Source organism: Nitrospira sp., assembly GCA_029194535.1.
Classification (GTDB): Bacteria; Nitrospirota; Nitrospiria; order Nitrospirales; family Nitrospiraceae; genus Nitrospira_C.
This window is the reverse complement of record JARFXR010000002.1, coordinates 977,165-1,033,326: the sequence shown is the minus strand read 5'-3', so window position 1 is coordinate 1,033,326 and position 56,162 is coordinate 977,165. Positions and strand designations below refer to the sequence as shown.

Genomic DNA, 56,162 nt, shown 5'->3' with positions numbered 1-56,162 from the left:
ATTCTGTCGGCTGACTTTGCGCGACTAGCGGAGGAAGTCGCCGCCGTAGAGCGCGGAGGTGCGGATTTTCTGCATGTGGACGTCATGGACGGCCACTTCGTTCCCAATTTGACCGTCGGCCCCCCGATCGTGGCATCCCTGAAAAAAGTGACCAAGCTGCCGCTGGATGTTCATCTGATGATTACGAACCCGGATGCCTTCATCCCGGAGTTTGCCGCCGCGGGGGCCGACTACCTGACCGTGCATGTGGAGGCCTGTCCTCATCTCCACCGGACTGTCCAGCTGATCAAAGAGCACGGAGTCAAGGCCGGGGTGACCTTGAACCCTGCGACCTCGCTGCGCACGCTGGATGAAATTCTTCCGGATGTGGATTTAGTTCTCATCATGTCGGTCAATCCGGGTTTCGGCGGGCAGAAATTCATCGACTCCTGTCTCCAGAAGGTCGCGAACGCCAGGCAAATGCTGGATCATGCCGGAAGCCAGGCCCTCCTGGAAGTCGACGGCGGCATCAAAGTGGACAACGCCGGCCGCATTCTGGCTGCCGGCGCGGAGGTGCTGGTGGCAGGCTCGGCAGTCTTCTCCAGCCTGGACTACGGCGCCACCATCGCGGCATTGCGAGCCGCCGAGCAGCCGGCCTCATCCCATCGATAGGCCATCGGGTGGATATCACTGCTGTCATCGATAGTCTGCATCCCCTGGAAATCAGGGTCCTCGCGGCCTTTTCGGAACGCCGCGACCGCGCGGTGGAAACAGAGCAGCTGGCCACGGTTGCCGGACTGGAGGCTTCACAAATCAGCATGGCGGTTGAGTGGCTGTTGGCCAAGTCACTCCTCGCCGTTGAGAACGAAACCGTGACTCCCATCGTGTCGTTGACCAAGACCGGTGAGCAATATTTCGAGAAACAGTCGCCGATCGAGCTGGTCTTGTCCGTCGCGCGCGAGGCGGCCGGGACCGGCAAACGCCTCACGATCCAAGATCTGCAGACCCGAGAAGGTTTGGAGCCGTCGGACGTGAGCGGAGCCATCGGGGCCTTGAAAAAAGAAGGTGCCCTCTTGATCGTTCAAGGCGGATGCCTTGAGTCGACGGGACGACCGAGCCAGACCGCCGAAACGTTGCGAGGGCTGCTCCAGCAACTCCGCAGCGGTCCCCGAGCCTTAACGACGTTCTCCGACCTCCAGCAGCGGGTGATTGATGCGCATGCCGTCAAGCGGGGGAAGATCAAGGAGCCGTTTCGGGTAGACGATCGCGTGACTCGGTGGCTGAAGCCGACCACCGAGGGCTTTGATGCGCTGAAGCACCTGTCCCGCCAGAACACGGCCGAGGAAGTCTCGCAACTGACGCCTGAACTCCTGAAAGAAGGCGGCTGGAGGACGAAGCGGTTCCGCAAGTACACCATCAGCTTGAGGGCACCCAGGATCGCTCCAGGGAGGCGTCACCCCTATCGCGAATTTCTCGATACGGTCAAGATCAAGCTCGTCAGTATGGGCTTTCAGGAAATGCGGGGGTCGCTCGTGGAAACCGAGTTCTGGGACATGGACGCGCTGTTCATGCCGCAGTTCCACCCGGCCCGGGATATTCACGACGTCTATTTCGTGAAACATCCCACGCATGCCAAAGGTCTTGCGGAACCCTATCTCACTCGTGTGAAGGAGGTCCATGAGCGCGGCGGGAATACCGGTTCAACCGGCTGGGGTTATGCGTTCGATCTCAAGCGGGCAAGTCGGTTGGTCTTGCGGAGCCAAGGTACGGCGGTCTCCGCCCACCGGTTGGCGTCTAATCCCCTGGTTCCGGGGAAGTATTTTTCAATTGCGCGCTGCTTCCGCTATGACCAGGTCGATGCGACCCATGCGACGGACTTTTTCCAGGTCGAAGGGATCGTGCTGGGCGACGACATCAATTTTCGCACCTTGCTCGGCCTCCTGAACCTCTTCGCGCGGGAAGTCGCGCAGGCAAAGGAAGTCAAGTTCCTCCCGGCCTATTTTCCTTTTACGGAGCCTTCGGTGGAGCTGCACGTACGCCACCCGCGACTCGGCTGGATCGAACTCGGCGGTGCCGGGTTGTTCCGTCCGGAGGTGGCCACGCCGCTCGGTATCCACGTGCCGGTGATTGCATGGGGGTTAGGGCTCGACCGCATGGCAATGGTGGCGCTGGGCATTCATGACATCCGCGAACTGTTCACCGACAATCTCGATCTGATCCGCTCCACGCGCGGCGCAGTCTAACTTCATGCCGACGATTACGATCTTCAGACAGGATTTCGAACAGCTGCTGGCCGGCCCGGCCAAGCCTCCGTCACCGGTGACCCTCGAGCAGCTGGACGAGTGGCTGATGTTGGTCAAGGGGGAACTCAAGGGGCAGAGCCCCGACACCGGCGAACTGCGGATCGAACTGCAGGACAGTAATCGACCCGATCTGTGGTGTTGTGAAGGCATCGCGCGACAAATCCGCATCAAGCAAGCCGGAACCAGCGCTCCCTATGGGTTTCTGTCCCTTCGGAAGCCGCCGGCGAAACAGATCGTGGTCGGAGCGGGTTTGGAAGAGTTGAGACCCTATGTGGCCGCTTGCACGGCGACCGGGTATCAGGTCACCAGGGAGGGGCTGGCGCAGCTGATCCAGACGCAGGAAAAATTGGCGGAGATCTTCGGACGCAAGCGCCGCACGGTCTCCATCGGCTTGTACCGTTTACCCGCGATCAAGTTTCCGGTTTCCTATGAAGCCGTGGCGCCTGAGAGCGCCAGATTTATCCCACTGGGGATGACGACCGTGATGACGCTCGGCGAGATGCTGCTGGTTCATCCCAAGGGGCTGGAGTTCGGCGGCATTGTTGCGGGAAAAGACCAGGTTCCGTTGCTCCTGGACGCCGAGGGACAGATTCTGTCATTCCCTCCGATCATCAACAGCAGGGAAATCGGCGAGGTCCGTGTGGGCGACGACGCCCTGTTCGTCGAAGTGACGGGGACCGACCTTCCAATGGTCATCCTGACCCTCAATATTCTTGCAGCCAACCTCGCCGACCGGGGAGCCGCGATCGAGCCTGTGGAAGTGGTCTATCCGTTCAAGACGGAATTGGGGCAGCGAGTGGTGACGCCGCGGGACTTGGGTCGAGAGCGGACGCTCTCCCTCGCCACCATCGAACGGGCGCTCGGGCAAGCGATGGACGCACGGGACGTGAGTCACGCGTTGGAGAGTTACGGCTACGAGGTGAAGGTGGGACAGGAAGACGTCACCGTGCGGCTTCCGCTCTACCGCCATGACCTCATGCACCCCATGGATCTGGTGGAGGATGTGGCGATCAGCCGGGGATTCTCCGAGTTTCTTCCCGTCATGCCGTCCCAATTCACGGTCGGCGGCCTGTCGCGCCTGGAGACGCTGTCCGATTGCGCGAGGGGCTTGATGGTCGGCATGGGCTTCCAGGAAATCATCTCAAACATTCTCGGCTCTCCCCAGTTGCTGTCCGATGCCATGCGATTGAACGGAACGGAATGGGGACGATTGGTGGAGGTCGACAATGTCATGTCGCAGAACTTCTCGGCGTTGCGCCAGTGGATGTTGCCGTCGTTGCTGCGGGTAGAAGCCGCGTCCAGCCGGGCGTTTTTCCCCCACCGACTCTTCGAAGCGGGTGAGATCGCGCGGCCTGATCCGGCTCACGAGTTGGGGGCCGACACGGTGATGGTGCTCGGCGCTCTGATCGCGCATGCGGACGCGAATTTTTCCGAGATCCACTCCTGTCTGGACGCGCTGCTGTACTATCTCGACCGGGCTTACAAGCTGGAATCGGTCCAGCATCCCTCGTTTCTCGATGGGCGGGCCGGTCGTATCGTGGGCGAGGACGGCGTGGTGCTGGGGCTCGTCGGGGAGCTACATCCAGAGGTGCTCGAACACTGGCAAATCACCGTTCCAGCCGTCTCCTTCGAGATCGACCTCTCGGCCTTCGACAAACAGCCGTGATTAGGGTAAGCCTCTGCGCGCAGATTCTGCGCGCAGAGGTGTCAAGATCCGGGGAGCGCGGTCATGCGCCGGCTGGTGCCAGCTGCTTCTTGGCCAACCCGATCAACTGCTCGAATCCGGTCGTGTCCTTGATGGCCATGTCCGAGAGGACCTTGCGATCAAGCAACACATTGGCCTTTCTCAAGGCACTGATAAAGCGACCATAGGACAAGCCGTGCGCTCTGGTCGCGGCGCTGATCCGCGCGATCCACAGTTGCCGGAAGTCCCGTTTCCGGTTCTTCCTGCCCGTATACGCATATTGCTGGCCCTTATCGACGGATTCGGTCGCCGACCGGAACAGCCGGCTCTTGGCTCCGTATTGGCCTTTGGCAAGCTTCAGCCGCTTCTTCCTTCTGGCCCGTGTTTTCGGCCCACCTTTTACGCGAGGCATGAGAGAGTACTCCTTTTCGGTTGAGTCGCAGCGATCGCTACTGATACGGGAGCAGGCGCGCCAGCGCGGCGGCCTTCGTCGGGTCCACGACGACCGACCCGCTCAAGCGGCGCTTCCGCTCGCGATTCTTGCTGGTCAGAATATGTCGCTTTCCTGCCTTCTTTCGGACGAATTTCCCGGTGCCGGTCTTGTGAAACCGCTTGCTGGCTCCGCTATGGGATTTCACCTTCACCTTCATACTCTGTTGTCCTTTGGTTAGACGTTGTTGCTCGCCGTCAGCTCTTGGGGGCGACGATCATGATGAGGCTCCGGCCTTCCATCCTGGGTGCATATTCGATCGTGCCGGTCTCGGACAGTTGCTCGATGACCGAGCTCATGAGCGAGCGGCCCATCTCCTGGTTGGCCATCTCACGTCCCCGGAAGGTCAGTGTGATCTTGGTCTTGTTTCCCTCTTCCAGAAACGACTTGATTTGTCGAACCTTGATCTCCAGGTCATGCTTGTCCGTTCTGGGACGAAGCTTGATTTCCTTCACCTGGGTCGATTTTTGATGGCGCCGGTTCTGGTGATCCTTCTTGCTCAACTCATACTTGTACTTCCCGTAGTCCATGATGCGACAGACGGGCGGAGCCGAGGTGGGTGCGACTTCCACCAGATCGTAGCCGCCTTCCTGCGCCTGCCGAAACGCTTCCGGGGTTGGCAGAATCCCGAGCTGCTCGCCCTCCGGGCCGATCACTCTGACCTCACGCACTCTGATTTCGCGGTTCACGCGCAGTTTGGGAACGATAGGCCACCTCTCATGATGTGAGTGAAAGTTGCTGTCCGGTCCGGTCGGCCTCGCGGCGGAGAAGGTCCAACACCCCGGCGATCGTCATACTCCCAAGATTGGCGCCGCTGCGTCCGCGCACGGAAACCATGCCGCTCTGTACTTCGCGGTCGCCGACCACGAACATGAAGGGGATCTTGGCTCGTTCCGCCTCTCTGATCTTGAGGCCGATCTTCTCGTTGCGGAGATCGGCGTCTGCGCGGAAACCGGCTGCCTTCAACTCAGCCGCGACCTTGGCGGCATACTCGCGTTGGTTGTCGGTGATGGCCATCACCACGGCTTGTACCGGCGCCAGCCAGGCTGGAAATGCGCCGCCGTAATGTTCGATCAAGATGCCGAAGAACCGTTCGATCGAGCCGAGAAGCGCGCGGTGAATCATGATGGGCTGATGAGCCTTGCCGTCCTCTCCGATGTAACTCAATTCAAACCGCTCCGGATTGTTGAAATCCACCTGCACGGTTGAGCATTGCCACGATCGTCCCAAGGCATCCTTGATCTTGATGTCGATCTTGGGGCCGTAAAAGGCGCCGCCGCCCGCATCCAGTTGATAGGCGATGTTCCGGCTCTTCAAGGCCGCCTCGAGCGCGCTTGTAGCCAAGCTCCAATGCTCGTCGCCACCGACCGATTCCTTCGGCCTGGTGGACAGGAAGACTTCAAACTCGGCGAATCCGAACGTCCGTAGCATGAAGAAGGTGAAGTCGAGGACACGACTGACCTCGGCTTCAATTTGGTCGGGCCGGCAAAAGAGATGGGCATCGTCCTGGGTGAACCCCCTCACTCGCAACAGGCCGTGAAGCACTCCCGTCCGTTCGTAGCGGTAGACGGTTCCGAGTTCTCCGTATCGGACGGGCAAATCGCGGTAGCTCCGAAGCCGAGATTTGTAGATCATGATGTGGTACGGACAGTTCATCGGCTTCAGCTGGTATTCGCTTCCCTCCAGCTTCATGGACGTGAACATGTTCTCGCGGTAATAGTCCACATGTCCGCTGGTTTTCCACAGATCGAGCCGGGCGACGTGCGGGGAGTACACCAGTTCGTAACCATCCTTGATGTGCTGTTCGCGCCAGAAGTTCTCGATCAGCAACCGGATCGCCGCCCCCTTCGGGTGCCATAGGACAAGGCCCGGGCCGATCTCGTCCTGAACCGAGATCAGATCCAGCTCCTTACCGACTTTCCGGTGGTCGCGACGCTTGATTTCCTCCAGGCGCGCAAGGTGAGCATCCAATTCAGTCTGCGTCGGAAAGGACGTACCGTAGATCCGTTGCAGCATCGGATTGCGCTCGTCGCCACGCCAGTAGGCTCCCGCCGTGGTCAACAGCTTGAGCGAGCCGACATGTCCGGTGCTGGGAAGATGGGGGCCACGGCAAAGATCGACGAAATCTCCCTGCGTGTAGGCCGTGATCGACTCACCGTCCGGGAATCCTTGGATGAGTTCCACCTTGTACTGCTCTCCCCGCGAGCGGAAGAATTCGATCGCCTCGGGTTTGCTGAACTCCCGTCTGCTAATGGTCAGATTGCGTCGAATGATTTCCCCGACCCGCTCTTCGATCTTGGCCAGGTCTTCGGGAGTGAAGGGACGATCGAAGGCAAAATCATAATAAAAGCCGTCCTCGAGCGCGGGGCCAATCGTCAGTTGCGCGGACGGAAACAGCTCCTTGACGGCCTGAGCCATGATGTGCGTGCTGCTGTGCCGATACACCTCGCGCCCTTCCGCACTGTCAAAACGCAGCGGTTCGATTGTGGCATCACTGGACAGCGGTTTCGAGAGATCCACCACCTGACCGTTGACTTTGGCGGCGAGAACTTGCGAGTCCAACGCGCCCAGGGATGAGAGCGCGGTTTGAACGGATTCACCACGTTCGATCGTCAGCCCCTGACCGTTTTTCAATACGACTTTCATCGGCTTATGCAATGTGCCCATGCAAAAACAACAAAGGCACCCCGCCTCGGAGAGGCATACGGATGCCCTCAGCCGAATGGTAGGCGCGGACGGTCTTGAACCGTCGACCTCTACCGTGTCAAGGTAGCGCTCTCCCCCTGAGCTACGCGCCTATCGTCCGGATGCGCATGCTAATATAGCCCCGACTTTCGTGTCAAGAAACGCAAAGGAGAAGAGGCCACGCGGGACCGCTGCGTAACCTCTTCTCCTTGTGCCCGGGGACGGCCTCTTGTCGGATAGGCGTCCGGGGTCAGCGGACCGCCGACTTCAACACCTTTCCAGCAGAAAACTTCGGCACCTTTGCAGCCGGGATCCGGAGCGTCTCGCCGGTTCTTGGATTGCGGCCCAGGCGTGCCTTTCGCCGAGAGATGGTGAAGGTGCCGAAATTCACCAGGGAAACGCGCTGACCCTTTTTCAGGGAGGAGGTGACGGCTCCGGTAAAGGCTTGGAGAGCATTTCCCGCCGCCACTTTGGTGATTCCGGCGGACGCGGCCATTTTTGCAATCACTTCTTCTTTAGTCATTATGCCCCTCCTGTCATGGTGGTTGGAATGTGCTCGGGAACTCGCCTCGATTCCAGGATTGCTCTCTTAGCAGGCTGTGGGCTCTACGTCGCGCACGCGGGCGGGCCGTCCCCGCTTCACGGGAATATGCAGATCGTGAATCTTTTTCCGCAACGTATTACGGTTCAGACCCAGCAACTCAGCCGCTTGGATCTGGTTGCCCTTGGTTTCTTGGAGCGCCCTGGTGATCAGCGGTCGTTCGATGGCCGAAATCAGCATGGGATGGAGATTCCTCCCCGATCCATTCCGCATGCCCTTGACGAAGTCGCCCATCTTTCGCTCGATAAAGTCTTCGAGGGAGGGCGCCGCCTGTCCGTTGGCGGCGCCGTGCCTGGATCGATTGAGGGCCTGCATGAATTTCGAGGCGCGACGCAGCGCCGTACGAGTGCCGGTGATGATGAGCGCCTGCGTGAGATCGAGATGACGGGGTAAAGCCGACACGGCATCATGGGTCCCAGGCTTTGCCTCAAGAATGACCGCGTCAAAGATCCGCTCGGTCGAGTCCTTTGGTAAGGCTGCAGCGTCCTTTGCGGTGGTTAGGGATGCGTCTTTGAACGCCTGCTTGAACTGAGTCTGAATATCCGAGTCACCGCTCAGCAGCAGAACGCTGAAAACCGATGGAGAGAGTGTCATGAACTACCACCCGAAGAAGAGCGTCGGATTATTGCCCAGAGCCCATTTGATGTCAACGGCGAAATATGATGCGCGCAAGGCGTCGTCGATGGCTAGGCTGATGTATGACAACGGAGCGCTCGCTTCCGTTGATCGTGCAGTTCTGCGATCGCTGATGCGAGACGGAGTCATCGTGGTTACCCGTGCATGCGTCATGTTCGCCGGACAGGAGTCTCCTGAACGTTCGCTCAGCTGTCTTGGTCGGCGACTCTCACCGTGAAGTCGCGCAATCCTCCTGTGTCATACCCGCGACGGCGGGCATCCACTCTTCGATCACGACTCAATGGTGACCAGAAGCTGAGCAGAAGACCATGACCAGGTTGTCCTTCTCCGAAGGAAGGACACAGGTCAGCGCGCCTGATGGCCGGCTGACCCACTCCGAACGCTTTAGGGGATCTTGACAACCTACAAAACAGAACGCTAACATTGCCAAATTCCGACCGGAATAGTCATGTATGAAGGTATCTCTTCGATCTACCTATGGAATTATGGCTGCCGTTGATCTGGCCATGCATAGCGGAGTCCTTCCGGTTCAGGCGAAGTCGATCGCCAAGCGGCAAGGCATTCCTGCGCGTTTTCTCGAACAGGTACTGCACGCGATGAAGAAAGCTGGGTTGGTGTCCAGTCAACGCGGCGCCCAAGGCGGATATGTGCTATCGAAGAAACCGGCAGATCTGTCCGTTGCTGAAGTGCTGGAGGCATTGGATGGCCCCTTCCTCAGCTCGGGCGGATTGAACGGCCGTCCGCATTCTCAACGAATGACGAAGTCGGATCTCTTGCTCAAAAAAGTATGGGAACGAGTTCACGAGGCAGAGCGCCACGTTTTGGAAGGCGTCACCATCGATGAGCTGGCCGGGAAGCAACGCGTCCTCGATCAACAACGTACCCTTATGTATCACATCTGAGGTTCCATCATGACCGCCAAAACCCTGACCTCCGCCACCGTCCATACACAGCCGATTCCGCCGGCGATCGCCGACGAGATCGAGACCTTTGAACAGGAAGCCAAGCGCCTACTGTCGGGAGAGATCGTCCCGGATCTGTTTAAGCCCTTTCGTTTGCAATACGGCATCTACGGGCAGAGGCAGCCCGGCGTACAGATGGTCCGCATCAAAATCCCCTTCGGCGGGCTGACCGCCAATCAACTGCGACGCCTGGCCGAACTGGCCGAACGGTATGCCACCGGAGTGGGACACGTCACCACCAGGCAGGACATCCAACTCCACTTCGTCGAACTCAAAGACGTGACGGACATCATGCGCGGGTTGGCGGAAGTCGGGTTGACCACTCGGGAAGCTTGCGCCAATACCGTGCGCAACGTGACGGGCTGCCACCTGGCCGGCATCTGCCAGGGCGAGGTGTTCGACATCACCCCCTACGCCAAGACGGTCGCCTATCACCTGTTGCGGAACCCGCTGAATCAAAGCCTGCCGCGCAAGTTCAAGATCGCCTTCTCCGGCTGCAAGCACGACTGCGCCCTGACGCCGATCCACGATATCGGGCTGTTGGCCGCCAAGCGGGAAGACGGCGCCATCGGATTTCGCATGGTCGTAGGCGGCGGACTCGGATCCGCCCCTCGCATCGCGCAAGTCCTCCGTGAGTTTACGCCGATGCACGAGTTGATTCCGAGCATCGAGGCCGTCATCAAGGTCTTCGACACCCTGGGCAACCGAAAAAATCGGAACAAAGCCCGCATGAAATTCGTGATCGACAAGCTTGGATTCGCCGAATTCAAGCGTCGGTGGGAAGACGCCTACGTAAGCATGGGGCATGCTCGTCCTGCCGACGAGCCGCTAAAGCTGCTCGAATATGAGGACAGGCCCACGCCCTTGATTATGCCGGAACCGGTGACACCAAACAGCCTATCGGGAAACGGTCGCGTCAACGGCGCGGTGCAGGAAACGCCCTTCGACATGTGGAAACGCACCAACGTGGTGCGTCAGAAGCAGGCCGGTTACCTCGCGGCAGTCGTCAAGCTGTTTATGGGCGATGTGACGGCCGACCAGATGATGCTCGTGGCCGATCTTGCGGAACGGTACTCGAATGGGAACATCCGCACCACGATCAATCAAAATCTGATCATTCGATGGATCCCGGAGCCCGCGATCAGAACCCTGTATGACGAACTGGCATCCACGGGGCTGGCCGATCCCGGAGCGGAATTGGTGGAGGATATCATCGCCTGCCCAGGCACCGACACTTGCGGCTTAGGCATCACGTCGTCCAAGGGGCTTGCGCGGGCATTGGCGGAGGTGTTCCCGGCTGGGCGCGTGCCGGAGGACTTGAAAGACGTCAGCGTCAAGATCAGCGGATGCCACAATTCGTGCGCGCAACACCACATCGCCACGATCGGCCTGCACGGGGTCGGCAAGCGCCTCGGCGAGCATACGGCGCCGTTCTACGAATTGCATCTCGGCGGCAAGGTGAACGGAACGGCCAAGATCGGCCAGATGACGGTGAAACTTCCCGCCAAGGCCGTGTCGGCCGCCATCACGCACTTGATCGATGTGTATCGTCGCGACCGCAAGCCGGGTGAGGGCCTGCCGGCATTCATCGACCGGGTCGGCAAGAACGCCCTCAAGGACGAATTGATTCCCTATACCATCGTGCCGGCCTTCGACGACGATCCCACCTTCTATTACGATTGGGAGGGAGAGGAAGAATTCGTGTTGGAGGATCTCGGGCCGGGCGAATGCGCCGGCGGTGCGCTCGAGATGATCGAGAACGGCATCCTCGAAGCGGATCAGGAGCTGTATCAGGCCCGGCTCCTGATCGACAACCATCAGTATTCCGTGTCGGTGAACAAATCGTACCGTGCGGTCCTGGCCGCCGCCAAGGCGCTCCTGGTGACCGAAGGCCTCGAGCCGTCGACCGATGCGGAAACGTTCGGTGAATTCGAACGTCGCATCGCGGGCGAGGGAGTCGTGCCGCCGCAGTATCGAGACCTGGGCCAGAAGGTCGGGGATCTGGGTCCGAAGGACACGACGTTGGAATCGGCCAAGGCCAAGATGGCGTTTGCGAAAGGGTTTGTCGATGCCTGCCGTGCGGCGACGGATCAGATGGGGAAAGATCTGAAGTTGTCACCGACCACGGAAGCGACGGAAGCGAAGGTGCCAGCGCCCCCTGCGCCGACTAAGCCAGCTGCGCCTATGCCGACCGGTGCGCCGCTGTACGATCTGCGGGGCGTCGCCTGTCCGATGAATTACGTGAAGACGAAGTTGAAGCTGGAAATGATGGATGCCGGCGAGAAACTGGAAGTGTGGCTGGACGCCGGAGAGCCGATTAAGAATGTGCCGATGAGTTTGAAGAACGACGGGCACCTCATCCATCTCCAGGAGGCGTTAGAGCCGGAGGCGGCGCATTTCCGGATCTTGGTCGAGAAAGTCGAATAGCAGGTATCGTATGACGCAGGGATCGGCTGAAGACATAGGGGTCTGGGGCGACTCATTCGCGTCGAAGCAGCCGCAGGACGTGTTGACTGCCGCGATCCAACGCTATGCGCCGAAGATCGTCCTGGCGTGCAGCTTCGGCGCGGAAGATGTTGTGTTGGTCGACATGGTGCATCGGATCAATCCGTCGGTGCCGTTGTTTTATCTCGACACGGACTTCTTGTTTCCCGAAACGTACGCGACCAGAGATCGGATCACCGAACGATACAACCTGAAGCCGGCGCAAATACGACAAGTAAGATCGCTGTTGACGCCCGTGGATCAGGCGGCTCGGCATGGAGAAGCCTTATGGGCCAGGGATCCCGATCAGTGTTGCAAGATCCGGAAGGTGGAACCGTTGGCCAGAGTATTGAAAGACTACGATGCCTGGATCACCGGCATCAGGCGAGAACAGTCTTCGACGCGAGCCAACGCCAAGTTGATCGAATGGGACCATGCCTTCGGGCTGGTCAAAATCAACCCGCTGGCGACGTGGACCTGGGCCGAGGTCTGGACGTACATCAAAGTCTACGAAGTGCCCTACAATGAATTGCACGATCGCAACTATCCCAGCATCGGCTGCACGCACTGTACGAAACCGGTGCTGCCCGGGGACGATCCTCGGTCCGGCCGGTGGCAAGGGCGTGAGAAAACGGAGTGCGGGCTCCACAAGGCCTCCTGATGGCGATGCACGAGCTCATCGCGAAAATCGCCAAGGGGCAGAAAGCGTCCAAGGACCTCACCTGGGACGAGGCCAAGCGCGCCATGAAAGCGCTCATCGAGGGCGAGGCCACTCCGGCGCAGGTCGGCGCCTTCCTGGTCGCGATGCGGGTGAAAATGGAGTCGGTCACCGAACTTGCGGCCTTTACCGCAACCGCTCGCTCCTATGTGCCGCCGGTTCGGGTGTCACAAGAACTCGGCGTGGTGGATCTGCCGAGTTACGCCGGCAAACAGGACACCTTTCATGCGCTGGCCGGCGCGGCCATCGTGGCGGCAGCGGCCGGTGCGGCCGTGCTCATGCATGGATACGACGGAATCCCCGGTCGGCCGGGCCAAGCCGGAGTCCTGGATGCATTGGGCATCCCGACCGATCTGGATGCGAAGGCCGCAGGGGAGGTCGTGACGAAAGAGGGATTCGCCTATCTGGACATCGCACTCTATCACCCTCCGCTCTACCGATTTCTTGAATTGCGGCGGGAACTCGGCGTGCGAAACGTGTTTCATCCGGTTGCGCGATTGCTCAATCCGGCCCGCAGCCGTTCTCAAGTGATAGGGTTGACCCACCCGCCCTATTTTGAAAAGACCGCGGAGGCGCTACGGATGTTGGGGGCGCCGAGAGCGCTCGTGATCCGTGGCGTCGAAGGAGATCCGGAACTGTCGATCGCGATGGTGACCAAAGTTTTGGAGCTGCGCGACGACCGGATCACTCCCCTGACCCTCGCGCCGAAAGACGTGGGGCTGAGTCTCGGGACATCGCGCGAGATGGGCGGGTTTCCGCCCGAGCAGCGGGACAAAGAGGCGCTGCTCCTCCGCCGCATCCTGCACAATCAGGTGCCGGGCGGCCCGCGCGACTGGGTGCTGTTCAACGCCGCGATGTTGCTCTATGCCGCGGGGAAGGAGTCCTCGCTGGCCGCCTGCGTGCCGCGGGCGCGGCGGGCCATCGAAAACGGCGCCGCGGCGCGAAAGCTCGAAGCGCTCAGCCGGCAGTCCATCGTCGCGGTTTCGGGCGGTTGATGCGTACGTGAGGAGAGGATCGACCCGTGAAGCATTTGCGTCAGCTTGAAGATCAAAGCGTGTACATTCTTCGTGAAGCGTACAAGCATTTCGACAACCTGGCCATGCTCTGGTCGATGGGGAAGGATTCGACCGTCCTGTTATGGCTGGCGCGCAAGGCCTTCTTCGGCCACGTCCCCTTTCCCCTGCTGCATGTGGATACCAGCTACAAGATTCCCGCCATGATCGAGTATCGGGACCGATTGGCGCGCGAGTGGCATCTCAATCTCGTCGTCGGGCAAAACAAGGAAGCGCTCGCCGCCGGCATGAATCACACGTTGGGCCGGGTGACCTGTTGCACGGCGCTCAAGACGAACGGTCTGAAGCAGCTGCTTGAACAAAAGGGCTACACGGGCGTGATCCTCGGCGTTCGGGCGGACGAAGAGGGGACCAGGGCGAAGGAGCGCTACTTCTCACCGAGGGACAAGCACGGCGACTGGGATTTTCGGGATCAGCCGCCGGAGCTTTGGGACCAGTTCAAGACGACCTTTCCGCCCGGGACCCATATCCGCATTCACCCGTTGTTGGATTGGACGGAGATCAACATCTGGGAATACATCAAGTTGGAGAATATCCCCTTCATCGACTTGTACCTCGACAAGGGCGACGGCTCCCGGTATCGGAGCCTCGGATGCGCCCCCTGCACGATGCCGATCAAATCGACGGCCAAGAGCGTGGACGACATTATCGAGGAACTGCGCCACACAACGGTGGCGGAGCGATCCGGCCGCGCGCAAGACGAGGGACGCGGGATGGAACTCCTACGCAAAGACGGGTACATGTAGCCAGAATGCTGACACAGGCATCCAGCTTCCTTCTCGGCTCTAAACAATCCTCAACGTACAACAAAACGTACGCCTCGGGTTGTTTCTCGCCTGCGGCGATGCTGGCTGTCCGTTTGAGGATTCCGTCAAGAGTGTGACATGGATACAACGACCAACAAGCCATCCGAGACGCTCAACATCGTCATCGTCGGCCACGTGGATCACGGAAAGTCGACGCTGCTTGGCCGACTCTATGCGGACACGGGATCGCTCCCGGACGGCAAGCTGGAAAAAGTGCAGGCGATTTGCCGGCAGCAAGGCAAGGAATTCGAGTACGCGTTTCTGTTCGATGCGTTTCTCGAGGAACAGGAACAGGGCATTACGATCGATACAGCGCGCACGTTTTTCATCTGGCAAGGCCGCCAGTACATCATCATCGACGCACCGGGGCACAAGGAGTTTCTGAAGAACATGATTTCAGGGGCCGCTCGGGCGGAAGCCGCCCTCCTCCTGATCGACGCACTCGAAGGCGTGAAAGAGCAGTCGAAGAAACACGGCTACCTGCTCTCGCTCCTGGGCGTGCGCCAGTTCGCGGTCGTCGTCAACAAGATGGATCTTGTCGGTTACCGGCAGGATGTGTTCGACGGGATTGAGAAGGAATATCGGGAATTCCTGAGCCAGTTCGGGGCCGTGCCCGAACGAGTCATACCGGTCAGCGCGAAATTGGGCGATAACATCGCCAAGCGCAGCGGGGCCATGACCTGGTACGGAGGCCCAACGGTCCTGGACACGCTGCATCTGTTCAAGAAGGAAACGGCCAGGTCTGAGCAGCCGCTCCGGTTTCCGATCCAGGATGTCTACAAGTTCGATGCGCGGCGGATCATCACCGGCCGCATCACGGCGGGCCGGCTGAAGATCGGAGACCACCTGGTCTTTTCCCCTTCGAACAAGCGCGCCAACATCCGGTCCGTCGAAGCGTTCAATATCGACCCGCCGCCGACCGGTGGAGAAGCCGGTCAGTCGGTCGGCGTCACGCTCGACGAGCAGATTTTCATCGAGCGAGGCGAGGTGGCCACCCATCACACGCAGTTGCCGTTGGTGTCGACCGCGTTTCGTGCCAATCTGTTCTGGCTCGGGCGGCGTCCATTGGAGAAGGGCCGCAAATATCTCCTGCGCGTCGCGACGAAGGAAGTGGATTGCGAGATCGCCGTGATTCACAAGATCATCGACACCATGGATCTAGCCCAGCAGCAGGACAGCGCATCGGTTGCGAGAAATCAGGTGGCAGAACTGACGGTGCGGACGAAGGCTCCGGTCGCGTTCGACTTGTCGTCCTCCTTTGAAGCCACCGGTCGGTTCGTCTTAGTGGACGAGTACGACATCGCGGGCGGCGGGATCATTACGGAAGTGGTTCACGACGATCAGGAATTCCTCCGCGAGGAAGCGCGGCGACGGGATTTCGCCTGGGTCAAAGGGGAAGTCGGCATCGAGGAGCGGGCTCAACAATACGGCCACCGGGCGGCGATCGTCCTGGTGACCGGCGGGCGGCATACGGGCAAGTCCTTTCTGGCCAAGAAACTGGAGGGCCGGCTCGTAGCCGATGGGCGACATGCCTATCTGCTCGACGGAGAAAATCTCCGGCGGGGTCTCGACGCCGATCTCTCGGAACACGAGCGAGGGCAGACGACCGAGATGGCTCGCCGTTACGGAGAAGTAGCGCGGCTGCTTATCGACACGGGTTTGATCGTGGTCTCCACGACCAATCCGTTCGGGATGGGGTATGCCGAAGCCGCCCAGGCGATCCGAACGCTGGTGCACCCGGCGCCGGTCATTGCCGTGCACATGAGCAAGGTGCCAGAGGAGGCGCCCGCCGGAACGGACATCATCTTGACGGGACCAGCGGATTTCGATGCGGCGACCCGCCGGATCATCGAGGAGTTGAAACGCCGCGGTGTCCTGGCGCACGCCATCGGAGCCAAGCCGACGTTTCAGTATTCGATCTGAGGGACTGGCTCGGCGGAGCCGTACGGGTCCCATTTTGTTCAGGACGGGGACAGTCGTGGATCGGAAAGGCGACAGTCCCATTGGTCCGGCAGGCGGTTGGTTTGACTCTCCGGAAACCCTTATGTTAGCGTACATTCTCGCAATATCCACAGGTTTGACGAGGCGGTCGATATGGCTCCCGAAAAGGATCTGAAGACGATTCTCGGTAAGCTTCGGTACTCCGACGACGCCAAGGTCGTACAGCAAATCACCGAGCAGATGCAGCAGGTGCAGGCCAGAATGGCGGGCATCAAGCATAAGCTGGTGGTCATGAGCGGCAAGGGCGGTGTGGGCAAGAGCATGACCACGGTCAATCTGGCGCTGGCGTTGGCGCGGCAGCACAGTCGTGTCGGCCTGCTCGATGTGGATCTGAACGGCCCCTGTGTTCCTCGCATGCTCGGCCTGCATGGCCGGTCGTTGACCATGACCCCCGAAGGGGCGGTTCCGCCCATCGGACCATTGGGCATCAAAGTCGCCTCCATGGACTTCTTTCTCGGGGCCGCGTCCCCTGTGAGGTGGAAAGGCCCCATGGATGTCAGCCCGGTCTGGCTGGGACTGATGGAAATGAACGTCATTCGAGAGTTTTTGGCCGACGTCGTCTGGGGAGAGTTGGACTATTTGCTTGCGGATCTCCCGCCTGGTGCCGCCGCGGACAAACCGCCTGTCATCGCCGGCTTCATTCCCGATTTGGCCGGCGCGATCGTCGTCACGACCCCCTCCGAGGTCGCATCCGATGTCGTCCAGAAGTCCGTTACGTATGCTCGGGACATGGGGATTAAAGTATTGGGCATCGTCGAAAACATGAGCGAGTACCGCTGCCCGTCGTGCGGGGAGCAAAACGAATTGTTCGAAGGCAATACCGAAGCCATGTGCGAAGTGTTGGATCTCCCTCTTCTTGGCCGTATCCCCTTTGACCGGAAACTTGCCCGTACCTTCGATAAGGGCGAACCGTTGCTGGATGAGACGTATCCGACCATCCAGCGTTACCAGGAAGTCGCCGGGCGTATTCGAACGCTGCTGGATTACAAGAAGGTCTTGGCCGAAAAACTGTGACGCTCATCCAAGAGGAGATGCCATGAAATTCGTGTGTCTTAATTGCGAAACCTATATGAACTTCGAAAAGGTCGAGAAGCCCGGGGAAGGGTCCCTCGGAGTGTTTTTCGGCTGCCCGTCCTGCGGAGCGAAATTTTCGATGGTGACCAATCCAGGCGAAACGCAAATGGTCAGTTCGCTGGGCGTGAAATTGGGTGGGAGGACCGTTGCCCCGGAGCCGTTCGAAATGACGAGAGGAACCCTGAAAGACGAAGCATTGGCGGGCTCTGGTCAGATGGCTGCCTACTTGAACGAGAAGATTCAGGGCGGCCAACCGGTTGGCGCGTCGCCCGCCTCTGCCCACAAGAGCGGCGACAAGGGGGGAAGCAGCGGTTGCCCGTTCTCTGCGATGGTGGCTGAAATGGGTCTCACGTCTTCCGGTAAGCCGGCCAGCGGCGCGCCGGCGAATTCAGAGTTCACATGGACGGCCGACGCCAAAGAAAAACTCGACCGGCTCCCGGCTTTCGTCAAGCCGATGGTTCAGAGCAGTGTGGAAGCCTATGCCAGAAAGCAAGGCTATACAACCATCACGTTGCAAGTGATGGACGATTCCAAGAACGACTCACCCAACGGCATTGCCTGGACGCGCGAAGCGGAGCAGCGGCTCGACAACATCCCCGACTTCATCCGTCCGATGGCCCGCAAGGAGATCGAACGGCTGGCCAAAGAGCGCGGCGTTGCGACGATTACGGCGCAAGTGATGGACGATGCCAAAGACAAGTTCATGAAATTCATGTAGATGCGCACTCGGTCGGGAACGACGTCTATAAAGGCCTGTCCGGCGCTCCGGATAGGCCTTTTCTCTGCCTTCATGGCTGATCGTGTCTGGATGACGAGGCGGCAGGTCGGGCCACTCCTTCTCTGTGTCTTTCTGTGGATGGCCCTGGCGCCGTCCCTGTCCTCCGCCCAGCATGGTGAACCGCGTCACGCGGCGGTTACGGCCGAGTCTCATCATGACGGACATGCGGGTTCTTCGGACGGTTGGGAAGGCTCGCTCCGTGGGATCGCCTATTCCGAGCGGAACCACCATGTGGCAGGACTCTTTGTGGTGCTGATCGGACTGGCGGAGTTGAGCCATGCCTTCCGATGGACGGCGCTGAGCTGGGCTAGATTTGTAACCCCGGCCGCCATGCTCACCACCGGCCTGTTTCTGATGATTTGGAGCGATCACGATGCCTGGCCTATCGGCTCCCTGACCTTTACCCAATCGTTCTTTGGACAAGAGCCCGAGATCGTCCAGCACAAGGTGTTCGGGCTCGCCGCTGTAGCCGTCGGGTCGATTGAGCTGATTCGACGGCGTGGCGGACTGCGCCTGGTCTGGTGGATGGCCCCGCTTCCGCTCATGGCGATCGTGGGGGGGCTGATGCTGTTCGCCCATTCCCATGGCGACCACCCCTCCGGGGAAAAGATTGCCCTGCATCATGCCATCATGGGGACGATGGCCGTGACGGCCGGTTCCAGCAAACTGCTGTCGGGTTGGGTGAGGGAACAACAGACACCGCTACGATCGGAGATCATCTGGGCCTGTCTGATTGTGGTCATCGGCGCGCAGTTGCTCATCTATTCTGAATAGCCGTCGGATCGAACGGGTGGTTCGCGCCCGCGCCCTCGTAATTGACACCCTTCTGAACCCTGTGTTACCTGTACCGAACTACCGCAAAGGAGAATCTCTATACTGGACAGTCGAATTCGGGATCGACTGGGGAGAGGTATTTATGGGCGGCCATAGCCATTGGGCCACGATCAAACGCCACAAGTCGGCTCAGGATGCGAAGCGCGGCAAGGTCTTTACCCGCATCATCCGGGAGTTGACCATTGCGGCTCGAGGCGGAGGCGATCCGGACGGCAATCCCCGGTTGCGGCTGGCGATTGCGAAGGCCAAGGAAGCGAATATGCCGGGCGACACGATGAAGAAGGCCATTCAGCGCGGCACAGGAGAGCTGCCCGGAGTCTCCTACGAAGAATTCAGCCTTGAAGGGTACGGTCCAGGAGGAACGGCCCTGCTGCTCGAAATCACCAGCGACAACCGAAATCGTACGGTGGCCGAGATCCGCAGCCTCTTCACCAAGAATCACGGCAACATGGCGGAGGCCGGCGCAGTCGCTTGGCAGTTCCAGAAGAAGGGGCTGCTGACCATCGACAAAGGCAAGGTCGAGGAAGACGCGTTGCTGTCGCTCGCGTTGGATGCTGGCGCGGAAGATGTGAAGTCCGGCGAGAAGAGCTTCGAGGTCGTCACCAACCCCCATGACTTCGAAGCCGTCAAGAAGGCCTTGGCGGATGCGAAAGTCGATACATCGCTGGCGGAGCTCACGTTCGTCCCTCAGAATACGGTCCGTCTTGAAGAAAAAGACGCGGAACAGATGCTCAAGCTCATGGAAGTCATGGACGAACATGACGACGTTCAGAAGGTGCACGCCAACTTCGACATCCCGGACGATGTAATGGAAAAAGTCGCCGCCGCTACGGCCGGCTAGCCGCCGGCCGGACCGCTTCCGCTCCGGCGCGTCCCACGACGGATTCATGATCGCCTCACTGACGGGCCGATTGGCCTTCAAGGCGCCGACGCATCTGACCCTTGATGTTCAGGGGGTCGGGTACGACGTTCTGATCCCGCTCAGCACGTACTACGGTCTGCCTGACCTGAATGCGTCGCTCTCTCTGAACATCCATACCCATGTACGCGAGGACGCGATCCAACTCTTCGGCTTCAGCAGCCGGCAGGAGAAGGAGACGTTCCTGCTGCTGACGACGGTGTCGGGAGTCGGCCCGAAGACCGCGCTGGGCATGCTCTCCGCGTTGCCGGTGGCAGACCTGGTGTCGGCGATCCACGCGGGCGACGTGGAAAAACTCGAAACCGTCCCGGGCATCGGGAAGAAATCCGCGGGACGACTCGTCCTGGAGCTGAAGGATAAGCTGGGCAAGCTGGATTCGGGCCTGGAGTCTTCCGCTCATGGCCCTGGAGGGACACACGAGCGCGTCCTCGAGGATGCATTGTCTGCCCTGACAAACCTCGGCTATCGAGTGCAGGACGCGAAAGAGGCGCTGAAACGGGTTCGACAAGACCGGCCGGCGATGCTCAGCTTGCAGGAACTCATTCGCAATTCGTTGAAGGAGTTGGCCAGGGGGTGACGATGGTGACGATCGGTGATCGCCAGACGGTGCGAGGCTTCTGTGCATGGATGATGGTGATGAGTCTGTTCCTCGCCCTATCGAGCCCTGTGCAGGCCGACAATGCCGGTGCGGAGCCGAAGAGCATCAGGAAAACGTGCGGACATTGCCCGGACGGCTACGCCGTGACCGGCATAACGGAGGCGCCGTCCATTTGCAAAGACGGGGATCCCACGCTGGTGGAATGCGTTCCACTAGGGGCCAATCTGCTGGCGGTCTGCGGAGTCTGCCCCGACGGTTATCACGAGATCGGCCGCTCGTCCGTGCCGTCCCGCTGCGGCAATCAAGAGGGTGGAAAACTCAGTCAATGTCAGCTGCAGAAATTCGAATCGAATTTGCCTGATCCGACCCAAGGCGGACGGACCTGCCCTCCGGATTGCGGAAGCACCGCGACGCCGGGTCAGGGGGCGATGCCGCCTCCGGCCAAATATCTGCCCACGCCGGAAAAGCCATCGGGACAATGAGTCAACACAGGCCACAACGAGCACGATGATGCCGCAACGGGTGGTGAGTCCGCAATTGACCGACGAGGAGCGAAGCATGGAGACCGTGCTTCGCCCGCAGTCTCTCGAGGACTACATCGGCCAGCCTCGCATGAAGGAATCTCTCCGGATTTGCATCGAGGCGGCTAGACAGCGCCGCGAGCCGCTGGACCACACGATTTTCTACGGCCCTCCCGGCCTCGGGAAGACCACGATTGCCCACATCATCGCCCGTGAAATGGGCGGGACGCTTCAGGCGACGTCCGGCCTGGTGCTCGCCCATGCCGGTGATCTGGCGGCCGTGCTCACGAATCTTCAGGAGCATGATGTCCTGTTCATCGACGAAATTCATCGGCTGCCCGCCGCAGTGGAGGAAGCCCTCTATCCGGCTATGGAAGATTTTCAACTGGATTTGGTCGTCGGCCAGGGCCCTGCAGCCCGTACGGTCAAGCTCGACCTCCCCAGATTCACGCTGGTCGGAGCTACGACCAAGGCCGGCGCATTGACCTCTCCTCTGCGGGATCGGTTCGGGTTGGTTTACCGCCTTGATTTTTATACCCCGGCCGAGTTGCAATTGATCGTGACGCGGTCGGCCGGCCTGCTGAATATTCCCATCGAACCGGCCGGAGCGGACGAGATCGCCGCGCGCGCGCGCGGAACCCCCCGGATCGTCAATCGTCTGGTCAAACGTGTCCGCGATTATGCGCAGGTCAAAGCCGACGGGCGGATTACGCGGGCGGTGGCTCAGGAGGCGCTGGCCTGGCTTGGCGTGGACGCGGCGGGCTTCGATGAGATGGACCGGAAGATCCTCCTGACGATCATCGACAAATTCGGCGGCGGGCCTGTGGGAGTCGAGTCCCTGGCGGCGGCCGTGCAGGAAGACCGGAGTACCCTCGAGGACGTCCACGAACCCTACCTCATCCAGGCAGGCTACCTGGAGCGAACAGGTCGCGGTCGACAGGTCAGCAAGCTCGCCTATGACCATTTCAATAAGCCGTCAAACCTGCTCCTGTAGTGTGATGACACCCGCGTAACCGCAACAAGCAGACCGATCCGGTCGGCTTGCGCGCGAGATGATTTGAGATGACTACAACAGGCGATGCGATGGCCACCCGATGAATCCGACGACCGTCAGTCTCGTCGTCTTCGCGTGCGTGTTCGGCGGCACGCTCGGCGGGATGTGGTTGCGCAGTATTTTGCCCCAACATCACCTTGACGCCGAATCGAAAGACACCGTGAAGGTGGGGATCGGATTGATCGCGACGATGACCGCGCTCGTGCTGGGCCTGGTGACCGCCTCTGCCAAGAGTTCCTTCGATTCCACGAATGCGACCGTGAAACAAGCGGCCATAACCATCCTGGCCCTCGATCGCGCGCTCGCTCGTTTCGGGCCTGAGGCGAGCGGGATTCGCAAGGACCTCCAGCAGGCGCTTGAGGTACGGATCGAGCAGATCTGGGGCCGGGGCCTCTCGACCCGCGTCGACCTCGATGCGACGAACATTCGTCCGGGGCTGAGCGCAGAAAGACTGGCCGAGGTCATTCGCGGCCTCACCCCGCACGACGACTCGCAGCGGTCGGCACAGGTCCGTGCGCTGGAGCTCATTGAAGCGCTGTTGCAGGCCAGATGGCTCATAGCCGGCGGCGGTGACACCTCGGTTCCGGTGCCGTTCCTCTCGGTCCTGGTGTTCTGGCTGACGCTCACGTTTGCGAGCTTCGGGGTGTTTGCCCCGCGGAATGCCACGGTGCTCGCGGTCCTCATCGTGTGTGCGCTCTCGGTGAGCAGCGCCCTTTTTCTCGTCTTGGAGATGGATGGGCCGTTCGATGGATTGATCAAGGCGTCTGCGGACCCCTTGCGCTACGCGCTTACACATATCAATCACTAGCCTTCTTGATGCTGCGGAGAGGCGAACCAGACAAACTTCCAGACCTCGCGCTTCCCATCTCTAGGATTCTTCCACGACGAACCATCGGCTCGTTCAAAGCTGGGACAGGGCCGAACTAAAATACACGTATTTCCGTACAGATATTTCTTGCCATCCATTCTGTCCCGGTGTATACGAAGGCTTCCTTACGATCGCGTGCGATTCTCCGGAGGACGCGATTCGATTGCACATGGATGGAAAAGGTGACTTCCGAAGGGCTGCATGATCGATGAGCCAAACTGATTCCATATTCTGTCGCCTCGTATGTCGCGTCATCTTGATCGTGGCCGCGCTGAGCCTTCCTCCTGCGCTGCTGGCCGACCAAGCGCAGTATTACTACGACGAGCTTGGGCGCTTGGTCGGCGTCGTGGACGGACAGGGAGACGCGGCGGTCTACAACTACGACGCCGTCGGTAATCTACTAGCCATTCAGCGGTTCACATCGGGCGGCGGGGGTGTGGGCCTCTTTCTCATCGCGCCGGGCAGCTCGATCGTGAATACGCCCGTCGAGATCCGCGGCTTCGGCTTCACGACCCCGCCGTCGAGCAATCAGGTGCAGTTCAATGGAGTCACAGCCGCCGTGGTGTCCGGCAACGGTGGGTCGCTCGTTGTCACGGTCCCGGCGGGCGCCACGACCGGCCCGGTGACGGTGACCAACGCCAATGGCACGGCGGCCAGCCCGAGCGCGTTTACCGTGCTGGTGCCGCCGATCGTGATCGGGGTCGATCCGCCAACCGTGCCGCAAGCGACGACCACGCGGTTGTTCATCGAAGGGTTCAACGTGAAACACGCCGCCTCGGTGCAATTCGCGCAGGCCGGTCTCACGGCCACGATTCAAGCCGGCGCCACCGACGACACCTTGCCGATCGATGTGGCCGTCGGCGCCGCCGTGCCTCCTGGACTCTATGGATTTTCAGTGAGGACACCGAATGGGACTGCACAGAGCGGCGCGGTGAATATTGAAGTGCGGCCGGCACTGGCCGGATTCAATGCGAGCACGCCGCTGTCGATCAAGATGCCGCTCATCACGTCCGTGCCGGCAACGGCGGCCCCCACGGCGACGACTGCCAAGTTCCGCGATTCAGCCGGGGTGAACTCCAACGGCGGCAACCAATGAAAAGAAATCGGCACCTGGCCGGCTGCCGCTCCCCGGACGACCGGCACGCTCACCGCGCTCAGCGATCTCCATGTCTGGCTGGGATTGAAGAACAGCGACGATCAAGGCACGCAATTCGATCTCCGCGCCGAGGTCTTGAAGAACTGCGCCGTGATCGCGACGGGCGTGACCCGCTGCATCACCGGGATTGTGCGCAATGCCAACCAAGCCAAGGAAGCTACCGTCGCCTTCGGCTCCGTGCCCTCCACCCCGTTCAACGGCATCCCCGCGACGAGCGTGATCGTCCAGAATATGACGACGCTCACGGCGGTCGTTCCGCCCGCCGCCACGACAGGCCCGCTGGTGGTCACCATAGCCGGCGAGGCCGCGATCTCGACCGGACATTTCGTCGTGCTCCCGACGCAAGACATGCAGCCCAGCGTGCTCCCCACCGCCATGACCATTCCGTCGCTGGGCCAAGCGTCGTTCAAGGTGACGCTGGCGGGCAGCAGCGTCACGAACCTGGCCACCCTCGCGGTGACGGGCATGCCGGCCGGGATGACGGCCTCCGTCACCTCGCCCACATTGATGGCGGGCCAATCCCGCCTGCTGGCGCTCACGACCGACGGAAGCGCGCCCGCCGGAAATGTCCCCCTGACGGTCACGGCCACCGGTCTGGTCATGGTGTCTCGACCCTGCGTTCGGTGAAGGTCACGGTTCAAGTCCTCGCCGCAGGCGTGACGACGTTCGCGGGGCTCGTGCTGGATGAAGACGATCAGCCGGTCAAAGGTGCACTCGTCACCCTAGGCGCGACGCAAGTCAGCACCGACGACGGCGGCAACTTTGTGATGCAGAACCTGCCGGTGGGCGCCGAGCAATCGTTGCTCATCGACGGCGGCCCGGCTTCCACGCCGCAGCACAGTCTGCCGGTCATTCCCTATAAAGTGGCCATCGTTGCGGGACAGGCCAACGCACTGAGATTCGTGCCGCACCTGCATGTCCAAAAGACCACCGGCCTGGTCCCCACTCAAAAAGGGTCAGGTCTTGCAATCATGCAACGGCTCTGCTACAGTCCCCTGTCATGGCCCGCCCCCTGCGGATTGAGTTTCCCGGTGCCGTCTATCATGTCACCAGTCGCGGCAATGCGCGACAGGACATCGTCGCCGATGACCGCGACCGCGCGACGTTCTTGACGCTCGTGGCGCATGTCATTGACCGCTATAGCTGGCGCTGTCATGCCTACTGTCTCATGGACAACCATTACCATCTCGTACTCGAAACACTTCAGCCGAATCTCTCACTGGGGATGCGGCAGCTGAATGGACGGTATACCCAAGCTTACAATCGTCGGCATCGCCGGGTGGGGCATCTCTTTCAAGGGCGGTTCACGGCGATTCTGGTGGAGAAGGAGACGCATCTCCTGGAACTGTGTCGGTACGTGGTGCTCAATCCGGTCCGGGCGAAGATGGTCATGCATCCTCGCTTGTGGGCGTGGAGTAGTTATCGCGGGACGGCGGGGGAACTGACGGGGCCGGCATGGCTCTCGACCGACTGGATCCTCGGGCAGTTAGGCAGGCGGCAGCGAGAAGCGCAGATGCGCTATCGTGAGTTTGTCGCCGAGGGGCGCGGGGGATCGCACCCCTGGGATCAGCTGCGAGGGCAGATCTATCTGGGATCCGAAGCATTCATTGAACGACATCAACCCGATCGGGTGATTCGAGAGATTCCCCGACGGCAGACGCAGGCGAAGCGGCCGCCGCTCCCGGACGTGTTTCAGCGCCGAGGCCGAGAGGCGCAGCTGATCGCGGTCGCCTATCGGAAGTATGGCTATCGGTTGCATGAGATTGCCACGCATCTTGGGGTGCACTATGCCACGGTGAGTCGGCGACTCAAGCAGGCCGAGCAGGCCAATATCTGATTGCAAGACCTGACCCTCATCCAGTACGACCCCGTTGACGGCTCCTTTACTCTGTATCCTTGATGCCATAGCGAATCCCCATAGGAAGACGGATTCGGCTTCTGTGCGACCACTCAATCTTGCTTTCGCGACGGGTTTGCACATCGCTTCCCATTGAAAACCGATTCGACGTCTGCGCGATGGGAGGTCTAAAAAGGGATCGGCGAAAGAGTGGCATTGAGCCGGTGCGGTCGAGAGGGCACCGACGGCAACGCCTGGGGGTGAGTGATGCAAGTTCCTGAAAGTCCAGGGCTCTCCTTGCATTCTTCGAAGAGAATCCTGTATGATTTCGTGTTTGCTCTCACCTGATCTGCTTCTGGACGCTCGTCCAACTCATGAGGCACGGGTGGAGGGGGACTATGCATGTCCGGAGATCTCACCGAACACCGGAACGAGATTGACCGAATCGACGACGAGATCCTTCGTCTCCTCAACGTTCGGTCCAAGAGCGTCATTGAGATCGGCAGGCTGAAGAAGCAACAGAATGCCGATGCCAATCTCCACACGCCCGCTCGCGAGGCCGCGATCATCGAGCGGCTGGTGGCCCAAAACACCGGTCCATTTCCATCTGACGGGATTCGGCCCGTGTACCGGGAAATCATGTCTGCGTCTTTATCCCTGGAAGGCCCTCAGAAGGTGGCCTACCTGGGCCCGCGGGCGACCTTTACCCATATGGCCTGCATGCAGAAATTCGGGTCCTCCGCCCAGTACGTTCCCGTCCACAGCATCAAAGAGGTGTTCAGCGAGGTGGAACGTGGGCGGGCGAATTTCGGAGTGGTGCCGATCGAGAATACGACGGAAGGCGTCGTGAATCATACGCTCGACATGTTCATCGATTCGAATCTCTTGATCTATGGGGAGGTGCTCCAGGAAGTGTCGCATCATCTGCTGTCCAAATCGGGGGCACCGGAGGAAATCAAGAAGATCAGCTCGCATCCGCATGCCATCGCGCAATGTCGCAATTGGCTGGAAACCCACATGCCGCATGTACCGGTTTCCGAGGTCGCCAGTACGGCCCGAGCTGCGGAGCTCTGTCTCGAAGATGCCTCAATCGCGGCGATTGCCTCCGAGTTAGCGGCTCAACTCTACGGGCTGAAGATCATCAAGTCGCGTATTGAGGACAACCTGAACAACTTCACGCGCTTTCTCGTGTTGTCCCAGAAGGCGCCGGAGCGGACCGGCAAGGACAAGACCTCGCTGATGCTCTCGATAAAGGACAAAGTGGGCGCGCTCTACGATCTGCTCCGCCCGTTTGCCTCGCACGGGATCAGCATGACCAAGATCGAATCCCGTCCGTCCCGGCGAAAGGCCTGGGAATATATCTTCTTCGTCGATATCGAAGGTCACATCGAGGAAGATCGGGTGAAGAAGGCGGTCGAGGACATCACCGGCCGCTGCCTCTTTATGAAGGTGTTGGGATCCTATCCCGCACATAGTTGACCCCATGGCCATCCACGTCCATCCCGATATCCTGTCGTTGAGCCCTTATGTGCCGGGGAAGCCCATTGAGGAATTACAGCGCGAGCTCGGGCTTGAGCGGGTGATCAAACTGGCCTCGAATGAGAATCCGCTCGGTCCCTCGCCGAAGGCCTTGGCCGTGCTCCAAGAGGGCATGGCGACATTGCACCGCTATCCCGACGGAGGCGCGTTCCGCTTGCGTCAGGGCTTGGCGGATCGGTGGAAGGTGACGCCTGACCATGTGATTCTCGGGAACGGTTCGGATGAGTTGCTGGGGTTGCTGGCGAGGACCTTCTTGGCGCCCGGTGATGAGGCCGTGATGGCGGCTCAGACCTTCGTGATCTATAGGATGGAAGTGACCGCGGCACACGGAACAGTGGTCACGGTGCCGTTGGTTCACTGGCGACATGATGTGGAGGCGATGGCGGAGGCTGTCACCCCACGCACCAGACTGTTGTTCCTCTGCAATCCGAATAATCCGACCGGAACGATGATCACACGGGACGAAGTGGCTCGCTTGCTCTCGCGGGTGCCGGAACGCGTGATCGTCGTCTTCGACGAGGCCTATTTCGAATACGTTCGGAGCGCCGACTTCCCGGATTCGATGGCCTATGTCCGGCAGGGGCGCAACGCCATCGTTCTCCGTACCTTTTCAAAAATCTATGGCTTGGCTGGCCTGCGGATCGGCTATGGTATCACGACGCCGGAGATCACCAATTTGCTCAACCGGGTCCGGCCGCCGTTCAACGCCAATAGTTTGGCGCAGTTGGCCGGGTTGGCCGCCTTGGACGACGATGAACACGTGGCGAAGAGTCGCGCGGTCAACGAAAGCGGCATGGAACAGATCAAGAACGGCTTGATCGCCCTGGGGTGTACGCCGGTTCCGAGCGAAACCAATTTTCTGTATTTTGATGCGGGATGCGACGGCCGCCGGATCTTTGAGGCCCTGCTGCGGAAAGGCGTGATCGTGCGTCACATTGAGGGGCGCATGCTGCGTGTGACCGTCGGACAAGCGGAAGAAAACCAGATATTCCTGAGCGCGCTCGCACGTGTCTTGAAGACGGATTGATTAACATGTGGGGGAACTATGATCATCGTCTTGAGGCCTGACGCATCGGAACGCGAGGTCGATCACATTGTCGATCGGCTTCGGGAACTGGGGCTGAAATCGCAATTGTCGACCGGACAAGAGCGGACCATCATCGGTGTGATCGGCGACGACCGGATTCTGCAGAATCAACCGCTGACGGCGCTGCCCGGTGTTGAAAGCGTGCTGCCCATTCTGGCGCCCTGGAAGCTCGTGAGCCGGGAGTTCAAGAAGGACGGTACCGTGATCGACGTGGGCGGCGTCAAAATCGGCGGCAACAAGCTGGCGATTATGGCGGGGCCTTGCGCGGTGGAACGCCTTGAGTTGACGGTCGGGATCGCGCACGAGGTGAAGGCCGCCGGCGCCGGCATCTTGCGCGGCGGTGCCTACAAGCCGCGGACGTCGCCGTATTCGTTCCAGGGCTTGGGTCGCGAGGGACTGGACTACTTGATCGAAGCGCGGAAACAGACGGGGCTGCCGGTCGTGAGCGAGATCTTGGATACCAGGGACATCGAACTCTTTCTGGAAAAGGCCGATATCATTCAGATCGGCGCCAGGAACATGCAGAATTTCGAGTTGCTGAAGGAAGTCGGAGCCTACGATAAGCCGGTGCTGCTGAAACGCGGCCTGTCGGCGACGATTAAGGAGTTTCTCTTGTCGGCCGAATACATCATGTCGCGCGGCAACCGCAATGTCATGCTGTGCGAACGCGGCATCAGAACATTCGAGACCCAATACCGCAACACGCTTGACCTGGCCGCGATTCCGACCCTGAAGGAATTGTCGCATCTGCCGGTCATCGTCGATCCGAGCCACGCGACGGGCAAATGGAATCTCGTGGCCCCGATGTCCAAGGCTGCCGTAGCGGCTGGTGCCGACGGAATCCTCATCGAGGTACACTCCAATCCGGAGTGCGCGCTGTGCGACGGGGAGGAGTCGATCAAGCCGACCAAGTTCAAGGAGTTGATGCAGGACATGCGTAAAATCGCCGTTGCGGTCGGCCGCGAGTTGTAAGGGAGGGATCGGAGCCGAGAGCCTGTCCAGGCCTCGCCCGTTGGTCCATGGCGCTTCATTTTTCACAGGTTGCGATCATCGGAGTGGGATTGATCGGCGGATCTTTGGGCATGATCCTTCGGAGGAAAGGATTGGCCGGGAGCGTCGTCGGCGTCGGCCGGCGCGTCGAGAATCTCAAGACCGCCGTTCAGATGGGGGCCATCGATCGCTACGTCGTCGATCCGAAGGACGGGGTTGCAGAGGCCGACGTGGTCGTCTTGGCCACGCCTGTCGATACGTATGAGCGGCATCTGTCTGAGTGGGCCCTCTGCCTCAAGCCGAACGCCATTGTGACCGATGTGGGCAGCGTCAAGGGATCTCTGGTGGAACAGGCGGAGCGAGTTTTGCCGCAGGGCGTCCGTTTCGTGGGCGCGCATCCGATCGCAGGCAAAGAGAAGACCGGGGTCGCGGCCGGGTCCGATCGTCTGTTCACAGGAGCCCGGTGCATTCTGACCCCGACGTCCAGGACGGACCAGCAGGCGCTGGAGCAGATCAAGGCCATGTGGCAGGAGACCGGCGCCACTGTTTTGACTATGGACCCACATCTGCACGATCAAATCCTCGGCGCGGTCAGCCATCTGCCGCACGTCGCGGCGTTTGCCTTGATGGATGCCTTGGTCGAGATTCGGAGCCGAGTGCCGGGGCTCGATCTTGCCGGTCATTCCGGGGGCGGGTTGAGGGATACGACGCGAATCGCCGCGAGTTCCCCGGAGATGTGGCGGGACATTTTTCTCTGGAATCGCGAGAACATCGTCACATTCATTGAACGCTATGAGGATGCCTTGGGACGGTTGAAAGCGCTGATTCGCGCGGGCGATGCCGCCGGCATCGAGAAGACACTGGAACGGGCCAAGCAGGAGCGGGAGCGTTTCCCGGCTCCCAGCGCCGTGACTCCGTCCCAATGACGACGCTCACGGTCAAAGCAGGTCCTCCGCTCCGAGGCACGATCACTGTACCGGGGGACAAGTCGATCACACATCGTGCGATCATTCTGACCGCGTTGGCCGAGGGCACGGGTACGATTCGAGACTATTGCCGCGGTGAGGATTGTCTCAATACCATGCGAGCCCTGCAGTCGCTCGGGGTCAAGATCGAGGAGACGGCGGAGACGCTTCAGGTACATGGCAAGGGGTTCTGGGGTTTGACCGAACCGGGCGGCGTCATCAATTGCGGGAATTCGGGGACCGGGATTCGTCTGCTGGCCGGTCTGCTGGCCGGGCAGGATTTCTTTACGGTGCTGACGGGCGATGCATCGGTCCGACGACGTCCGATGGGACGCATCGTCAAGCCGCTGCGCGATATGGGCGCCACGATCGCAGGTCGAAAGGGCGGAGAGCTGGCGCCTTTGGCGGTCACGGGAGGCAAGCTGAGAGGCATCACGTATGCCTCGCCGGTCGCGAGCGCCCAGGTCAAGTCTTCGCTGCTGCTTGCCGCCCTGTTTGCGCGAGGGACGACGCGGATTACGGAGCCGAGACTCTCCCGAGACCATACGGAGCGCATGTGCCGGTTTTTCGGTGTTCCGCTCACGCAAGAGGGCACGACGCTGATCATGGAGGGACGTCCGTCGGTGGGATGGGCCGCGGTCCCGGTCCTCACCGTGCCGGGCGATCTGTCCGCGGCGGCGTTTTTCATCGTCGGTGCGAGCATCGTTCCGGGGTCGGATGTGCTGTTCACCGGGATCGGAGTGAATCCAACCAGGTCCGGGATCTTGGAGATTCTCACCCGCATGGGTGCCGACATCCAGTTGCTGCGGCCGAGAGAGGAAGCCGGTGAACCGGTTGCGGACATCCGAGTGAAGGCGGCACCGTTGCGCGGGGTGACGATCGGACCGGAATCGATCCCTCAAACGATCGATGAGTTTCCGATTCTGTTCGTGGCGGCCGCCGTGGCAGATGGGGAAACGATCATTACCGGAGCCGAAGAGCTGCGCGTGAAGGAGAGCGATCGAATCGCCGCGATGGCGGAGGAGTTACGCCGCATGGGGGCCAGAATTACGGAGCGGCCCGACGGCGTGATGATCCAGGGGATCGGGCGGACGGGTGAAAACGGTCGGCTTGCGGCGGCCCGAGGGCGGAGTTACGGCGACCACCGTGTGGCGATGTCGCTGGCCATTGCCGGCCTCACGGCTGAGGCCGAGACGACGATCGATGACACGGACTGTATCGAGACGTCCTTTCCCGATTTCAGCGGACGGTTGTCGGTCCTGCGCGCCGGGAGCCGATAGGGTGCAGAAGGAGGAGCGCCGCATGATCGTGGCGATCGACGGACCGGCTGGAGTGGGCAAGAGTACGGTGGCCAAGTTGTTGGCGGGGCGGCTGAAGTATCTGTACTTGGATACCGGTGCGTTGTATCGGGCGGTGGCCTGGACGGTGCTGCAGCACGGCGTCGATATGGCGGATCAGGAGGCGGTCGCGGCGTTGTTGCCCGTGACATCCTTGAAGATGGAGTTCGAGAACGACATGGTTGTCGTACGCGTTAATGGAACGGATGTGACCGGACACCTCCGAAATCCCGCCGTGTCGGCCGCTGCCTCAATCGTGTCCGCTGTTCCGGCCGTTCGCGCCTGGCTGTTGCCGGTTCAGCGGCGCATCGGGGAGAAGGGTTCCGTCGTGGCCGAAGGTCGCGACATCGGAACCAAGGTGTTTCCTTCCGCCGGCGTAAAATTTTTTCTGGAGGCGGATGCAACGGTGCGGGCCGAGCGCCGGCATCGGGAATTGGTGGCGGCTGGGCATTCCCGGGAGATCGAACAGACCAGCGCCGAGATGGCGGGACGCGACAGCAGAGATCGGACGCGTACGGTGGATCCCCTGGTCCCAGCGGAGGATGCATACCACATCGATACCTCTCGATTGTCGGCAGCAGAGGTGGTCGATCGGATGATGGGTATCATTGCGGCGAAGTTGTGAGTTCGGTGGTGTATTGGGTGCTCTGGGGCCTGACGAGGGTTGTCGGGTGGAGCCTTCTCGGGTACCGGGTCGAGGGGGCGGTTCCCCGCCGGGGCGGGATGCTGATTGCGGCGAACCACGCGAGTTATGCGGACATCCCGCTGCTCGGGTGCGGGATGCCTCGACGCGCATGGTACTTGGGACGTAGCGATCTGTTCGTTCCAGGCTTGAAGGAGCTTCTGCAATGGCTCGGATGGATTCCGCTGAAGCTTGGCCGCTTGGATCGCCGAGCCTTTGACACAGCGGTGGCCTTGATCCAGAAGGGCAAAGTCGTGGTGATATTCCCGGAGGGGGGGCGAACCCTCACCGGACAGCTTCGGGAGGCGAAGCCGGGATTGGGCATGATCGTGGCGCAGACAGGGTGTCCGGTCGTCCCAGCGTACTTGAAGGGCACCTATGAGGTGTTGCCTCCCGGGACGACTCGACCCCGGCGCCACCTTGTGACCGTGCGGTTCGGGGAACCGATGACGTTCGGCCGTCCTATCGACGGAGCGGACGCGAAACAGTTTTATCGGCATGTGAGTCGAACAGTGATGGAACGGATCGCGGCGCTCGGAGGGGTGGACCCTCCGGGCCATGGTCCGGCAGCCGGAGCGCACCACGCTGAGTGAACTCCGGTGATTATGCATATCAGCACCGACGGTCGTCGGGAGATTAGGATAGACCCATGAGCACGGTTTCGAAATCGAGTGATCAGCTGTTGGACCGCAACGCCTTGGCGGCGCTGTACGAAGAAACGTTCAAGAATCTCGAAGAGGGGACCATTACGGAGGGCCGTGTCGTTGCCCTTACGAAGGACAAGGTGGTCGTCGATATCGGCTACAAGTCCGAGGGGATGATTCCGAGCGATCAGTTTGCGGCGGAAGAGCTGCAGCAGCTTAAGATCGGTGACTGCCTTCAAGTCTACATCGAGGAGTGCGAGGATGCGGACGGCAATCTCGTCTTGTCCAAAGAAAAAGCCGACAAGATGAAGATTTGGGAGGAATTGGAAAAGTTATACAAGGAGGAAAAGAGCATCGACGGCAAGGTGGTCTCCCGGATCAAAGGGGGCATGATGGTGGACATCGGGGTGAAGGCCTTTCTGCCCGGTTCCCAGATCGACCTCCATCCGGTGCGCGACCTCGATGGATTGGTCGGCCGCACGTTTCCCATGAAGATCATCAAGATCAACCATCGTCGCGGCAATGTCGTGGTGTCCCGGCGCGTGCTGTTGGAGGAAACGAGAGACAAGAAGCGACAATCCACCCTCGCGACGCTCAAGGAGGGCCAGCTGATTCAGGGGATGGTGAAGAACATCACCGACTATGGCGCTTTTATTGACCTGGGCGGAATCGACGGGTTGCTGCACATCACCGATATGTCTTGGGGACGGGTGGGCCATCCCTCCGAAATGTTCAACGTGGGAGATCGGGTCGAGGTGAGCGTCCTGAAGTATGATCGGGAGACCGGCCGCATCTCGCTCGGTCTGAAGCAGAAGTCTGCCGACCCTTGGACGAGCGTCGCCGCCAAGTATCCGATCGGCACGCGCGTGCGCGGCAAGGTTGTGAGCCTGACGGACTACGGGGCCTTTGTGGAACTCGAGCCGGGCGTGGAGGGGTTGGTGCACGTGTCGGAAATGTCATGGACCCACGAGGTGCGGCACCCGTCGCGCGTCGTGGCGATCGGAGACCAGGTCGAAGCTGCGGTGTTGAACGTGGATCCTGCCAGCCGAAAGATTTCTCTCGGCATGAAACAGACCGCTCCCAATCCATGGGACATGGTCGAAAGTAAATATCCGACCGGAACCAGGATCGAGGGAAAGGTCAAGAGCCTCACCGATTTTGGGGCTTTCGTCGGCCTGGACGAAGGTATCGACGGCTTGATCCACATTTCCGACATGTCCTGGACCAAGCACATCAAGCATCCGTCCGAGTTGTTCAAGAAGGGCCAGAAGGTGGAAGCTGTCGTGCTCCGGATCGACAAGGAGAAGGAGCGACTTTCACTCGGCTATAAACAGCTGAGCCGCGACCCCTGGGATGACGAAATTCCCAGCCGCTACCGCGTGGGAGATTCCGCAAGCGGGAAGGTCAGCAAGGTCGCAGACTTCGGGATCTTCATCGAGCTGGAAGGCGGAGTCGAAGGGTTGATCCATGTCAGCGAGGCCGGACTTGATCCGAGTGCCAAACTCGAGGAGAAGTTCAAGGTCCAGGATGAAGTCGCAGCCAAGATCATCAAGGTGGATCGTGATGAGCGAAAAATCGCCCTGAGTCTTCGCGACCATCAGCTGGACTCGGAGCGCCGGCACGTGGACGAATATCATGCGGCCCAGGGAGCGCCGGATCAGAGTCTGGGACGCGCGGCCAAACAGAGCCGGAAGCGGGCAGCGCAGGACGAGGAGAAGTAGCTCGAGATTGGTGCGGTGCCGCGAGGATCGCGGCACCGCAGTCCGTGAGTGAGACAATGAGTGACACGATGGACCAGGGCTCGACGGCGAATGCAGGCAAGTGGCCCCTGAAGCGGAAAATCTTCTGGGGAGTCCTTGCGGTGATGGGGGTGATGCTCTTCATCAATATCTTCTTTCCGGATCTCGACCTTTCGACGGAAGACCGGATTGCGCTCGTGCGCGTGGAAGGCGTCATCTTGGATTCACAATCGACGATCACCGAACTCAAGCGCTTCGGAGAAAATCCTTCCGTCAAGGCCATCGTGTTGCGGATCGACAGTCCCGGCGGAGGCGTCGTGCCGTCACAGGAGATCTACGACGCCGTCCAGCGTGTTCGCAACAAGAACAGCAAGGCCGTCATCGCTTCCATGGGAACGGTTGCCGCGTCAGGCGGCTATTACATCGCGTCGGCGACGGACCGGATCATCGCCAACCCCGGGACGTTGACGGGTAGCATCGGGGTGATCATGGAAACGGCGAACGTCGAAGGCCTATTGAAAAAGATCGGGGTTGAGGGGATCGTCGTTAAGAGCGGAAAATTCAAGGACGTAGGGTCTCCGCTGCGCCGAATGAGCGATGAAGAACGTGCGTTGCTGCAGTCCGTGATGGACGACGTGCACATGCAATTTATCGACGCGGTGGCTGCGGGACGTGCGATGGAGCCTGCGGCGGTTCAAGCGCTTGCGGATGGCCGGATTTTCACGGGGCGTCAGGCCAAGGAGGCCAAGCTGGTCGATGAATTGGGCAATCTCGAGGACGCCATTCAACTGGCTGCGGATTTGGCCGGCATTGAAGGTGAACCGAAGGTGGTTGAGCCGCGCCGGCGGTTTTCGATCAGAGAATTGATCGAATCGCGGCTTGCGGCGGTGTTGCCCAGGCTGGACTTCTATGCGGGAGTCAGTCTCAAGTATCTGATGGCGTTTTAACGCGGCCGATACACCGACGCCGTATCGAAGCGAAAGGGGAATCGGATATGACGAAAGCCCAAATCATTGAGCGGGTCTCCGAGCAGGTGACGACTTTGACGAAGCGGCAGGCCGAAATTGTCGTTAACACGATCTTCGACTGCGTGCGGGACTCCTTAAAAAACGGCGACAAAACGGAAATTCGCGGGTTCGGGAGCTTTCGCCTCAGGGCTCGCCGCATGAAGGAAGGCCGTAACCCGAAGACCGGAGCGACGGTGGCCGTGCCCGCCAAGAAAGTCCCGTTCTTCAAGGCCGGCAAGGAACTTAAAGAACTGCTGAATCAGTAGGGAGTACCATCCATGAGCGCACCGGATGCCGACGATACCGCTGTGACCGATGTACGCTGGACCGACGGCGCATTGAAGCGCATGGATCGCGCCCCGGTATTCCTTCGGGGCATGGTCCGCCGTCTGGCCGAAAAGAAGGCCAGGGAGCTGGGTCTGGCGGAAATTACGGAAACCACGCTGGATCAGTTCAAGAATCAGATGATGGGGCGCATGGGCGGCGAGTCGGGAATGGCCGATGCTGCTGCCCAGATGGAACAGGGGCAGCTGCCTTGGACTGCTGCGGCCAAGGAGCGGCTGAATACCGTCCCGGAGTTCATGCGAGGTATGATCAAGCAGATTGCGGAGGAGGTCGCCAGAGAAGGGGGACACCTTGAGGTCAACATCGACTTGTTCGAAAAGGTCGAAGCGATGGGAGACATGCGTGAGAACACCGCGCCTGCCTTGCCCTGGACGGAGGAGGCTCTGGCCGCACTCGGCGAGAAGGTGCGGCAGTCACCCCCGATCGCCGTCGAGTTCGTGACCGACATGCTGAAACATGATACCGAAGATCTTGCGCGAGAGAAGGGCCTCACGCAGATTACGGGCGATGTCCTCAAAGATTTGTGGGATGGGCCACAGGAACGGGTCGCCTGGACTGACGAGGCCTGGAAGCGGCTGCAGACGTCACCGGATTTCGTCCGGAGCGGAATTCGCAAAGCCGCGGAACGGCGAGCCAGAAAATTGGGGCTCAAGGAAATTGACTCGGACCATCTCACGACGTTTCGCAATCAGGCGATGATGAAGGCGGTCAAGCGCATCCGCTCCTTCGGCTATAACGAATTGACCTTCGACGCGTTCGACACGGCGCTGGAGAAAACCAAACGCCTTCAAGGAAATGAACAAGCGGAACTACGGTTGAAGGAGATCCGAGGGCATTTCGCCGATCCGGAGACCAAGAAGCCCGAGGGCGGAACGCTTGGAGCCGAGTTGATGGACCGCTTTCGACGGTATCTCAAAGGGGAGGGCACGCTCTGAGGGCGCGCGCCCTCCCTTGCCGAGCGGCGCTGGACGGCGCGAGGCTGCCGAACGGCGCCACGGTCTGAGAGCGGAATTCAGCGCCAGTGCCTTGTTAGGGCGAGTTCAGGTGGTAGCGGCCTGTTTGGGCCAAAACTTGTGGCGGATCTGCGGCAACGGCTCGTTGTCGAAGTTCGGGATGTCGTAGAGGCAGCGATCAATCAGCGCCACTTCCTCTTCAGTTAACTCGAGCGTCACGCGTTTCTTCCAGAACTGGTCGAGGGTAAAGTAATCTCCGGACTGAGGTTTCTCCGCCAGAAAGGCCTTCATTTTCTCAAACCCTGCGGTATCTACTCCTGAAATGCGGCCTTTGTTTCGATCGTGACACCAGTGTAGGACCTCGGCGATCCCATACATGGAGATGTCGACTTTCACGGTCTTACTCATGGTGCTCCTCCTTGGAAGGATGGTAGTCTACCCCAGGTGACGTCCCATTTTCAAAGCCTTTGAGCAGCGGATCCGGTTATGGCGGCGGCGTCATCCGCTGCATCCGACATGATTGTCAGACAAAGACCTCGGTCAGTATACTCACCCTCTTGCTTCGAACCATGTCATTCTCTCGTCACTATTCTCGGGGAGATCGCCCCAGGTGGGTCGGCGTTGCGGCCGCGCTCTGGCACAGGTCGGTCCTGATCAGCCGGCGACCTCTATGGTCCACAGCGCTCATGGTCGGCAGCCTTTCGATCATCCTTGCCGCGCTTGCCTGTTCAAAGCAGGATCCCTATGTGCCGCCGGATCTCTTGTACTACTTCGCCAGTTACAAGGTGGGGAAGAATCCGACGACGGTCACCACCATGGACGTGAACCAGGACGGCTTGACCGATCTGGTCACCACGAACATTGCAAGCGACACCCTCTCGATTCTCATGGGGAACGGGGACGGTACCTTTCGAGATCAATTACAGCTCCACGTGTGCCAAGAACCGCGATCCCTCGCGACCGGAGGGTTCAATGCCGACGTCTATCCTGACGTCGTGCTCGCTTGTTCGGGAAGCGATCAGATTGCCGTGCTGTTCGGTCGCGGCGACGGGAAATTCGATGAGGGCCCACAGTACCCGGTCCATAGAACGCCCGTCGCCGTGGCGAGTGATGACTTGAACGGCGACCACGCTGCTGATTTGGTCGTCGCCCTGAGGAACGACAAGGTGAAAATTTTCCTGGGTACCGGCAATGGAGAGTTCAAGCACGGACCGCAGTATGAGTACGGCGATACCCCGACTTCGGTCGCATTGTCGGACTTGAATCGCGATTCCATCGTAGACTTAGTCGTCACAAACGGTGGCCCCATGTCCAATGCCGTATCTGTCTGGATCGGGAACGGCGACGGAACGTTCCGTCCGCCGATCGATTATAAATCGGGGAAGCGACCACTTGGGGTCAGTTTCGCCGATTTCAACAGCGACAAGATCCGCGACCTGCTGGTGATCAACGGCGAGCGCGACAGCTTTTCGACATTTCTGGGAAACGGCAACGGCACGTTTCAGCCTGGCCGTGACTCCGGGGCGGACGCAGGTCCGAATTTCGGTCTGGCTCGTGATTTCAATGGAGACCAGCGCGCGGATGTGGCCATCGTCAATCTTCAGTCCAACGACCTGTCGATTCTCTTCGGCCGAGGAGACGGGACCTTTGAATATCCTCCGAGGAACTACAAGACCAAACCGGGTCCTTTCGCCGTCGCAGTATTTCGCGCGACGACAAAGGAAGCCGAGGAGCCTGGCCTCGTGACGGCGGATAACGGGGCCGGGACGGTGTCGATTTTCCTGCATCGCGGTCTGAAAGCGACGGCGTTCCCCAAAGCCGCCGCGCCGTGATCGCTGTATCGGCGAGGACATCGCCCTACGACCGAAACCGCAGAATCGAATCCGGCGTCTGCTTGACTCTCCGAAGACCGTCCGCTAGAGTGGCCGACAGGCGCGGTTTTGCGGTGTTGCGCCGTAGCTGAGGCGCGGTGGTGAGATCGTTCACATGGTGGTTCGCGATCGGCGCGCTGCTCACCCTTTCGGTACTTATGGTGCAGGGAGGCGTGCGAGACCTGATCGACGGAACCCATCCGGCGGGAGGTGCAAATCCCTACCTCTCGCTCGGTACGACGATTTTCGGCGGAGGCCTTCTGGCAGGGTGTCTCGCGTTGGTCATGAAACGGATCGGATGACCGCCTCGTGGCACGTCAGGATTCGCAATGCATTGCCTTAAATGTCAAGGCTTCATGATGATCGAGCGGCACTATACGATGGTGAATCGTCGTCTCTACGCTCGCTGTCTGAACTGCGGATTTTGGATCGATCTTGCCGACCTTCTTCGTTTCTTCCATAGAGTCATCGACAGCGGATTCCGCGGCAACAAGGTGCGGGAGTCATTCACATTGTAGTCAGGGGGCGATGACCGCCATGCGCGTGCGGAGGTCCAGACTGATCCTGTGGGCTCGCTTCGCCGCGGCGGTATTCTGCTGGGGGATCCTGATCACGGGGCTCAGCGGCACCATGCCGTCGCCGACGGAGGCCAGGCGCGCTTCGGTTTCGTCCAGGCCGGCCCATGTTTCGGGCACCGACGGCACAGCGCTTCCCTGGCGACGGGTGCCCGCCCACAGCATTCTCTTGAAGGAGCTCAACAGCGGGCGGGTCCTATACGAACACGAGTCGGGCAAACGGCTCTCGCCGGCGAGCCTGACGAAGATCATGTCGGCCTTGGTGATCCTCGAGCGGGGTCGCTTGGACGATCTGGTCACGGTCAGCCCGACGGCCGCTCGCGCACATAAGATCCACCTCCGCCTCAAGCCTGGCCAGGTATTTCGGCTCGAGGATCTCTTGAAGGGTATGCTCATCATGTCGGCGAACGACGCGTGTCTGGCGGCCGTCGAACATGTCGGGGGAGACGAGTCGCAATTCGTATCGCTTATGAATGCCAAGGCGACGACCCTTGGGCTGTCGGATACGCATTTCAGCAATGCCTGCGGCTTCGATCATCCCGATCACTATTCGTCCGCTGAAGATCTGGCACGCTTGAGCGTCATCGCGCTGGAGCAGCCCACGTTTCGGCAATTGGTTCGAGAAGAGCGGGCGATCATCATGCCCATCAATGGCACGCATGCCCACGTGCTGCATAATACAAACCGACTGCTTGGGCGCATCCCGGGTGTTGAGGGAGTGAAGACCGGGTTCACGTCCAAAGCCGGACGGTGTCTCATTGCGAAGGTCTCCCAGAACGGCAGTGACCTGCTGCTCGTCATCCTCAATTCGAATCGCCGCTGGAACACTGCGATGAGCCTCATCAACTATGGCCTTCGCACGTCCGACTCCATTCATTAGCCCGCAGAACTGGGTCATCTGCTCGGTCTTGCCGTCCGAGGCCATGAGGTCATCGATGCATGGACTCTATTGGGCGGCGAAGGATGAAAAAGGGTGTGAGAGGAACGCGCCCTAGCGAAGAGGGGAAAATTCGATATTCACGTCTTTTCCCAGGTAGTTGATGACGAAACCTTGTTTGTCATACGCCAGGACGGCCCCCATGACGTTTTCGTCACCATAATCTTCCTGACCGAGCAACTTCCGAACATCTTCAGGGCTCTCACTATTGAGGACGTTTCGGAAGACTCCGCGCGTTTTGTAGGCAAATCTGTTGTTCACAAAAATAAGGTCAACCTTCCCGTCTTGAACCCGCACGCCGGCCATTGGACCGGTCGGTTTTCGCTGGTCGAGGAGAAAAATGAACAAGGCTTCCTGCTCGACCTTTACGCCCGGGATTTTCTCGTTCACCAATACATCGAGAGCCTTCGCCTCGCTGTCGCCGAGCTTGACCCCAAACAGGGATACCTCGGAACTCTTAATGCCCTTGGCATCCATTACGTCGTTCTTGCTCAATTCATAGGGTTCCGCGGATCCGGCTGAAACGGACATGCAGACGGCGGCCAAGGACAGACAGGTCAGCACCGCTGCTCGCACGATTGCGCTCATTCATTCCTCCTTGACGCAAATACCCGTATGACTGTTGGAAGCCACTGCATCAGTGCGGGGGCACATGGACGCGCTCATTCTAACGAAGGAAAGAGGCAAGTTGCAAGGAAAGGCTTGGATTCCTGAACGGTTAGACTCTAACTGAGCGAGAGGTCCTCGCGCGTTGCGTTCTGCCTCCGGCTTTTGGGAACGGTTGATGAACTCTGTGTCTTCCTTCATGGTACCTGGATGGTTGGTTTGGCCCACCAGACCAATTGCTGCTAAACCAGGCCCCGCGGGCGTTCGGCGTGCTCGGCCATACGGTCATGGATGAAATGCCGGCCGGGCGTGCTTCACCCAGTCGAAGTTCCGTAAGAGGGGGGGAGACGACGGGATCACGTCGTGATCAACAGGAGGGTTCCAAGTTCGCGCAGCCGGCTAAAGTAGGAACGACATTCATCATTGATCTCGACTTCGAGGGCATCCAATTCCGCAAGGCAGTCACTGACGATGGCTCGTCGCTGGTCATCGAGTTCTTCTTGTCCGTCGAGCACGTGGACGACGCAACCACTGATGACCGTGTCCAATGTCATCAGGGGACCCGCTTGGCCCGTTTCGATATGAGGCCACTCGTCATTCCTATGCGTCTGCCAAAGGTTGATCAGCATCTCTCGGTTCATGGCATGCCTTGGCGACTCGATCATCGTAAAGGAGTTCACCCTATCCGATAGCGCCGTCCATTCGCAAGTGCACTTACGGTCAGCGCGCAGCCGGTCCTCCCTCCTGTCTCCCGTCCAAGACGTCTGTCGCATCGTCTCCCAGGGATCCAGCGGAGGGACCTCCTTCATGGGTACAGTCCTCGGTGGCGGTGCGCCTGAGCCACTTTGTCGATCCCGCTCATGAGGGCCGCCATGCGCATCGACGTGTGTTTGCTCTCGGCGAATTGCAAGGTCCGTTGGAAGGCCGCCGTCATCAAGTCGTGCAGACGTTCTTGAATATCCGATGCCTTCCAAAAGAAGCGCTGGGCGTCCTGCACCCACTCAAAATACGAAACGATCACGCCTCCCGAATTGGCCAAGATATCCGGTATCACGAAGATCCCCTTGTCCTGGAGGATCCGGTCCGCTTCCAGAGTGGTCGGACCATTGGCGCCTTCGGCCAGGATCCGGCAACGGAGCTTTGAGGCGTTGCGACCGGTAATCTGTTCGGAAAGCGCGGCCGGCACCAGCACGGTACAGTCAAGTTGCAGGAGTTCGTCGTTCGAAAGCGTGTCACCGAGCTTGGTCTCGCTCAAGGGGATGCCGGCTCCCTTGTAGCGTGTGAGCAGTAACGGCATGTCCAGACCTTTCGGATTGTAGATGCCCCCGCTGACGTCGCTGACGGCGATGACCCGAGCCCCGCATTCGCTCATGATGCGCGCCGTATGTGCGCCGACATTACCGAATCCTTGAATGACCACCGTGGCGTTACGAATGTCCCAGTCGAGATGGTGGAGGGCCTGGAGCGTGACGTAGACCACCCCACGCCCGGTCGCCTCCTCTCGCCCAAGGCTTCCACCGATAGAAAGCGGTTTCCCCGTCACCACTCCCGGTACGGCATAGCCGACCTGCTGGCTATAGGTGTCCATGATCCACGCCATCACTTGTGCATCGGTGCCTACGTCCGGAGCCGGTACGTCCTTGTCGGGACCGACGAGCGGGAAAATCTCCGCTGCGTACCGACGCGTCAGGCGTTGCAATTCATCCGAGGACAATCGTTTGGGCTGCACGGCGACTCCTCCCTTGGCCCCACCATAGGGCAAATCGGCCAGCGCGCATTTCCAGGTCATCCACATCGCCAGCGCGGCGACCTCTCCGAGGTTGACATCGGAGTGGTATCGAATTCCCCCTTTCGACGGCCCGCGAGACGTGTCGTGTTGCACCCGGTAGCCGGTAAAGACTTCAACTCTGCCGTCATCCATACGAACAGGAAGACTGACGACCAGCGAGCGCTGCGGACATTTGAGGCGCTCCCGCAAATTAGGGTCCAAGCCCATGGTCTCTGCCGCCTGATCGAATTGCGCCACGGCGAGACGGAAGGTAGGGGTGTCTAGTTCATGCATGATGGGTGTGCTCCTTCTCGGATTCCACGGTCGAAGAGGAAACTCCGACGTCCCAAGTCAGTTTGAAAATCTCGGCGAACCGTTTTGCCACCTGTTGCGCGGCCAGACGGACAGACACCGAAGAGCCGCATACCGCGGCCACAGAAGTCGGTCTGTACTGGTCCAGACCACAGGGGATGATGTGAGAAAAAGGCGTCATGTCGAGATCAACGTTCAGGGCAAACCCGTGCAACGTTACGCCATGTTCTACCCTTACACCGATGGACGCGAGTTTTACTGTTCGTCCCTCCATATCGACGAAAAGCCCTGGCGAGTTGGTGAGGCGACGGGCCTCAATTCCCCAATGTGCCAGGGTACAGCGCAGGCATTCTTCCAAGAGCCACACGTATTGCTTTGGGCCTGATGCACTGCGCGACAGGCGGACGATGGGATAGCCGACCAGCTGTCCTGGACCGTGGTAGGTCACGGATCCGCCGCGATTCGTGAGGACGACTTGCGCGCCCGTGGCCAGGAGGGCCGCTTCTCCTTGTGGAAGATGAGCCGGAAGAGTACGCCGTCCGAGGGTGTAGACTGCGCGATGCTCCAACAATAGCAACGTATCGAATCTTCGTTCGGCCACGCGCTCGGCGTGCAGTCGCTGTTGAAGGAGCCACGCGTCGGCATAATCGAGAGGGGTTGCCATCATGAGAAGGCTCCCTCGTCGTGTACCGTCTCGACGCGACGATACGTCGTTCACGGTGCGGACCTGACTGCCGCCGGCGGCTTGGGAAGCTGCAGCGTTGCGGGACCGCTCTTCCCATGCAACATCAACTGGACGGACGGCTGATCGCCGGAACGGAGCAATGCGTGCCAGAAGTCTCCGGTATTGAAAATCTGGCGCTGATCGACGGCGGTGATGATATCGTGGTCCCGGAGTCCTCCGACACCGGCGGGCTTGGTGCTGTCCACCTCAAGCGCGAGTACACCACGATCTCCGTCCAGACCGAATGTGGCCATAATGCTGGGAGTCACAGTCACAGGCACGAACCCTAAATCGGGACGGTAAATCGAGCCTCGCACGATCATAGATTGGATGTGGGGATAAATAGCGTCCATTGAAATGGCATAGCTGATGGCCTGCGCCGAGGGCGCGATCGCGACATTGACTCCGATCACCCGACCGGACAGATCGACGAGCGGACCGCCGCTATTACCGGGATTAATCGCTGCATCGGTTTGGATGAGGTCATAGAGCGTTTCTCCATCTGGCGTCAGCACGGATCGATCCAGGGCGCTGACCACACCCACGGTGACGGTGGAGCCCCCCTTCAGAGGATTGCCGATCGCCACGACCGACTCACCGATTTCCAGAGTGGGCGAAGGGCTAAGGGCGGCCGGAACCAGATCCTGAGCATTGATTTTGACGAGCGCGAGGTCGAGCAGGAAATCGCGGGCGACCACTCTTCCCGGCGTCAGCCGACCGGTTGAAAGCCCGACGACGACGCTCTTTGCGCCGATCACCAGATGATTGTTGGTCAGTATATAGCCGCCTTCGTCGATGATGACGCCCGAGCCGGACCCGGACTGTGGTTGGGTTGGAGACGCCGCGGGAGTCCCGCGAGTCAAGATTGTGACGACCGATGGTCTGACCTTGGCCACGACGGCCGGGACTGAAAGCGTCTTGCCGGATGATGTAGTGACGAGAGCCGATTCCGGCTCGCCGAACGACGGCGGGCTCGATATGAGCTGTGCGGTGCCGATCAAGCAGAGGAAAATGTACGGGCCCGAGGACTCGTGGAAGGGGATCATGGGTCGCATCATCTCCGCGGTTCATTCTGGCATAATACTTCTCCTGAGTGAAAGCAGTAGACGGAAGAAAGGGGGCGAGAATGGCTTCCCGTCCCCTATCCATCCATAGTCTTCGAACCAACGTGAGGCGCGTTACTGAATGGACGCAAACATCTCCTTAATGGCCGGGGTCTTCAGTTTCTTAAGCGCTTTGGCTTCAATCTGCCTGATCCGCTCTCTGGTGACGGAAAGATTCTGCCCAACCTGCTCAAGCGTCGATGGCTGGTCGTATCCGATGCCGAAACGCAGCCGGATGACCGTCTGTTCTCTCGGCGTCAGCGTATTGAGAATCCGGTCGAGTTGATTCGCCATTTCAGTCCGATGGACATGCGCATCCGGCGGTACCGCCTGCAAATCCGGCAGCAACTCACCCAATTCGGTCGTTCCATCCCCGACCGGATGCTCAAGAGCAATAGGCTCCTGAAACGCCTGAAGAGTTTCATGAAGCCGCTCCGGTCGCATTCTGAGCACTTGCGCGATCTCTTCCAGTTTGGCCGGACGACCCAACTGTTGGCCGAGACGCCTCGTGACCCGCATGATGCGGTGTGAAGCTTCGGTCTGGTGCACCGGAATCCGGATCGTACGGGACTGGTCGGCCAGTGCGCGCGTGATCCCTTGTCGGATCCACCACGTGGCATAGGTGCTGAACTTGAATCCCTTTCGATATTGATACCGCTCCGCGGCCTTCATCAGGCCGATGTTGCCTTCTTGGACGAGGTCGAGCAAGGTCAGCCCTCTTCGCGTGTAGTGTTTGGCGACATCCACGACCAGGCGGAGATTGCATCGCACCAATTCATCCTTGGCCGCTTCCAGTAGGCTTCTGGCTTCGCGGATCGTCCCAAGAGATTGCTTGAGCTGTCGCGCGATTCCCGCAGAGAGCTTGGTCTGTCCGGAAGCATTCTTGATCAATGCCACCAAGCAGACTTCGGCCTTGTCCAATGCCGTGGCTGACAGGCCGCTCAAACGACGCACCATCTGCAACGTCCGGCACGCCTCCATCACAGCTTCCGAACGCCTTGCGCGCGAGAGCATCTTGATGATCGTACGGAGTACGGTTCGAATAGACGCTGTTCCTTGATCGATGCGCTTGGCTAAGGCGGTTTCCTCTTCCCTCGTCAGCAATGCCCGCTCGCCGAAGGATTGAAAGTACATCGATTCCAGCATGAAGGGGCCATCAGTCACCACCTGCCGTCTCTCCGGTTGCGCTACATCGCGGGACGACCGCTCGCCGGCGGAGTCACGGCCGATCATGTCGAGGAGATCACTGGCTTCCGGATTGTCTGCGTCGGTATCCTTCTCGATCGGTACGTTCTTTTCGGCTTCTTCGACGGGGAACACTTTATCCTTCATGTTGCCCTCCCTACCTCAGAACCGCTGCCCGCTGTCATTCACCGCCGCGGTCCATAAGCCTAATCAAGTAAGAGCCTCGTTACTTCAAAACGATTCGCGAGTGCGGTGTACAACTCCTCTCAGCATAACTACGGAGCAAATCCTATGCTGGATTGATCATGAGAAATTCGTTGAACGATCATACTGAAAAGGCGAGTTTATTAGAGTCGCTTAATGAAGAATTCCTCGCTTGCCTGAGGCGCTCCTGTAGGAGTTCATCGGTGTCAACGACACGTTGGTGGCGCATTCGCCACACCAGCGTGGAGCAGCAGATACCGGGCGACGGCGAGTTCGATAAACGGTGCTGGCACAGGTTTTCGTCATGCTGGTAGAATGGCCCTCCATGATCACGCTGCGCCACGGCGAACGCATTCATCTCGTCGATAAAAAGGGGCGGCACTACGCCCTGACGCTGAAGGCAGGAGAGACGTATCAGTTCAGCGGGCAGACGATCCTCCACGACGAAATGATCGGCAAAGCGGATGGGACGTTGGTCATGCTTTCGGGCGGGAAGCCGATGTTGGCCCTCCGCCCGACGTTCGGCGAATATGTGTTGAAGATGCCTCGCGGTGCGCAGGTCCTCTACCCGAAGGACCTTGCGCTCATTACCATGTGGGCGGACATTTATCCGGGCGCCAGAGTGTTCGAGGCGGGAACCGGTTCGGGTGCCTTGACTATGGCGCTCCTGCGCGCCGTGGGACACCGAGGGCTCGTCGTGACGTATGAGGCGCGGGAGGACTTTGCTCGGACCGCCATGATGAATATTGAACGATACATGGGCACGGCGCCGAATCTCGTGCCGCTCCGCCGAAACGCCTATGAAGGGATTGATTTACCGGAAGACGGGTTGCCGTTCGACCGTGTCGTGCTCGACTTGCCTGAACCCTGGCATGTCGTGAACCATGCGGCAGCCGTGCTTCGCTCAGGGGCAATTTTCCTCAGCTTTGTCCCAACCGTACCTCAAGTCCAACAGACCGTCGAGGCACTGGAGCGCGCCGCGGTATTCGGCACGCCCGAGACCTTTGAGACGCTGCTTCGAACATGGTCAATTCACGGCCGCAGCGTCCGACCGGACCACCGCATGGTTGCGCACTCCGGCTTCCTCACGGTGGCCAGAAAAGTCGAGCCCGGATTCTGGGGAGGGCCTGCGATCCCTCGGCACGACAGCGGTGAGCGGGGCGAACATGCCGATCAAGAGGAAGCCACATGAATCGTATGCTGGGCAAGGTGGGAATTATCACGGGGGGCAACGCCGGAATCGGAGAAGCGGTAGCTAAACGAGTCGCCGACGAAGGTGGTCTCGTCGTCATAACAGGCCGTCGTCAGGCCGAATTGGAACGGGTGGTTCGCGACATCGAGGCGAAGGGGGGGCGAGCTCTGGCCGTCGCGGGATCCGTCACCGACGAGGGACATGCCCGAGACACCATCGACAAGACATTGAAGACATTCGGTCGAATCGACGCCCTGGTCAACAATGCGGGGATCGGTGATTTTGGGAAGCGCATTCATGAGATGGATGATGCGACATGGGGCCATGTCATCGATGTGAACGTGACCGGGGTCTTTCGCATGACGCGAGCGGTCGTGCCGCAGATGTTAAAGCAAGGGCGCGGATCGATCGTGAATATTTCTTCGATCGCCAGCGTGGTAGGGATTCCGGTGCTCCCGGCCTACGCCGCGTCCAAGGGCGCCATGGATGCGCTGACTCGCGCCCTCGCCATCGACTATGCACAGGACGGCATTCGATGCAACGTGGTCAACCCGGGCTTGATCGACACCCCGATGGCTGCGCCACTCATGGCCAATCCGGAGCAGCTTGCCCCGATCCTTGCCCAGTATCTGCTGAAACGGCCTGGAAGACCCGAAGAGGTCGCGTCGATGGTCCTCTATCTCCTGTCAGATGAAGCCGCCTGGGTGACCGGAGGAACGTACATGATTGATGGCGGGATGACCGCCTGGTAGGAGGAAGCATGCGAATCCTGCGCGCGATGCTGGTCTGTGTCCTCCTCGGCTGCGTGGTATCGCCCATGGCTTTGGCCGAGAGCGGGACGGAGTTCCCTGGTACGGTGTTGGCGGTGGACTCATCCACGGGAAAATTTGCCGTGAAGAAGGACAGCGGAGGGACCAGATTCACATTCACGGCAAATGAAAAGACGAAGTACCAGGGCGGACTGACGAGCCTGAAAGACCTCAAGAAGGACGACAAGATCGTCGTCCTCTACGAGGTCCATGGTCCTCAGTATCTTGCCCTTCGCATCACCAGGCAGCCGTAACAATAAGAAGGCGCGAGCGCATTTTGTGAACATCGATGCCCATACTCAATTTTGCGGGGTGATTGGCAATCCAGTCGAGCACTCTTTGTCGCCTGCCATCCACAATGCGGCCTTCCAACGGCTTGGGCTGAATATCGTGTATCTCGCTTGGCGGGTCGAATCGATCGGGGATGCGATCCGAGGGCTTCGGACGTTGGGCAATTTCCGCGGAGCCAGTGTGACGATTCCCCACAAAGTGGGAGTCATGCCGCTGCTCGATCACATCGAGCCGGTCGCAGGCCATATCGGCGCCGTGAATACCATAGTGGCGGACAAGGGTGCGCTTACCGGCTGCAACACGGACGCCACGGGAGCTCTGCGTGCGCTTCGAGAAGGGGGAGCCCCTCTCAAGGATGAATCCGTGGTCGTGCTCGGTTCAGGAGGTGCGGCGCGTGCGATCGCCTTTGCGCTGGCCGGACAGGCCGATGTCAGCCGGATTCATCTTTTGGGGATCGAAGAGCAAGAACGGGTTGTGCTGGCCGGGGAGTTGCGGGATAAAACGGCAGTGGAGGTGTCAGACGCACCTCTTGAGGATGCCGTGCTGAGGCGGGTGCTACCTGATGTACGCGTGCTGATCCATTGTACACCGGTGGGGATGACACCGAAGATCGGATTAAGCTGTGTGCCATCCGGCCTGTTGCATCGCGACCTTACCGTGATGGACATTGTCTACAACCCTCGAAACACTCAATTGCTGAAGGACGCTGCTGCATCTGGCTGCCGCATCATCGCCGGTCTGGAGATGTTTCTGTACCAGGCCGCCGCGCAATTCGAGCTGTGGACCGGGCGACCGGCCCCGATCGACGTCATGCGCGGAGTGCTGGAATCCCGGTTTTCATGAATATCGTGCTCATCGGCTATCGAGGTGTCGGGAAGAGTTCCGTGGGGAGAATATTGGCTGCGCAGCTGAATCGCCAGCTGATATCCACGGACGCGGAAATTGTTCGACGAGCGAAACAAACGATACCCGCGATCGTCGAACAGCATGGATGGGAGTATTTTCGCGATCGGGAATCCGACGTGTGCCGAGATCTCGCCGGCCGGGATGGCCTGATCATCGATACTGGCGGTGGCGCCGTCTTGCGTCCGCACAATGTGGAGATCTTGAGGCGAAACGGGATACTCTTTTGGCTCACGGCGTCGGTCGAATCGATTGCCGCTCGAATCGGCGATGACACGCAACGGCCCTCTTTGACCGGAGCCAAATCGTTTATTGAAGAAATCGAGGAGGTGCTCAGGGAACGTATACCAAAATATCAGACCGCGGCCGATCACATTATTGCAACCGATGGCCGGCCGATCGAGGAGGTTGTGAGGCATATCGCCGCGTGCTTCTGAATCGGGGTACGGCCAGCGCCCTCCATTCTTGACAACTTCTCCGTCGAGGTGGTTCAAATAGCTGTGTGCGCCCGTAGCTCAGTTGGATAGAGCGTCGGGCTTCGAACCCGCAGGTCGCAGGTTCAATTCCTGCCGGGCGCACCAGTATTCCATCGATCAGAACAGCCTTGCCAAGCTTCAAGATCCGAAGTTAACCACGGAGGAGCTTCATCGTCGCTATCATCAACTCGGCGGCCGAAAGAGATCCAACGACGATATTGAGCGAGGCGCACCCAGGCATCTCGCGTTGGGAGGGAGAATGTTCATGGCCGGTCCTGCGTGCAGATTCGGCGGCCACGGGAATCATACAATCCAAAGCCCGTGCCGCAAGTCGAGACGCAGCCCCCTGGCCTGGATGCGCAGGGATTAGCTGCAATCGGTCCGTTGGCATGTTTGCCTGACAAGGTAGTTACTTTTCGATTTCTGAATCTGCCGCCACGCTGATATCAGCACGCACAGACCTGAACGGGTAAGCAATTCTCCTCCTCCTCCCTCGCTATAACCTCGGCGGCAGTCTACGTTCTCGCTCCTCAGCGATGTTTCCGTTAGAGAGTTTCTTTATCTCTCGAGCAGGGGCAATCCGTAGTCGAAGGCAAGATTGCCTCAAAAATGCAGAGGAATTGCGTAGATACGGCAGGTCACAATCCCCCGCAAAAGCTGCATAGATTTTCTTCGATTCCTGGGCGTATTTTACACGCTCTGAACCGCAAGACGTAGGAGGTCGAAGCGTGGTAACCTATGAACAGCTTCGGAGGACCATTAGTCAGCACAGACAGGCGTGGACGAGGCATTGTCCTTGCTGTGGCAAATGGTTGAGGAAACACGATCCGTCAGCTCCGTGGGTATGTGCGTGTGGTTGGCATAGTTGATTTGCGGGTTTTCCCAAGATGAAGGAGGCATCATGCAGCATTATTTCCTCCACGATGTCCGTGCAGGGTTCCTTCTCCTGGTCGGGTTTGCGATGCTTGCGCTGATCTGTGCGGTAGCAGCTCTGAGCACGGTCATGCGACCGGTGCGCTGGGCGGATCGGCGTGGAGGCCACTATTGATCGAAGCCGTGATTCCTCTGGAATTTCGCCGTCCCTCTCTGGTTCGTCCTCCGGTCACTCGCTAAGCAACGCCTCCCCCTGAGCGCCCAACTCACTGATTGTAATGCCCTCTGTGGACCACCCTCGCCTTCGCGGTCTCTATGAGACCCGGTGCTATAGTTGTTCTACGCGCGGGAATTCACAACACGAGGGGATGAGGGAATTATGAACTGCACTATCGGAACACTGAGTCGGGTTGCTTTCGCAAGCGTCATGCTGATGGCCAGCGAGGGCTGCGGGCTAAAGTGGCTACAATCGAATGGGACGGAGCAAGCAGGATCCCAGAATAGTCGGGCAGATAGAGCCAATAGCTCGGTCGGTGGCTTGGGGCAGTGGCAGGGACATGCAGGATCTCAGAATAGTCGGGTAGATGGAGCGAATGGCTCGGTCGATGGCTCGGGGGAGTGGCAGGGACAAGGCGTCAATCCCAACTTCCCTGCCGTGACACGCGAAGGTGTACGGGGTGACTTGAGCGGATTCTCACAAGAGCCGGCCGAAGAACGTCTAGGTCATGGGTATCCAGCCACCCCGAAAGCGTATGCCGGCATGAATGTGATGCAACATGCGGAGCTGACGAAAGAAGAGAAGGCTGCCATTGATGCTGGATTGCAGGATGTCTTTTTCAGCTATGATCGATGGACACTCTCCGAAAATGGTATGGCATCGCTGAATCATGACGCCGAATGGTTGATGCAGCATCCCGGTGCAGTGATGAAGGTCGAGGGACACTGCGATGAACGAGGAACAACCGACTATAACGTGCTGCTTGGTGACAAGCGGGCCAAAAGCGCTCGTACCTACCTGATTGAACTAGGTGTGAATCCCAAACAGGTCGCGATTATTTCCTATGGCAAGGAGCGTCCGTTTTGCTTGGATCACACGGAGCCATGCTATCAGCAGAATCGTCGAGGGCACGTGTTGCTGAAGCTCAAGAAGTAATTCTTCAATAGCCTGGTCATTCCAGCGAGCCTCGACGCAAAGTCTCGTCACGGCGTCAAGGCTCGCCGTTTTTATCGGTCATATGTAGAATCTTCAGCCAAGGAGCATCATGGCCTTAAGACTGCAATCAGTTAAAGAAAGTGAACCTATCGACAAGCGAACACACCCACGGTTTACTGCGCAGTTTCGAAGTACCTTCTCCGGCGGGCAACGCGAAGGACAGGGTAAGACATCGGATCTCTCGGACGGAGGTTGCCGAATCGAAAGCGAACAGGTGGTCGTCCTCGGCGCGACGTTCGAGTGCAGAATCCATGTGCCGGATCTGAATTGGCCCCTTCGCATCGATGAAGCACAGGTCCGCTGGGTAAAAGGAAAGTCGTTTGGCGTTCAGTTCACTTCCATACAACCGGAGGAGCGGGTGAAGCTGAAGCAGATCATCGCTCATCTGACTCTTCAATAGTTCTGCTGTTCTAGAGGTATCGTATGAATGGGACACAGTCAGCTGCAATTAGGCCGACGCAACTTAGCGGGCTCGAGTTACGGTCGAGTTCCATGATATACGTGATACGAGCTGGGCGATCTCCGTATTCAGCCGAGGAGAACAGTTGCAACACGAAATTGCCATTTTGGCTGGCGGATGCTTCTGGTGTCTCGAAGCCGTGTACGATCAGCTCCACGGAGTGCATTCCGTCGACTCGGGATATATCGGAGGCACGACGGACAATCCGGCCTATGAGGCGGTCTGCGGAGGGCAGACGGGGCACGCCGAGGCCGTAAGGATAGCATTCGACCCGCAGGTGGTTGACTATCGGACATTGCTGCAGGTGTTTTTCGTCATCCATGACCCCACAACATTGAATCGCCAGGGGCATGATGTTGGAACTCAATACCGGTCCGCGATCTTCTACGATACACCCGAGCAGAGGCGCATTGCGGAAGAAACGATTGCTTTGTTGACGGAACAACGAATTTATCCCAGTCCGATTGTGACGGAGATCGTCCCATCAGGGAAGTGGTTTGAAGCCGAACCCTATCACCAGGAATACTTCGCCCGAAATCCCTTTCAGGGATATTGTACGGCAGTGGTCGGACCGAAGGTGGCAAAGTTCCGGAAGCAGTTTGCCGCTCAGTTGAAACTCTAGTACCAGCCTGTTCGTTCTCATCGCCACTATCTGAACCAATCGAAGAAATTCATCGTGGCCCGCCCCCACAAGGGTTGTTTTTGGGTGATCTGTTGCATCGACAACAGCACTTCAGCTTGTGGAGGACAAAACGGCCATTCGATCGCAGTCTTCCCTTGAAGCTTCGCCAGGATTCGCCCATCGGCTCGTTCAACTGGTTGACTGATGACCACCAGGGGATCCTCGGGGTCAAGAAGGCAAGAACCATCGAACCTCGCGCCCTCATAGAGCAGCGGATTAACCAGAGGAACTGTAATGGAGCCAGCCGAGAAGATCGTATCTCCTTCTCGAATCGGGCCGGGTGGTGCAATTGAGTAGATGACCAACGGGGTCACGATCATCAGCAGAACAATGAGACCCATGGTCCACAGCGGAGGGCCGGGATCCGGCCGGTCATCTGGAGTGGAGGACATGGAGACGCGGGTCAGACTGGAGCCGCTTGGTCTTCGTCGAGCCAGGCATCTTCGTTGCCGACGCCGTCGCTACTCGGGTCCAGTGAGCCGAAGTCGAATAATCCTCTGTCCAGGAGCAGCGACGGAGCGACGTTTGAAAGAGCAGCAAACATGCTGTCCGTACATCCCGGGGCGCGATGTTCCCAGTTACACAGGAATTCCTTGACCTGCTTGCGCTTGAGATTTGGCTGGGAGCCGCAAAGATCGCAAGGAATGATCGGAAACCCCCGTAGCGTGGCGTAACGAGCCAGATCGGCTTCTCGCACCGCTGCCAAAGGCCGAATGATCAAGTGCCTCTTATCCTTCGATCGTAACTTCGGCGGCATGGTCTTCAGCTTTCCTGTGAACAAGAGGTTGAGCAGGAGTGTCTCAAGGATGTCGTCCCGATGATGCCCCAGTGCGATCTTGGTGACTCCCAACTCTCCGGCGATACGATAGAGATGACCACGTCGGAGTCTTGAGCAGAGTGAACAGGTCGTCTGACCATCCGGAATCAAGCGCTTCACGATCGAATAGGTGTCGCGCGCCTCAATATGAAACGGGACTCCTATGGCCGTGAGATACTCGGGCAGCACGTGGGCCGGGAACCCGGGCTGTTTCTGATCCAGGTTGACGGCAACTAGATCGAATCGAATCGGAGCTTTCCTCTGCAGGACGAGCAGCAAGTCCAGCAGCCCATAGCTATCCTTCCCGCCCGACAGGCACACCATGATCTTGTCGCCTGCTTCGATCAAACCATAGTCGCCAATAGTCTGGCCGACTTGACGCAGCAACTGAATTTGAAGCCGTTCTGCGGCTTCGGCGAGTTTGGGTGCTGCGAGACCACGATAGGGCGATCGCGACATACCGCCGTATTGTACAAGTTCGATAGATTGTCTGTCGAATTCGGTCAACCGTCGACTCGTACCCTCCTGGGACCTCACCGATGCGGCTCATCGTGCCCTTAGTCACGAGCCGTCCCGCACGAGCATCCGCAAGGACTTGTGGGCCAGAGCGCTCGCCGTCCTGTGTATGCCGTCCGTCACTGCGGCGGGTCTGACTCGGCCACGCCCGAGGCGCCCCGTTGTCCGTTCTCTCTCTCGCGCGACACGTTATTGCCAGTGATCACGAACAGACAACCCGATGCAAGGATAGGATGGCTGCACGTCCGGTCTGCTATATTTTACTTGTCACGTACGCGATCAGTGGAGTTGGGATGCCGAAGATCGAACGGGGGGAAAGTTTCCATGAAGATTCTAGTCGAACGGGACCTCCCTGGATGACGTGGGGAGATGAAGAACTCCTTGATCTGCCGATTCGACGACTAGGTGTCAGTCTTCACAGTCCGTTCTTGACCGCTCAGATCGAACGATTGCATCGGGAACTCGAAGCGAAGCGGCTGCGGTTTCGACCGCATTGTTGGTTATCGAATGAATGGTTCACGCCCGATGGAGTGCCGGGGATTGCCATTCCGTTCTACCTCGCTCATCCACGGTTGATCAAACTTGAGCTGGTTCAAATGCTTGAGGTTGAAGGCGGCACACCTGAATGGTGTATGAGGATTCTTCGTCACGAAGCAGGCCATGCGCTCGAAAATGCCTATCGTATCAGGAGGCTTCACAACCGCCAGCGCATTTTTGGACGGTCTTCGGAACCATACCCGAAATACTACAGTCCTCGTCCCTACAGTCGGAGTTACGTACGCCATCTGGATCTCTGGTATGCGCAAAGCCATCCCGATGAAGACTTTGCCGAGACCTTCGCTGTTTGGTTGACTCCGGACTCGATGTGGTCCGACCGGTACAAAGGGTGGCCTGTGCTGCGCAAGCTTCAATATATGGATGGTCTCATGAGGGAACTCGCAGGTGTCGAGCCCACGGTCACCACGACGGAGACGGTCGATCCTCTGCATTCGCTCAAGCTGACACTGAGGGAACATTATGACCGCAAGCGGGCCCATTATGGTATTGAACGGCCATCGTTCTACGATCCCGATCTGAAGCGACTATTTTCCGATGCGCCCCTGCACGCCGATCGGATGAGCGCAGCCACCTTCTTGAAACGGTTTCGCCGGGAAGTTCGGCGAAAAGTCGCCGGATGGACCGGGGAGTATCAATACACAATCGATCAGGTCCTTGAAGATATGATCCTCCGTTGCCAGCAGTTGCGGCTGAGAGTCCCGGTCCCGGAGGAACAGGTCAAGCTGGATTTTACGATTT

61 protein-coding genes and 2 tRNA genes (2 of these 63 running past the window's edge) are annotated in these 56,162 nt (G+C 59.4%); 47 read left to right on the top strand and 16 right to left on the bottom strand.

Annotated features, from left to right (window positions below; all coding sequences use genetic code 11):
• The 3 genes in view from rpe to pheT are tightly spaced (at most 8 nt apart) and all read left to right on the top strand, a layout consistent with a single transcriptional unit that may run on beyond the window.
• On the top strand, positions 1 to 651 hold the 3' portion of the coding sequence (rpe, locus tag P0111_16365; GenBank protein ID MDF0645606.1) for a ribulose-phosphate 3-epimerase. The gene continues 30 nt to the left of window position 1, outside the view; the window shows 651 of its 681 coding nt (coding positions 31-681); its start codon lies beyond the left edge, outside the window; the stop codon is at positions 649 to 651.
• Between the two features lie 8 nt (positions 652 to 659).
• A complete protein-coding gene (locus P0111_16360) occupies positions 660 to 2,222 on the top strand; it encodes a phenylalanine--tRNA ligase subunit alpha (protein MDF0645605.1) in 1,563 nt (520 codons plus the stop codon).
• Positions 2,223 to 2,226: 4 nt separating this feature from the next.
• The gene (gene pheT / locus P0111_16355) at positions 2,227 to 3,948 is read left to right on the top strand and encodes a phenylalanine--tRNA ligase subunit beta (GenBank protein ID MDF0645604.1); all 1,722 of its coding nucleotides are present in this window, start codon (positions 2,227 to 2,229) and stop codon (positions 3,946 to 3,948) included.
• Between the two features lie 61 nt (positions 3,949 to 4,009).
• Here the strand turns inward: pheT and rplT are convergent, their stop codons facing one another.
• The 7 genes from rplT to P0111_16320 form a co-directional block, all read right to left on the bottom strand.
• Entirely contained in the window at positions 4,010 to 4,378 is a 369-nt protein-coding gene (rplT, locus tag P0111_16350) for a 50S ribosomal protein L20 (GenBank protein ID MDF0645603.1), read from the bottom strand.
• Between the two features lie 37 nt (positions 4,379 to 4,415).
• Positions 4,416 to 4,616 (bottom strand): 50S ribosomal protein L35, encoded by a 201-nt coding sequence (rpmI, locus tag P0111_16345; protein ID MDF0645602.1) that lies wholly within the window; start codon positions 4,614 to 4,616, stop codon positions 4,416 to 4,418.
• A gap of 37 nt (positions 4,617 to 4,653) precedes the next feature.
• Positions 4,654 to 5,145, bottom strand: coding sequence for a translation initiation factor IF-3 (gene infC / locus P0111_16340; protein ID MDF0645601.1), 492 nt, complete (start codon positions 5,143 to 5,145; stop codon positions 4,654 to 4,656).
• A 28-nt stretch (positions 5,146 to 5,173) separates the two neighbouring features.
• A complete protein-coding gene (gene thrS / locus P0111_16335) occupies positions 5,174 to 7,123 on the bottom strand; it encodes a threonine--tRNA ligase (protein MDF0645600.1) in 1,950 nt (649 codons plus the stop codon).
• 56 nt (positions 7,124 to 7,179) lie between these two features.
• A tRNA-Val gene (locus P0111_16330) sits at positions 7,180 to 7,254 on the bottom strand.
• A gap of 137 nt (positions 7,255 to 7,391) precedes the next feature.
• Positions 7,392 to 7,664: an HU family DNA-binding protein gene (locus P0111_16325; GenBank protein MDF0645599.1), complete on the bottom strand. Its 273-nt coding sequence runs from the start codon at positions 7,662 to 7,664 to the stop codon at positions 7,392 to 7,394.
• A gap of 66 nt (positions 7,665 to 7,730) precedes the next feature.
• Positions 7,731 to 8,336: a helix-turn-helix domain-containing protein gene (locus P0111_16320; GenBank protein ID MDF0645598.1), complete on the bottom strand. Its 606-nt coding sequence runs from the start codon at positions 8,334 to 8,336 to the stop codon at positions 7,731 to 7,733.
• A gap of 494 nt (positions 8,337 to 8,830) precedes the next feature.
• Between P0111_16320 and P0111_16315 the strand changes: the two genes are divergently transcribed.
• From P0111_16315 to P0111_16175, 29 genes are all read left to right on the top strand, one after another.
• Positions 8,831 to 9,280 carry an Rrf2 family transcriptional regulator gene (locus P0111_16315; protein ID MDF0645597.1) on the top strand — a complete coding sequence of 150 codons (450 nt, stop codon included), beginning with the start codon at positions 8,831 to 8,833 and terminating at the stop codon, positions 9,278 to 9,280.
• Between the two features lie 9 nt (positions 9,281 to 9,289).
• Positions 9,290 to 11,767, top strand: coding sequence for a sulfurtransferase TusA family protein (locus P0111_16310; protein MDF0645596.1), 2,478 nt, complete (start codon positions 9,290 to 9,292; stop codon positions 11,765 to 11,767).
• Positions 11,768 to 11,777: 10 nt separating this feature from the next.
• Entirely contained in the window at positions 11,778 to 12,485 is a 708-nt protein-coding gene (locus P0111_16305) for a phosphoadenylyl-sulfate reductase (GenBank protein ID MDF0645595.1), read from the top strand.
• Positions 12,485 to 13,537: an anthranilate phosphoribosyltransferase gene (trpD, locus tag P0111_16300; protein ID MDF0645594.1), complete on the top strand. Its 1,053-nt coding sequence runs from the start codon at positions 12,485 to 12,487 to the stop codon at positions 13,535 to 13,537. Before P0111_16305 ends, trpD begins: the two co-directional genes overlap by 1 nt.
• Positions 13,538 to 13,563: 26 nt before the next feature.
• A complete protein-coding gene (locus tag P0111_16295) occupies positions 13,564 to 14,361 on the top strand; it encodes a sulfate adenylyltransferase subunit 2 (GenBank protein ID MDF0645593.1) in 798 nt (265 codons plus the stop codon).
• Between the two features lie 138 nt (positions 14,362 to 14,499).
• A complete protein-coding gene (locus P0111_16290; GenBank protein ID MDF0645592.1) occupies positions 14,500 to 16,344 on the top strand; it encodes a GTP-binding protein in 1,845 nt (614 codons plus the stop codon).
• Between the two features lie 171 nt (positions 16,345 to 16,515).
• Positions 16,516 to 17,436, top strand: coding sequence for an Mrp/NBP35 family ATP-binding protein (locus P0111_16285; GenBank protein MDF0645591.1), 921 nt, complete (start codon positions 16,516 to 16,518; stop codon positions 17,434 to 17,436).
• 22 nt (positions 17,437 to 17,458) lie between these two features.
• On the top strand, positions 17,459 to 18,214 hold the full coding sequence (locus P0111_16280) for a PCP reductase family protein (GenBank protein ID MDF0645590.1): 756 nt from the start codon (positions 17,459 to 17,461) through the stop codon (positions 18,212 to 18,214).
• Between the two features lie 72 nt (positions 18,215 to 18,286).
• Positions 18,287 to 19,048 (top strand): hypothetical protein, encoded by a 762-nt coding sequence (locus P0111_16275; GenBank protein MDF0645589.1) that lies wholly within the window; start codon positions 18,287 to 18,289, stop codon positions 19,046 to 19,048.
• Between the two features lie 142 nt (positions 19,049 to 19,190).
• Positions 19,191 to 19,949 (top strand): YebC/PmpR family DNA-binding transcriptional regulator, encoded by a 759-nt coding sequence (locus P0111_16270; protein MDF0645588.1) that lies wholly within the window; start codon positions 19,191 to 19,193, stop codon positions 19,947 to 19,949.
• A gap of 46 nt (positions 19,950 to 19,995) precedes the next feature.
• Positions 19,996 to 20,604, top strand: coding sequence for a Holliday junction branch migration protein RuvA (gene ruvA, locus P0111_16265; GenBank protein MDF0645587.1), 609 nt, complete (start codon positions 19,996 to 19,998; stop codon positions 20,602 to 20,604).
• Positions 20,601 to 21,107 (top strand): hypothetical protein, encoded by a 507-nt coding sequence (locus P0111_16260; protein ID MDF0645586.1) that lies wholly within the window; start codon positions 20,601 to 20,603, stop codon positions 21,105 to 21,107. The genes ruvA and P0111_16260 overlap by 4 nt, the downstream gene beginning before the upstream one ends.
• Positions 21,108 to 21,135: 28 nt before the next feature.
• On the top strand, positions 21,136 to 22,140 hold the full coding sequence (ruvB, locus tag P0111_16255) for a Holliday junction branch migration DNA helicase RuvB (GenBank protein ID MDF0645585.1): 1,005 nt from the start codon (positions 21,136 to 21,138) through the stop codon (positions 22,138 to 22,140).
• A 100-nt stretch (positions 22,141 to 22,240) separates the two neighbouring features.
• The gene (locus P0111_16250; protein MDF0645584.1) at positions 22,241 to 23,008 is read left to right on the top strand and encodes a DUF4239 domain-containing protein; all 768 of its coding nucleotides are present in this window, start codon (positions 22,241 to 22,243) and stop codon (positions 23,006 to 23,008) included.
• Between the two features lie 268 nt (positions 23,009 to 23,276).
• Positions 23,277 to 24,164, top strand: a complete 888-nt coding sequence (locus tag P0111_16245; protein ID MDF0645583.1) for a hypothetical protein — start codon at positions 23,277 to 23,279, stop codon at positions 24,162 to 24,164.
• An 84-nt stretch (positions 24,165 to 24,248) separates the two neighbouring features.
• Positions 24,249 to 24,851, top strand: coding sequence for a hypothetical protein (locus P0111_16240; GenBank protein ID MDF0645582.1), 603 nt, complete (start codon positions 24,249 to 24,251; stop codon positions 24,849 to 24,851).
• A complete protein-coding gene (locus tag P0111_16235) occupies positions 24,848 to 25,336 on the top strand; it encodes a carboxypeptidase-like regulatory domain-containing protein (GenBank protein ID MDF0645581.1) in 489 nt (162 codons plus the stop codon). The genes P0111_16240 and P0111_16235 overlap by 4 nt, the downstream gene beginning before the upstream one ends.
• Positions 25,225 to 26,061 carry a transposase gene (locus P0111_16230; protein MDF0645580.1) on the top strand — a complete coding sequence of 279 codons (837 nt, stop codon included), beginning with the start codon at positions 25,225 to 25,227 and terminating at the stop codon, positions 26,059 to 26,061. The genes P0111_16235 and P0111_16230 overlap by 112 nt, the downstream gene beginning before the upstream one ends.
• Positions 26,062 to 26,463: 402 nt before the next feature.
• Positions 26,464 to 27,540 (top strand): prephenate dehydratase, encoded by a 1,077-nt coding sequence (gene pheA / locus P0111_16225; protein MDF0645579.1) that lies wholly within the window; start codon positions 26,464 to 26,466, stop codon positions 27,538 to 27,540.
• A gap of 4 nt (positions 27,541 to 27,544) precedes the next feature.
• Positions 27,545 to 28,627, top strand: a complete 1,083-nt coding sequence (hisC, locus tag P0111_16220) for a histidinol-phosphate transaminase (GenBank protein ID MDF0645578.1) — start codon at positions 27,545 to 27,547, stop codon at positions 28,625 to 28,627.
• Between the two features lie 18 nt (positions 28,628 to 28,645).
• The gene (gene aroF / locus P0111_16215; protein ID MDF0645577.1) at positions 28,646 to 29,659 is read left to right on the top strand and encodes a 3-deoxy-7-phosphoheptulonate synthase; all 1,014 of its coding nucleotides are present in this window, start codon (positions 28,646 to 28,648) and stop codon (positions 29,657 to 29,659) included.
• Between the two features lie 47 nt (positions 29,660 to 29,706).
• Positions 29,707 to 30,603, top strand: a complete 897-nt coding sequence (locus P0111_16210) for a prephenate dehydrogenase/arogenate dehydrogenase family protein (GenBank protein MDF0645576.1) — start codon at positions 29,707 to 29,709, stop codon at positions 30,601 to 30,603.
• Complete coding sequence (gene aroA, locus P0111_16205) at positions 30,600 to 31,922, top strand: 3-phosphoshikimate 1-carboxyvinyltransferase (GenBank protein MDF0645575.1); 1,323 nt, start codon at positions 30,600 to 30,602, stop codon at positions 31,920 to 31,922. The genes P0111_16210 and aroA overlap by 4 nt, the downstream gene beginning before the upstream one ends.
• Before the next feature lie 22 nt (positions 31,923 to 31,944).
• Positions 31,945 to 32,604, top strand: coding sequence for a (d)CMP kinase (cmk, locus tag P0111_16200; protein ID MDF0645574.1), 660 nt, complete (start codon positions 31,945 to 31,947; stop codon positions 32,602 to 32,604).
• Positions 32,601 to 33,254, top strand: coding sequence for a lysophospholipid acyltransferase family protein (locus P0111_16195; protein ID MDF0645573.1), 654 nt, complete (start codon positions 32,601 to 32,603; stop codon positions 33,252 to 33,254). Before cmk ends, P0111_16195 begins: the two co-directional genes overlap by 4 nt.
• A gap of 56 nt (positions 33,255 to 33,310) precedes the next feature.
• The gene (locus P0111_16190) at positions 33,311 to 35,026 is read left to right on the top strand and encodes a 30S ribosomal protein S1 (protein MDF0645572.1); all 1,716 of its coding nucleotides are present in this window, start codon (positions 33,311 to 33,313) and stop codon (positions 35,024 to 35,026) included.
• A gap of 68 nt (positions 35,027 to 35,094) precedes the next feature.
• Positions 35,095 to 35,991 carry a signal peptide peptidase SppA gene (sppA, locus tag P0111_16185; GenBank protein ID MDF0645571.1) on the top strand — a complete coding sequence of 299 codons (897 nt, stop codon included), beginning with the start codon at positions 35,095 to 35,097 and terminating at the stop codon, positions 35,989 to 35,991.
• Positions 35,992 to 36,038: 47 nt separating this feature from the next.
• Complete coding sequence (locus tag P0111_16180) at positions 36,039 to 36,317, top strand: integration host factor subunit beta (protein ID MDF0645570.1); 279 nt, start codon at positions 36,039 to 36,041, stop codon at positions 36,315 to 36,317.
• Positions 36,318 to 36,329: 12 nt separating this feature from the next.
• The gene (locus P0111_16175; GenBank protein ID MDF0645569.1) at positions 36,330 to 37,331 is read left to right on the top strand and encodes a PCP reductase family protein; all 1,002 of its coding nucleotides are present in this window, start codon (positions 36,330 to 36,332) and stop codon (positions 37,329 to 37,331) included.
• Positions 37,332 to 37,436: 105 nt separating this feature from the next.
• On the opposite strand, the gene P0111_16170 is transcribed toward P0111_16175, so the two are convergent.
• The gene (locus P0111_16170; protein ID MDF0645568.1) at positions 37,437 to 37,757 is read right to left on the bottom strand and encodes a hypothetical protein; all 321 of its coding nucleotides are present in this window, start codon (positions 37,755 to 37,757) and stop codon (positions 37,437 to 37,439) included.
• Between the two features lie 278 nt (positions 37,758 to 38,035).
• On the opposite strand from P0111_16170, the gene P0111_16165 reads away from it, so the two are divergent.
• From P0111_16165 to P0111_16150, 4 genes are all read left to right on the top strand, one after another.
• Positions 38,036 to 39,181 (top strand): VCBS repeat-containing protein, encoded by a 1,146-nt coding sequence (locus tag P0111_16165; GenBank protein MDF0645567.1) that lies wholly within the window; start codon positions 38,036 to 38,038, stop codon positions 39,179 to 39,181.
• A gap of 140 nt (positions 39,182 to 39,321) precedes the next feature.
• On the top strand, positions 39,322 to 39,522 hold the full coding sequence (locus P0111_16160; GenBank protein ID MDF0645566.1) for a hypothetical protein: 201 nt from the start codon (positions 39,322 to 39,324) through the stop codon (positions 39,520 to 39,522).
• 27 nt (positions 39,523 to 39,549) lie between these two features.
• Positions 39,550 to 39,738: a hypothetical protein gene (locus tag P0111_16155; protein ID MDF0645565.1), complete on the top strand. Its 189-nt coding sequence runs from the start codon at positions 39,550 to 39,552 to the stop codon at positions 39,736 to 39,738.
• Between the two features lie 19 nt (positions 39,739 to 39,757).
• Positions 39,758 to 40,675, top strand: coding sequence for a D-alanyl-D-alanine carboxypeptidase (locus P0111_16150; GenBank protein MDF0645564.1), 918 nt, complete (start codon positions 39,758 to 39,760; stop codon positions 40,673 to 40,675).
• A 111-nt stretch (positions 40,676 to 40,786) separates the two neighbouring features.
• Here the strand turns inward: P0111_16150 and P0111_16145 are convergent, their stop codons facing one another.
• The 6 genes from P0111_16145 to P0111_16120 all read right to left on the bottom strand — a co-directional run bounded on the left by P0111_16145 (position 40,787) and on the right by P0111_16120 (position 46,577).
• The gene (locus P0111_16145) at positions 40,787 to 41,320 is read right to left on the bottom strand and encodes a hypothetical protein (GenBank protein MDF0645563.1); all 534 of its coding nucleotides are present in this window, start codon (positions 41,318 to 41,320) and stop codon (positions 40,787 to 40,789) included.
• Between the two features lie 374 nt (positions 41,321 to 41,694).
• Positions 41,695 to 41,979, bottom strand: a complete 285-nt coding sequence (locus P0111_16140; protein ID MDF0645562.1) for a hypothetical protein — start codon at positions 41,977 to 41,979, stop codon at positions 41,695 to 41,697.
• Positions 41,980 to 42,143: 164 nt separating this feature from the next.
• The gene (locus tag P0111_16135) at positions 42,144 to 43,400 is read right to left on the bottom strand and encodes a Glu/Leu/Phe/Val dehydrogenase (GenBank protein MDF0645561.1); all 1,257 of its coding nucleotides are present in this window, start codon (positions 43,398 to 43,400) and stop codon (positions 42,144 to 42,146) included.
• The gene (gene lipB / locus P0111_16130; protein ID MDF0645560.1) at positions 43,393 to 44,085 is read right to left on the bottom strand and encodes a lipoyl(octanoyl) transferase LipB; all 693 of its coding nucleotides are present in this window, start codon (positions 44,083 to 44,085) and stop codon (positions 43,393 to 43,395) included. Before lipB ends, P0111_16135 begins: the two co-directional genes overlap by 8 nt.
• Positions 44,086 to 44,132: 47 nt before the next feature.
• The gene (locus tag P0111_16125; GenBank protein MDF0645559.1) at positions 44,133 to 45,200 is read right to left on the bottom strand and encodes a trypsin-like peptidase domain-containing protein; all 1,068 of its coding nucleotides are present in this window, start codon (positions 45,198 to 45,200) and stop codon (positions 44,133 to 44,135) included.
• 120 nt (positions 45,201 to 45,320) lie between these two features.
• Positions 45,321 to 46,577 (bottom strand): sigma-70 family RNA polymerase sigma factor, encoded by a 1,257-nt coding sequence (locus tag P0111_16120; protein ID MDF0645558.1) that lies wholly within the window; start codon positions 46,575 to 46,577, stop codon positions 45,321 to 45,323.
• A 361-nt stretch (positions 46,578 to 46,938) separates the two neighbouring features.
• On the opposite strand from P0111_16120, the gene P0111_16115 reads away from it, so the two are divergent.
• The 10 genes from P0111_16115 to msrA all read left to right on the top strand — a co-directional run bounded on the left by P0111_16115 (position 46,939) and on the right by msrA (position 53,473).
• Positions 46,939 to 47,826, top strand: a complete 888-nt coding sequence (locus tag P0111_16115) for a tRNA (adenine-N1)-methyltransferase (protein ID MDF0645557.1) — start codon at positions 46,939 to 46,941, stop codon at positions 47,824 to 47,826.
• A complete protein-coding gene (locus P0111_16110; GenBank protein MDF0645556.1) occupies positions 47,823 to 48,578 on the top strand; it encodes an SDR family oxidoreductase in 756 nt (251 codons plus the stop codon). Before P0111_16115 ends, P0111_16110 begins: the two co-directional genes overlap by 4 nt.
• Before the next feature lie 8 nt (positions 48,579 to 48,586).
• A complete protein-coding gene (locus P0111_16105) occupies positions 48,587 to 48,889 on the top strand; it encodes a hypothetical protein (protein ID MDF0645555.1) in 303 nt (100 codons plus the stop codon).
• The gene (locus tag P0111_16100) at positions 48,846 to 49,769 is read left to right on the top strand and encodes a shikimate dehydrogenase (GenBank protein ID MDF0645554.1); all 924 of its coding nucleotides are present in this window, start codon (positions 48,846 to 48,848) and stop codon (positions 49,767 to 49,769) included. The genes P0111_16105 and P0111_16100 overlap by 44 nt, the downstream gene beginning before the upstream one ends.
• Positions 49,766 to 50,266, top strand: a complete 501-nt coding sequence (locus P0111_16095) for a shikimate kinase (protein MDF0645553.1) — start codon at positions 49,766 to 49,768, stop codon at positions 50,264 to 50,266. Before P0111_16100 ends, P0111_16095 begins: the two co-directional genes overlap by 4 nt.
• A 67-nt stretch (positions 50,267 to 50,333) precedes the next feature.
• Positions 50,334 to 50,410, top strand: a tRNA-Arg gene (locus P0111_16090).
• A gap of 796 nt (positions 50,411 to 51,206) precedes the next feature.
• Complete coding sequence (locus P0111_16085) at positions 51,207 to 51,353, top strand: hypothetical protein (protein MDF0645552.1); 147 nt, start codon at positions 51,207 to 51,209, stop codon at positions 51,351 to 51,353.
• A 204-nt stretch (positions 51,354 to 51,557) separates the two neighbouring features.
• A complete protein-coding gene (locus P0111_16080; GenBank protein ID MDF0645551.1) occupies positions 51,558 to 52,331 on the top strand; it encodes an OmpA family protein in 774 nt (257 codons plus the stop codon).
• A 109-nt stretch (positions 52,332 to 52,440) separates the two neighbouring features.
• On the top strand, positions 52,441 to 52,791 hold the full coding sequence (locus tag P0111_16075) for a PilZ domain-containing protein (GenBank protein ID MDF0645550.1): 351 nt from the start codon (positions 52,441 to 52,443) through the stop codon (positions 52,789 to 52,791).
• A 145-nt stretch (positions 52,792 to 52,936) separates the two neighbouring features.
• The gene (gene msrA / locus P0111_16070; protein MDF0645549.1) at positions 52,937 to 53,473 is read left to right on the top strand and encodes a peptide-methionine (S)-S-oxide reductase MsrA; all 537 of its coding nucleotides are present in this window, start codon (positions 52,937 to 52,939) and stop codon (positions 53,471 to 53,473) included.
• 26 nt (positions 53,474 to 53,499) lie between these two features.
• Here msrA and P0111_16065 read toward each other — a convergent pair whose 3' ends face one another.
• Both P0111_16065 and ttcA read right to left on the bottom strand, forming a co-directional pair.
• A complete protein-coding gene (locus P0111_16065) occupies positions 53,500 to 53,874 on the bottom strand; it encodes a hypothetical protein (protein ID MDF0645548.1) in 375 nt (124 codons plus the stop codon).
• Positions 53,875 to 53,936: 62 nt separating this feature from the next.
• Positions 53,937 to 54,809: a tRNA 2-thiocytidine(32) synthetase TtcA gene (gene ttcA, locus P0111_16060; protein ID MDF0645547.1), complete on the bottom strand. Its 873-nt coding sequence runs from the start codon at positions 54,807 to 54,809 to the stop codon at positions 53,937 to 53,939.
• A 350-nt stretch (positions 54,810 to 55,159) separates the two neighbouring features.
• Between ttcA and P0111_16055 the strand changes: the two genes are divergently transcribed.
• Positions 55,160 to 56,162, top strand: partial view of a putative zinc-binding metallopeptidase gene (locus tag P0111_16055; GenBank protein MDF0645546.1) — the 5' portion only. The gene runs 59 nt beyond the window's last position; only the first 1,003 of its 1,062 coding nucleotides appear in the window; it begins with the start codon at positions 55,160 to 55,162; its stop codon lies beyond the right edge, outside the window.

Bases quoted from the DNA above. Each gene is read 5' to 3' on its own strand.
- pheT (MDF0645604.1), top strand. From the start codon at position 2,227: ATGCCGACGATTACGATCTTCAGACAGGATTTCGAACAGCTGCTGGCC.
- rplT (MDF0645603.1), bottom strand. From the start codon at position 4,378: ATGCCTCGCGTAAAAGGTGGGCCGAAAACACGGGCCAGAAGGAAGAAG.
- rpmI (MDF0645602.1), bottom strand. From the start codon at position 4,616: ATGAAGGTGAAGGTGAAATCCCATAGCGGAGCCAGCAAGCGGTTTCAC.
- thrS (MDF0645600.1), bottom strand. From the start codon at position 7,123: ATGGGCACATTGCATAAGCCGATGAAAGTCGTATTGAAAAACGGTCAG.
- P0111_16325 (MDF0645599.1), bottom strand. From the start codon at position 7,664: ATGACTAAAGAAGAAGTGATTGCAAAAATGGCCGCGTCCGCCGGAATC.
- P0111_16320 (MDF0645598.1), bottom strand. From the start codon at position 8,336: ATGACACTCTCTCCATCGGTTTTCAGCGTTCTGCTGCTGAGCGGTGAC.
- P0111_16315 (MDF0645597.1), top strand. From the start codon at position 8,831: ATGAAGGTATCTCTTCGATCTACCTATGGAATTATGGCTGCCGTTGAT.
- P0111_16310 (MDF0645596.1), top strand. From the start codon at position 9,290: ATGACCGCCAAAACCCTGACCTCCGCCACCGTCCATACACAGCCGATT.
- P0111_16305 (MDF0645595.1), top strand. From the start codon at position 11,778: ATGACGCAGGGATCGGCTGAAGACATAGGGGTCTGGGGCGACTCATTC.
- trpD (MDF0645594.1), top strand. From the start codon at position 12,485: ATGGCGATGCACGAGCTCATCGCGAAAATCGCCAAGGGGCAGAAAGCG.
- P0111_16290 (MDF0645592.1), top strand. From the start codon at position 14,500: ATGGATACAACGACCAACAAGCCATCCGAGACGCTCAACATCGTCATC.
- P0111_16285 (MDF0645591.1), top strand. From the start codon at position 16,516: ATGGCTCCCGAAAAGGATCTGAAGACGATTCTCGGTAAGCTTCGGTAC.
- P0111_16280 (MDF0645590.1), top strand. From the start codon at position 17,459: ATGAAATTCGTGTGTCTTAATTGCGAAACCTATATGAACTTCGAAAAG.
- P0111_16275 (MDF0645589.1), top strand. From the start codon at position 18,287: ATGGCTGATCGTGTCTGGATGACGAGGCGGCAGGTCGGGCCACTCCTT.
- P0111_16270 (MDF0645588.1), top strand. From the start codon at position 19,191: ATGGGCGGCCATAGCCATTGGGCCACGATCAAACGCCACAAGTCGGCT.
- ruvA (MDF0645587.1), top strand. From the start codon at position 19,996: ATGATCGCCTCACTGACGGGCCGATTGGCCTTCAAGGCGCCGACGCAT.
- ruvB (MDF0645585.1), top strand. From the start codon at position 21,136: ATGCCGCAACGGGTGGTGAGTCCGCAATTGACCGACGAGGAGCGAAGC.
- P0111_16250 (MDF0645584.1), top strand. From the start codon at position 22,241: ATGAATCCGACGACCGTCAGTCTCGTCGTCTTCGCGTGCGTGTTCGGC.
- P0111_16245 (MDF0645583.1), top strand. From the start codon at position 23,277: ATGAGCCAAACTGATTCCATATTCTGTCGCCTCGTATGTCGCGTCATC.
- P0111_16230 (MDF0645580.1), top strand. From the start codon at position 25,225: ATGGCCCGCCCCCTGCGGATTGAGTTTCCCGGTGCCGTCTATCATGTC.
- pheA (MDF0645579.1), top strand. From the start codon at position 26,464: ATGTCCGGAGATCTCACCGAACACCGGAACGAGATTGACCGAATCGAC.
- hisC (MDF0645578.1), top strand. From the start codon at position 27,545: ATGGCCATCCACGTCCATCCCGATATCCTGTCGTTGAGCCCTTATGTG.
- aroF (MDF0645577.1), top strand. From the start codon at position 28,646: ATGATCATCGTCTTGAGGCCTGACGCATCGGAACGCGAGGTCGATCAC.
- P0111_16210 (MDF0645576.1), top strand. From the start codon at position 29,707: ATGGCGCTTCATTTTTCACAGGTTGCGATCATCGGAGTGGGATTGATC.
- aroA (MDF0645575.1), top strand. From the start codon at position 30,600: ATGACGACGCTCACGGTCAAAGCAGGTCCTCCGCTCCGAGGCACGATC.
- cmk (MDF0645574.1), top strand. From the start codon at position 31,945: ATGATCGTGGCGATCGACGGACCGGCTGGAGTGGGCAAGAGTACGGTG.
- P0111_16190 (MDF0645572.1), top strand. From the start codon at position 33,311: ATGAGCACGGTTTCGAAATCGAGTGATCAGCTGTTGGACCGCAACGCC.
- sppA (MDF0645571.1), top strand. From the start codon at position 35,095: ATGGACCAGGGCTCGACGGCGAATGCAGGCAAGTGGCCCCTGAAGCGG.
- P0111_16180 (MDF0645570.1), top strand. From the start codon at position 36,039: ATGACGAAAGCCCAAATCATTGAGCGGGTCTCCGAGCAGGTGACGACT.
- P0111_16175 (MDF0645569.1), top strand. From the start codon at position 36,330: ATGAGCGCACCGGATGCCGACGATACCGCTGTGACCGATGTACGCTGG.
- P0111_16170 (MDF0645568.1), bottom strand. From the start codon at position 37,757: ATGAGTAAGACCGTGAAAGTCGACATCTCCATGTATGGGATCGCCGAG.
- P0111_16165 (MDF0645567.1), top strand. From the start codon at position 38,036: ATGGTCGGCAGCCTTTCGATCATCCTTGCCGCGCTTGCCTGTTCAAAG.
- P0111_16155 (MDF0645565.1), top strand. From the start codon at position 39,550: ATGCATTGCCTTAAATGTCAAGGCTTCATGATGATCGAGCGGCACTAT.
- P0111_16150 (MDF0645564.1), top strand. From the start codon at position 39,758: ATGCGCGTGCGGAGGTCCAGACTGATCCTGTGGGCTCGCTTCGCCGCG.
- P0111_16145 (MDF0645563.1), bottom strand. From the start codon at position 41,320: ATGAGCGCAATCGTGCGAGCAGCGGTGCTGACCTGTCTGTCCTTGGCC.
- P0111_16140 (MDF0645562.1), bottom strand. From the start codon at position 41,979: ATGAACCGAGAGATGCTGATCAACCTTTGGCAGACGCATAGGAATGAC.
- P0111_16135 (MDF0645561.1), bottom strand. From the start codon at position 43,400: ATGCATGAACTAGACACCCCTACCTTCCGTCTCGCCGTGGCGCAATTC.
- lipB (MDF0645560.1), bottom strand. From the start codon at position 44,085: ATGATGGCAACCCCTCTCGATTATGCCGACGCGTGGCTCCTTCAACAG.
- P0111_16125 (MDF0645559.1), bottom strand. From the start codon at position 45,200: ATGATGCGACCCATGATCCCCTTCCACGAGTCCTCGGGCCCGTACATT.
- P0111_16120 (MDF0645558.1), bottom strand. From the start codon at position 46,577: ATGAAGGATAAAGTGTTCCCCGTCGAAGAAGCCGAAAAGAACGTACCG.
- P0111_16115 (MDF0645557.1), top strand. From the start codon at position 46,939: ATGCTGGTAGAATGGCCCTCCATGATCACGCTGCGCCACGGCGAACGC.
- P0111_16110 (MDF0645556.1), top strand. From the start codon at position 47,823: ATGAATCGTATGCTGGGCAAGGTGGGAATTATCACGGGGGGCAACGCC.
- P0111_16105 (MDF0645555.1), top strand. From the start codon at position 48,587: ATGCGAATCCTGCGCGCGATGCTGGTCTGTGTCCTCCTCGGCTGCGTG.
- P0111_16100 (MDF0645554.1), top strand. From the start codon at position 48,846: ATGGTCCTCAGTATCTTGCCCTTCGCATCACCAGGCAGCCGTAACAAT.
- P0111_16095 (MDF0645553.1), top strand. From the start codon at position 49,766: ATGAATATCGTGCTCATCGGCTATCGAGGTGTCGGGAAGAGTTCCGTG.
- P0111_16085 (MDF0645552.1), top strand. From the start codon at position 51,207: ATGCAGCATTATTTCCTCCACGATGTCCGTGCAGGGTTCCTTCTCCTG.
- P0111_16080 (MDF0645551.1), top strand. From the start codon at position 51,558: ATGAACTGCACTATCGGAACACTGAGTCGGGTTGCTTTCGCAAGCGTC.
- P0111_16075 (MDF0645550.1), top strand. From the start codon at position 52,441: ATGGCCTTAAGACTGCAATCAGTTAAAGAAAGTGAACCTATCGACAAG.
- P0111_16065 (MDF0645548.1), bottom strand. From the start codon at position 53,874: ATGGGTCTCATTGTTCTGCTGATGATCGTGACCCCGTTGGTCATCTAC.
- ttcA (MDF0645547.1), bottom strand. From the start codon at position 54,809: ATGTCGCGATCGCCCTATCGTGGTCTCGCAGCACCCAAACTCGCCGAA.